The organism is Burkholderiales bacterium (assembly GCA_015075645.1).
In the GTDB taxonomy this organism is placed as follows: domain Bacteria; phylum Pseudomonadota; class Gammaproteobacteria; order Burkholderiales; family Casimicrobiaceae; genus VBCG01.
In genome coordinates, this window is sequence record JABTUF010000001.1 from 1 (window position 1) to 57,671 (window position 57,671).

Genomic DNA, 57,671 nt, shown 5'->3' on the forward strand with positions numbered 1-57,671 from the left:
CGGTCGGCGCAAGCCTTGAGACGGCATGAATGCAGCGCTCAAGGAATGGTTGGCGCAGCACCCTGCGAAGCGCAAGTTGCGCAGCCGGGGTGCGGGCTGAGCTGCGTACGAGCATACCGACCGGTAGGCACCTTGTTGCTCGTGCATGCCGGTGCGGGGTACCGAGCCTAGGTCGTCCGACGCGCGCGCTCTGAAAGCACATCACGACATCCTGCTGATGGTCGCCGCTCAAATCGACCCATTGACCAGGCGAAATCGGCGGGCCTCCCGCACCCGTTCGCGCGCAAGCGATGCGTCGCGTACGAATATCGTATTGCCCTCGCCCTTCCCGGCCTCTGTCAGGACACGCGTGACGGGATCGTAGGTATGCATCGCGAAGCCGAAGCGGCGCATCTCGTCGACGAGATCGTCGTCACTCACGCCGTAACGACTTCCGCTCCCATTGGTTTCCATGATGACCGCGAGCACGCGCGGGTCGGCCAGGGCACGTCGAGCCCCCTTCAGGACCGACCACTCGTAGCCTTCGACGTCGATCTTGATGAGCGTTGGAACTGCGTCCCCAACGAGTTCGTCGAGTGTCGTCACCGGCACCTCGATCGCTACGCCCTCCTCGCCGGCGGCAAGTACGTGATTGATGGTGTCGAAGTCGGTCGTGAACCGCAGTGTCCCGCTCCGCTCGGCAAGCCCGCCCTGCCAGCATTGCACTCGCCTCCCAAGGCCATTGAGCGCCACGTTTCGCTGCAGATGAACGAACGTCGACGGCACCGGTTCCACCGCGACGGACCTCGCACCCACCGCTCCTGACGCGAGGATCGTGTAGCTCCCGACGTTGGCGCCGACATCGAGAAACCGATCGGCCTCGCGCAACACGTGCAGCAGGAACCCCATCTCGCGATGCTCGTGCAATCCGCAATACCAGTTGCCCGTTGCTCCGGTCATGCCGCGCGTGACGAACAATCGCGCCGAATCGACGAATGGCAACGCAACCGGCCCTGGGAGAAGGCGGCTGGCAACCTGCCAGCGGGCAACGCGCGCGAGAGCAGCAATTCGCGCCTCCGCATTCAGCGGATGCGCCCACACAAAGCGAAACAGATCGAATAGCCTCATTGCCCCCTAGCGGCACGAGCAGCGTGTGGGTTCGGCTTCAGCCGAACCCATTTCGCCTCAATGCAGTACCGGTCCGAGTCAAGCCTGCCCCACAGCCCGCCCCTCCGCAACGTCCCCAAGCAACCTGCGCCATCGCTCGACGGCGATCGGTTTGTCGAAGCGCGCCTCGAACACTCGGCGCGCATTGCGCCCCATCCGGTCGCGCAGGTTGTCGTCACCACGCAATGCCCGGATCGCCGCGACCAACTCGCCCACATCGCCCGGCCTCACGCTGAACCCGGACTCCGAGGAACGCAGCTCCGTTGCGATCTCGCCATTCAGGTCGCCCACGAAGATCGTCGGCCGCCCGGCCGCGGCGATGCCATAGAACTTGCTCGGCACGATCAACCCTTCGAGCGATGGCTGCAACGACACCAAGTGGGCGTCGGCGGCGCTCAGGCTCTGCGCGAGGCGTTCCCGCGGCTGATACGGCTTGAACACGAGATTGCCGAGCCCTCGCGCGGCCGACGCCTCGGCAATCATCGCCCTCTGCGCGCCACCGCCGATGAACAGGAACACGACTTCCGGATCGTCTCGCAACGCCATCGCGGCATCGAGGATCGTCTCGAACTCATGCGCCCGGCCCATGTTCCCCGAATAGCCTACGACGAACTTGCCTCCCAGCCGCCATTCCGCACGCAGCGGGTTCGACGCCGCGGGCACGGGTTCGATCGCCGAGCCATCCGCCCAGTTCGGGATCACGACGACGCGCCCGGGGTCGACGCCAAGCGCGACGACCCGATCGCACATCAGCCGCCCGAGCACGACGTTGGCCGAAGCTCGGCGCAGCGATTCGTTCCGGAACCACGACAGCAGCCGGCCAAAAATCCCTCGTCCCAGACCGAGCCCGAGCGCACCAGCCGCCTCGGGGAAGACGTCTTGCAGCCAATTCACGACCCGGGCATCTCGAAATCCGGCGACCCACCGCACGGGCACCGAAATGAGCGGCGGATCGGTCTTGGCGACCACCACGTCGCCCTTTCGAATCACCCTGAAGACCTCGAAGATCGCCGTGACGTAGAAGCTCAGATAGTCGAACCCCCGTCCCACCAGCGTCGCGCGGCCGAACGACGTGGTACGGACCCGGTGAACGTGAACGCCGTCGATGTCTTCACGTGGCGGCAGCCGCGCCGCCGGATCGTCATAGCGCAAACGACTTGTGACGACGTGAACTTCAGCTCCGCCCGCAGCGAGCGCGACGGCGAGGTCCGTCAGCAACTGGCTCGTGGCGGAGTGATCGGGGGCGTAGAAGCGGTTGACGAAGGCAAGACGCATCAGGCGGGTGGCCTCTCCGCAACGGCGATCATCGATCTCGCCAGCGGCCCGATGCGTCCGACCCGCCGGAAGCGGATCTTCGTGAACCCCGCCTCGCCGAGAAGGTGTCGAAGCGTCCGCTCCGACCAGAATTTGATATGGCCGCCATCCCAAAGCGCCGTGAAATGCGCGTCCATGCGCCCCGTCAACGCCAGGGCCAGGTTCTTCAGATAGCCGTGATAGGGAGTGCTGATGATTGCCGCGCCTCCAGGTTCCAGCAAGTCGAACACGGTCTTGGCGAACTTGCGTGGAAAGTACAGATGCTCGACGACTTCCAGGCTCACGACGGCGGGGAACTGGCCGTACACGCCGGCAAGATCGTCATAAGCCGATCCCATTGCCAACCGCAGCGACGGATACGCGACCCGGGCTTGCGCGATGCCGCTCTCGCTGAAATCCACCCCCGCGACATCGATGCCGCGCGACGCCATCCAGTTGGCCACGGCCCCATTGCCACAGCCCACTTCGAACACGCGCGCCGGGCGCGCCTCATCGAGAATGCGCGCGAGCGCGGGAAGCAGGAACCTGTGCGAGTGATTCAGGCTGGCATCCTGGTAACGGTAGGCCGGATCTCCATCCGCCATGGATGAACACTCCTTCAGGATACCGAACGTCGGACCAGGAATGGTCCGAGCACCAACACGTCCATCTTCGTCCTCAGGAAGCAGTCCAGCGCCTCCTCGGGCTTGCACACCACCGGCTCGTTCTCGTTGAACGACGTGTTGAGGACCATGGGCACGCCGGTGAGATCGCGGAACGCCTCGATCAGCCGGTAGTAGAGGGGGTTCGTCTCGCGATGGACGGTCTGCAGTCGGCCTGTCCCATCCACGTGCGTTACCGCCGGAATGCGGTGGCGCTGCCCGGCGCGAATCGGATAGACCTGCATCATGAACGGGACGTCGCCGTCGAGTTCGAACCAGTCGGCCACTGCCTCGCGCAGGATCGACGGCGCGAACGGCCGGAACGATTCGCGCCGCTTGATCTTGAGGTTGAGGATGTCCTTCATGTCGGCGCGCCGCGGGTCGCCCAGGATCGAGCGGTTGCCCAACGCACGCGGACCCCATTCCATCCGCCCCTGGAACCACCCGACGACCTCGCCGTCCGCGATCGCCAAGGCCGTGCGACGACACAGTTCGTCTGCATCGTCGACCCGTTCCACCACGCAGCCTGCCGCCGCAATGTCGTCGCACCTGGCTTCGAGAACTCCCCGAATGGCGTCCTCGTCGAACTCCGGCCCCCAGTAGGCGTGGTCCATCACCGGGCCGCGCGCCCCGCCCAATTCGTGCCAGACCGCATAGGCGGCGCCGATGGCGCCTCCCGCGTCGCCCGCCGCCGACTGGACGTAGATGCGTTTGAAGGGCGTCCGGAGTGTGATCTTGCCGTTGGCCACGGAATTCATCCCACACCCTCCCGCGACGGCAAGGGCATCCACCTGATGACGCGCATGCAGCACATTGAGCAGGTGGAAGAACGCTTCCTCGTACATCGCCTGAACCGACCGGGCAATGTCGCGATGGCGCTGCTCGAGCGGATCAGTCGGTAGGCGCGCGGGCCCGAGCATCTTCTCGAGCCCAGCGGAGAACAGCGCGCCGACGTGAGGCTCGCCGCCCTCCCACTCATAGTCGATCTTCTCGACGTGATGGCGGAAGGCGTCGAGGTTGAGGCGATACCCGCCGTCGGACTCCAACAGCACGATGCGGCGCATGACATCGAGGTACGCCGGCTCACCGTACGGCGCGAGGCCCATCACCTTGTATTCGTCGCCGTAATGCGGAAAGCCAAGGTACTGAGTAAGCGCCTGGTAGAAGATGCCGAGCGAGTGCGGAAAGTACACCCGGCCATCGACGTCGATCCTGGTACCGCGGCCCAAACCCCACGCGGCACTCGCAAAGTCGCCGAACCCGTCCACAGACACGACCACCGCCTCCTCGAAGGGCGACACGTGGAATGCTGACGACAGATGGGCAACGTGGTGCTCGACGTGGTGCACGCGGGCACGCAACGCCACGCCCGGAAACGCCGCAGCCAGGTGGCCGTCAAGGCCGGCGCGCTCCCGCTTGTTGCGCAGGCGATCGAGCACCAGTCCAAGATCCGGTCGCGCCTTGAGTGTGTAGGCGATCTTGCGACCGAGATTGGCCTTCGCGTCCTGATTCACCGCGACGTGGTCGACGTCGTCCAGTCGTATCCCGCCGGCCGCGAGGCAATACCGGATCGCCTCCGACGGGAACCCGGCCCAGTGCTTGATGCGCCGGAAGCGCTCCTCTTCCGCGGCGGCGACGATGGCGCCGTCGAGGATCAAACATGCGGATGCGTCACCGTGGAATGCATTGAGTCCGAGAATCCAAGTCATCAAAGGCGGCCCGTCAATCGCGACAGACGTTCGACCCGCGTTGCAGATATCCTACTTCTGCTTTGCATTACGCTGTGCGTAGTCTGAGAGCACGGCCGCCACAAGTGCCACCAAATTCGGGACTCGCGCTTCCGCTGACAACCGGCGCTGCGCAGCCAGCGCGCCCAAGCATGCCGCCAGAAGCCCGTCGCCATCCTCGGCCACCACTACTCGACCCGCTTGCTCGAGCTCATGTGCGAGTTCGACCTGGTGATCGTCCACGTGCTCCCCGAGCGCGGCTCTGCGCGCCATTACGACAGGCACCTTCCGCGCCGCAATCGCATGCATAACCGATCCCGCGCCTGCATGCAAGATCAAGAGCTCCGACTCACGCACAAGCTCTTCGAAGCGGCTCATCGACGTGAATGCACACACACTGCACCGATCTGAATGGAAGGACGCAGAACCGGCCTGAACAATTACCGGTTGCGGCAGCTCTTGCGCCACGGCGTCAACCGCCGCGAGCAAGCGAATGAATGGCTGCGTCGCATTCCCGACTGATACGAATGTGCTCAAATCAACTGCCCCCCGAATCGCCCCTTCGGAAAATATTTCCGCAAGCCTTCCCATTGATAGAAAAAATCGTGCGCGACATAGTAGAGGATACGACCAGTAAGTGAGGGGCGGTGAATGCGCGTCATCGACTCGATGAACACTATGCGGGCGCCAAATATGAATCGACCAACTATGGCGAACGGCACTACCGGCCCAGCACCCGTACTGAGGATCACGTCCGGCCGCGAGCGGTAGAGTATCCGAAGGGCCTCAATGAAGTTCAACGCCACGCGCCAGTCGCGCTCCGCGTGCGTGATGAAAACCGTACGCCCTTCCATGTCTGGCGACAGGAGCACCTTGTCGTTGAGCACATAGAAATGATCGAACGCCTCGTACACCGACCGTAGGCATCGGACCTCCGTCAGATGGCCGCCGCACGACGATACTACGCAGATCTTCACTCCTCAGGCTCCGCTGTCGGGGCGGACAAACCTGCCAAGATTCCTCGGCCCGTATGCAAGGCCACGATCCTTACTCGGACCTCACCCAATTGGGGGCCTCACCACCTTTCACGACCCATTCATACGTTGCGCTCATTTTCCTGGCAACCCGGGTCCAAGAGAACTCCTGCTCCATCCACGCTCGCCCCCGAAGGCCCCTTGCGTTCAAGTCGCTCGCAGGGAGTGACATCGCCCTTTCGAGGCCGGCAACCAATGGATCCACGCCAATATCGATCCACCATCCTGCCTCCCGCGATGAGAGTTCTTGCCATGGAGCCCCCTTGGTTACGATGGCTGGCGTTCCGGCAGCCAACGCCTCGGCTACAGACATGCCGAAGTTCTCGGAATGCGTCGGAAGGACGAACAGGTTCGCCTGGGCATACGCCTGCCACTTCTCCCTCCCATAAAGCGGACCCCGGAACTCGATGCGTTCCAGCCTCAGTTCGCCAGCAAGACGCTGCAAGTTCGCCAGATACCTCTGACTGCCTGAGCCAACGACCTTCAATTGCCAATCAGGAAACCGCAGGTGGAGTGCCGCCCACGCCGACAACAGCATGTCCAATCCCTTCGTGGGATGGACTCTGCTGAGGAACAGCAGCGTGCGAGCAGTCGCCGATCGCCTTGGCATCAACTCCGGAATGTCTACGCCATTAGGCAACACCACCACAGGCTGTCGAAAGCCCAATTGACGAATGTCTCGATATTCGGATTCCGCAGTAGCGTGAAAGCAGAATGTCGCTACCAACGCAGGGCGCTGCACTGTCGGCCAAAATACACGTTTGATCGGAGAGCCGGAACGCAATGCCCACGCGGACAGCATTCCGCGTGGCGAAACGACTAACGGCACACGCGATTGTTGCGCCACCCGCCCCGGATACACATTGGGCATCATCCAGAGACCGTGATTGTGAAGCAGATCGACCTTTCTGGATGCTGCCTGGGCCCGAAGCCAGCGATTGAGCGCAGGCGATCGCCCCAGCCGTCTGGGTCCGAGCCCGAGCGGGAACGGCTTGAGAAAACTCGGCGGCGACGTCATCGGCGCCCAATCGAGCGCCGCGAGTGTGACCTCGTGTCCACATGCAATTAGTGACTCGCACAATCGCACCACGGAATACGAGGGTCCGGCCGCTTCGTCGGCGATCGCCGAGATCAGTTGGACCAACTTCACAGCGTAGTCCAGACGCGCGTTGGTTGCGCTATCGGAGCCGTGCCCAAGCTGACAACAGAGAGCGCAAGGCGACCGGGAGGGACGACAATCACACTTTGGCTACAGCGCATGAGTCCATTATCGCGCGCGCCAAGGCGCGACTTCCGGCTTCGCTTGAACTTGAGGTCGCTCCCTGGAGCCAATGTCCCGCCGGGATGCCAAACCCTGTCTTGCGGCGCCGAATGACGTCGCCTGGCAACGGCCTTGTGGGCGCACGCGCCATAAGGGTCTTGTTCGGGAATCGCCCAAAGGCCGGCAGATAGGCTCCTGCCTGCCCAAGCAGCCGCGCGTCGACCAGCGGCGTTCGAAGTTCCACGCCGTGGTCCATGCTCGCCCAGTCGCTGTCGCGCAGCAGTTGGTTGCGCAGATAGGTCATCGATTCGATCTGCCCGAGCGCCAGACGCGGATCCGCCGGAAGGTCACCGCACATGCGGCGCACGCAAAGCGCGGCATCGAACCCCCGCAGTGCTACTTGCGCCGCGTCGTTGCCCATCAGCCCCGGCAGGTCCTCGGGAGCGAATAGACTTCGGCGCAGCCACCATGCGCCCGCCATGGAACGGCTCCACTCGGGAAGGTGATGCCACCGGCGGTTGCCTGTCCGATCCGCCCGTCGGTCCGCCCACCACCGCAACGCGGAGGCCGCGCCGGGAATCATAGCCATGGCCCGGCGCGCGGCGACCAGCCTCGGGAGCTGCCGAAAGCTCGCGTATCCCTGGAAGAGTTCGTCTCCGCCCACGCCCGACACGACGACCTTCAGGCCGTTATCGGCGGCTGCCTTGCTCGCGTACCACGTGTTGATGCCGTCGATGCTGGGCTGGTCCATCGCGTCCAGAATGCGCGGCAGGTCGGACACGAACTCATCGCGCGTGACGCGGCGGACGTGGTGCCTGATGCCGTAGTGCGCGGCGATCCGCGCCGCGACCGGCGCCTCGTCCTCCGGCCGCCCCGCGAACTCGTCGTAGGTCAGCGTAACGCCCTCGAGCGCGTGCGCGCCCGCCTCGACCATCAGACCGGCGAGCGCGCCCGAATCGATGCCCCCCGACAGGAACACGCCCACCGGCACGTCGGCGACGAGGTGCCTTGCGACGGACTCCTTCAGCGCAGCTCGCACGCCTTCGCGAACTTCGGCGTCGGGCAATCGATTGTCCGGGGCGGACCGCCACGCCTCGCCGATGTCCCACCAGCACTTCGGCGGACCGACCCGCCCCTCGTCGATCCACGCAAAATGTCCGGCGGGCAGCGCGCGAATGTCCCGGAACCAGGTTCGCGGCTCCGGCACGCTGCCCAACAGCCAGAAGCCCGCCTGGCCGTGGACGTCCGGCTCGCGCGACACGAGCCCCGTCGCGAGCAGAGCCTTGACCTGCGACGCGACCAGCGCCCCCTGCGAGGTCTGGGCGTAGTAGAGCGGCTTGATGCCGTAAGGATCGCGCGCGGCGAATCCCCGCCGAGCCACACGGTCCCAGATCACGAACGCGAACATGCCGTGCAGCCGCGGCAGCATCGCTTCGCCTTGGATGGCGTAAGTCCCGCCGGGATCAAAACCCTGTCTTGCCCGCCAGACGGCGTCGCGAGGAACGCGGCTCACGCGGTGTCTGGCCAAGTACGACGTCGTCCGGTGGACCTTGCGAGCCCGCGATAAACGGACGCGCCCGTGGCGCCACCGGCTCCTGCCAGCCGCGACACTGTCGAGCTCGCGGGAAGCGCGGACCGCCTGAGCGCCGATAGTCGCGTGTAGCGCGCGACCTGTTCTGACCCGCCCTCGTCTCCAAGCTGACGCGAGGCGAAATGACGGCGTTCACGCAGGAGTTCAGAACTGGCGGTCGGGTTACCAGGCCATCGGTTCGCCGGCGCGCTGATGCGAGCAGACGCTGCGCCGGGTGCGCCGAAGGAACGCCGCGGATCGTGCAGGTCGATGATCGCGAGCAACTTCGCGATGACCTGTGAAGTACGCGACCGCAACGGAAGAACTTTCCGCTGCCGACGATGTGCAACGCACGCTGACGGTGAGCATCAGCGGCATCGGGCCCGTCATGGCGGGGCCGGATCGCACACGGCGAACCGATGGGCAACTGGGCGCTGCTGCTGCAGCGATGCACGCACGCGGCCCTACCGCGGATGTATCGAGGCTGCGGGAGCGCGGCTACCAGGTGAGCCGGCGCGGGTCGAGCACTGATGCGGACGCATGACCTGAGGGCGCGGCACAAGCGCCGGTCTGGCGACGACCGATTCCAGGCACGCGCTGCCGGTGGCGGATCGCCTGCTGGCCTGGGAGTTTGCGCTGGCGTCGCCTAGGACGCATCTGACGCATGGCATCCGGACCGATGCGGGTTGGCTGTATCTGGCCGCAACCGCGAGGTGGTTTATTGGCCGATACTGCCGCGGATGACGGCGGATGATCGGTCGATCCGATGCAACGGCGCCCGGATTGATGCATCACTCCAGCGACCGAAGCGGCGGCGCCTGTCTCCAGGGCCCGTGGTCGAGTTCGGCATGACCGTCGATGAGCCGCAACTGCGACAACGCGCCGACCGAGAGCCTTCAGCAGCTTGAAGAACGAGCGCGTGCACACCGGCGCGACGCGCGAGGCGGCGATCGCCGATCTGTTCGACTACATCGAGGTGTTCTACAACCGCAGGCGCAAGCACTCGACGCTCGGCTATGTTTCGCCGGCGCGGTTCCTGGCCGGTTGGATCAGCAGTCAGCACGAGCAAGCCGTGGCAGCATGACCCCGTTCCCTTGGCGGACGAAAAACAGAGGGAAGCTCAGGGGAGCGGAATCACATCGGCGTCCTGGCCACAGATTTCCGACCTGACATCGGCGAAAAATGCGCGGAACAGGTCCTCAAACTGCTCAGGAATGTAGTACCTGGCCGAAAAGCCGTCCGTCGATCGGTAAAGCGATTCTTCATAACTCCGGGTCAGGAACCGAAAGTTAGCGATATGGGACTTCCAGAACACCAGCCGCGCTGCCATGCCGAGCCGGTTGTAGACCATTACTCGCGCCTGTCCTTCCGGACGAACGACGCGCGCGATTTCTCTGACGATTCTTGCGGTCCGCGCTGAGTGGTGAATCACGCCCCAGGACCAGACGAAATCGAATTCGTGGTCGTCAAATGCAAGGTTCTCTGCGTCGGCCTCGATGACTCGCGCGTTGAGCCCCTTTAGCGCCAAACGTCGCGAAGTTGCTTCGATAGATTTGGGGGACACGTCCACGGCCGTTACGTCTGCTCCCGCCCGAACCATCGTTTCACAGTGAAAACCCATTCCGCAGCCGATTTCCAGAACACGTTTACCCTTCAGCTCCTCCAGCGGCATGATTTGATCGAACGGTTTCTGGCTACTTGCGAAAAGCCGCGCGCCGTGCAAGAACCGCTGATCGATCTGATCGAACCACTCGCGGGTGTAACGTTCCGAGTCAATCGTGCCGTGCCAATCGTAGGCCATCGCATTGCTGGTCCACCACGCGCGATTCCCCGTTTGAACCTGATCCGAACACATGTCTTCAAGCCGTTTCTCGGGATCTTTTTTGTCTTTCATTCGTCCCTTCCTAACGAATAGACGTTCGTTCGCAAAACATCCCACCGTGTCATACCGAGGCTGCGCTTGGGGCGGTTCAGTTCACGGTTACAGCACACTGCGTATTGCTGCTTCGTAAGATGAAATTGCCTGCTTCAACTCATGCGGCGCTCGGTACAGCCGCGCCTGTTGAACTAGTTGCTGGTCCGCTGCTTCATTTCGAACGATGCGCCCCATATTTTCAGCCAAACCATCAACATCGCCAACCTCAAATCCGAGGGCCGCTCCCTGTCTACACATCTCCCGTGCATCCGAACTGCAATAACTGGTGACTACCGGCACGTCACAGAACATCGCCTCGAGCACGGCATTTGAAAAGCCTTCGTACTCTGATGCCAGAACCAGGGCCGCGGCAGCGCTCAGAATGGGCAGCGGATTCTCCAGTACGCCGATAAACGTCACCGAATCCTGGACGCCCAGACTCCTCACGAGCCGCTCCAACCTCTCCCTGGCTTCACCATCGCCAACGATCACAAGACCACACTCACCGGCGCAACCTGCCCGTGAGTACGCCTCCACAATCGTGTCCACGCGTTTCATCGCATCGAGCCTGCCAACCCATACCATGTACCGCTCATGGCAGATTGAGATGGACGATCTCTGCGTCGCGAGCATGCCGACCCGATCGGCATCGACAATATTTGGCAGACGGATGCCGCATTCCGCGTGCCTGCCCATCATTTGGCATGTCTCCCGCAAACCATCAATGGAATTCGCTGTGATCAGATCGGCGCAAGTGTAGAGTCTCTTGATGGTTACCGTATGCATGAACCGGCGAAAACGGTTCGCGTTCTTCAGATTCTCGTGTGGGCGGGTGATTTCGTTGATGATCAGCTTGGGGCGATTCGTCATGCCCAGCAGCGCCATCGACGCCACGGCAATCGGGAAGAGTCCGAATGCGAAGACTACGTCGTAGTGCGATTGCCGAATCAATCGCTGCAGTTGTATCGCAATGCCGAGGTAACTCCATCTATTTTTCCAGTGAAGACGTAGTATCTTCCCTCTATGCGTTTGGCCAAGCGACCCGTTGTCATGGAGAACCGCAACGTCGGCTATGCCGCCAAAAAGGTGCTCCGCGAGCCTCGCCAATCGCGCCTCGGCGCCCCCACCTGCGATCCCCCCCCCGACCAACAGTACTGCGGGCTCCGCGCTGCTGCCCCTCCGCATAAAACGTGCTTCCTACCTTCCTTGCAAGACATCGTGGCGGACGGAGCAATCTTTCAGCAACAGCTTCAGATCGGCCAGCGATGCTTTTCCGAGAGAATGGCGAAACCAGAGTTCAAGCCATAGCACCAACCACAAGCGGGTCTCGTGACTGGCACCTTGCCGCTGTTCGGCGATCATTCGATGAACGGGCGCGGCACAAATCCAACCGTGCGAAGTTGCAACGCTGTCCCGCAGCAGGCTCTCCAAAATCGCGCCCAACCGACTGCGGAACCAATGCCTCAACGGCAAAGCAAAGCCCATCTTTCTCCGGTACACGATCTCAGGGGGCACCCACTTCGCAGCAATCTTCTTCAGAAGCCACTTACGTCGCCCCCAGTTCAGCTTCATCCTGTCCGGCAGATTCCATGCCGTCTCCACGACCTCTCGACCCAAATACGGGCACCGCGCTTCGAGCGACGCGGCCATGGTTGCCACGTCGACCTTGGTCAGGTAGTCGTCCGCCAATTGAACATGGAAGTCATCGAACAGCACCCGCTGCATTGCACTAGCGTCCGCCCGCTCGAGGGCCCTGCCCACGCGGAGTGAATCCAGATCACTTGCGAGTACGGACTGCAGTCGCGGTCCGGCCAACTCGACGAGTGCACCATGCCAGCTCAGGCTGTTCGTATAACCGCTACCGGGCGCAGCGAGCGAGAGTACGTTCAACGCCTGCCACCGCCTCCCTAGCGCTCCAAGGCGCGTGGCCAGGGCGGGAACGAGGTTCCTGCGCAGGCCGATTGGAATCAACGCCGCATAACGAGCGGCATATACGGCGGACTGCACCCGCCAGTACCCACCGAATGACTCATCCCCGCCGTCACCGGTCAAGCACACTTTGACGTGCTCCCGCGCAAAGCTCGCCAGCAAGAAAGATGGCACACACGATGCGTCGCCAAATGGTTGTCCATACTGCACCACCAGGTGAGGCAAGCAAGAGAGTGCATCACGCAGATCCACCTCGCGCGTGTGAAGGGGGATGCCCAGATGCCCGGCCACCTTTCGCGCATGCGGGATCTCGTTGAAATCCGCCTCGGCAAATCCAAGTGCGAATGCCGGCAAACCAGGTTGTACGCGGCTGGCCATCGCGGCCACGAGCGATGAGTCGACACCGCCGCTGAGGAACAAGCCCACAGGCACATCCGCATCGAGACACCTGGTAACGCTATTCGCCACCGTCGATTCAACTGCCCGAAAGCACACCTGATACTCCTCGCTGAATGGTCTCGCCGAAGGAAATTCCCAATACCGCGCCAACCGTGGGCTTCCACCGGGGACGATCTGCAAGATGTGAGCAGGGGGAAGAGCCCTGATTCCACTCCAGATAGTGTGCGATGCCGGAATGAAGCTGTGCACAAGGTGGCACGCGATGGCCACGGGATCGATCTCCCGCTCCGGCAAGAACGGCGCGATGGCCTCAATCGAAGAGGCAAAGATTAGCCCGGCAGCGCTGCCGCAGTAGTAGAGCGGTTTCTCGCCGAAACGGTCGCGCGCCAGCAACAGAGTCTCTCTCCGCGCATCCCAGATCGCAATGGCGAACATCCCGTCCAGCTTCCCGAAGATCGCACTACCCCATGTCTCGTAACCCTTCACAATCACTTCGGTATCGGATCGCGAGCGAAACGACTGTCCCATCGCGACCAACTCAGATCTCAGCTCGCGCCAGTTGTATATCTCCCCGTTAAACACGACCTGAACGTCGCCGTCGCTGCCCGCCAAGGGGCAACGCCCGGCTTCGCTCAAGTCCCGAATGCTCAACCGCCGGTGTACGAGCCCGATATGCTTCGCGCGATACATACCCAAGTCGTCCGGACCGCGATACAGCATCGCGCCGCCCATTGCGATGAGATCGCTTTCGCGTGGTATCGCCGCTTCGTGAAGGAACTCGCCGCCCAAGCCGCACATGGTTACGTCGCTCGTCTCTCTACAGCGCCAAGGCGGAGCGGCACCTGAATGTGGCAAACGGATCGTGGGACGGAACCTCGATCCGATGGAGCGTGTACGGGGTTGTCGTCCCAACGTTGCTGCCCTTCACTTGCGTGACGGCAGCCTCGAAACCCGCAACTCGCACCGCGTCAACGCACCGATCATCGAATGCGCCGTCCGGGAACGCAAAGAGTCGGCAAGGTTCGCCCAGCTCGTCTTCGATTCTCCGCTTCGACCCCAAAAGCTCGTCTGCGACGACCTTGTCGGAGGAAACTGGGAGATAGCTGTGAAATTCAGTGTGCGACCCGAACCGTACACCGTGGTCACGCATCGTTCTGATCTGGTCCCAACGGAGAGGCCGGCGCACCCAGTCAACTGGAACGCGGAGATGGGCGCGCAAGGCTTCCAGAAGCTCGAACCTCTCACCCGGCGGCAACGGGGCCCACTGGTGCTGAAGGTTCCGAGCAACCGCGATCTTCTCCTTCAGACTTCCGAGCCGCGCGGGGAACGGAAACGACATCACGTTCAGCGTTGCTCGCTCAAGGATCTCAACGATCTGTGTGGGCCAAGGTGGGCGGCCAGAATCGATGAAGTCAGTGGCCAGAAAGACGGTCGCCGGAACCCCGTACTGCTTCAGCAACGGCCAGGCGAAGGTGAAATTGTCCTCGAAACCGTCGTCGATCGTCAGGGCCAGGAAAGGCTGGTGTTCCACGGCTCCAGCTCGGATGTTTCCGACGCCCTGTTCCAGCGAAACCATGCAGAAGTGGGACCTCAAGTAACGCAGGTGCCGCTCGAACTGACGCACAGGCAGAGCCCCGAACAGCCCCTGCGGCACACCGTCCCCGAACGAATGGTAGGTGAGGACGAGCAAATGGCCACGCAACGCGTCGCGCCTGCGGTGTGGCGCTCCGCTGGCGTCGAGCCCGCCGTGAATCAGACCCTTCGCGACGTACTTCAGCCAATTCACGGTAGAGCCTTGACCCCTCCGCGCCGCTCGAACGCATAGCGCGTTGCCGCGATCACGTTCTCCATATTCGGCTCGTAGGCGAAGAACTGCGCCTGTCTCCTGGCGGCTTCGCCCATCTTGTGCCGCTCGTCCACAGGCAACGCGAAGTGTCTCGTCATCGCGTTGGAAAGGAGATCAGCCTCCGGCGACTCGACGACGTATCCGTTCACGCCGTCCTCGATGAGCCCGCCGGCAGCCGGCACAACGCGACTCACCACACATGGCCTTCGGCAGAGCATGGCCTCGTTGATCATTCTTGCCCACGTCTCGTAGCGTGAGGAGCAGAGGACCACATCACAGGCAAGATAGTAGGGCACCGTCTGCAGACTGGGAACGAAGCCGGCGAAGTGGATCCTGCTGGGTTCGACATGGCGGCACACTTCAGCCTTCATGGCGTCGGTCATCCGGCCGGATCCGACGATCAGGAAGCGGGCCCGGGGATCCTTACTTGCGACCCGATGGAACGTCTCCATGGCGATGTCGGGACCCTTGAACCAATTGTGCTGTGCGATGAAAAGGATCACGTGATCGTCGTCCGCCCAGCCCTGATCAGTTCGCAGTGCGAGCGCGGCTTCCTGTACTTGCGCGCTCTCGGACGCCGCGAGGAAGTGCTCGGTATCGACCGAGTAGGGTACGAAGAACAGCGAAGATTCCTTCGCGCCGGCATCCATCAAGACCTTCCGACTGTAATCGCCGCCATAGTGGTGCGCATCGAACATTCTCAGCACGAAGCTGCGAAACGGCCGCATCAGCCGCCCTTTCAGCGGTCGCCGCGGGTCGAGAAAGTAGTTGAGCGTTCCCCGATGTACTTGTGCCTGTCCGCGCCACCAGTTCCGCACGATGATCTCCAGCGCGCCCGGCCAACCGTAACCATACATGAGGACCACGTGGGCGCCCCATGTCCGCGCAGCCAATCTCAACGCGTCCGCATTCTCCCCTTGGGCCGACTCGTAGCCGGCGAGCAGGTCGTCGCCCCAATCGATGCGACCCGCGTACTGCGCGTCAAACCGCTGTCTGTCGACTTTCTGGACGTAGAAGACCTTGAAGACCAGGTCCTCGCGCCGCGCACACAACCGGAAGAGCGGGACCTCGAAGTGCGAGATCGATTCTGTGAGTACCGCCAGTCGCAGCGGCGACTCGGAAGGATCGGTGTGCATCAGAGGGAGGCTCAGGCGTCGCGAAGACTGTCTTCGCCGCATCCCACATCGAGCAGGACATCTCCCGGTCCGACACTTGTTGCGAGGCGGCTGCTGAATTCGCGACCAGATCCGTAGCCGCAGAGATCGAGGTAATGACTCGGAAGACGGCGTTGCAGCGGAGCGAGAGGGCGCGCAATCAATTGCCGGATCCAGATGCAGGAGAATCGAGGTCAAGTGCCGCGTCCCTTGGCGCCAGTACGGCAAGATAGTCCGAGGCGAGGCGCGGGTGCGGAGCCATTCGATCGAGCGCGTAGCAGAAGACATTGCCCGCCGCGACCCCGAGCAAGCCGATCGGGCGAAGTGCGCGGTACCTCATCAGGCCGCCCATCAGACAAGTGTTCCACAGCGACGCAAAGCGGGTGAACAACCCGCCCAGTCGCATGCATTCGCGCACCTGCAACCCGACTGTGTCCGCAACTGCCCGCAGCCCCTCCGGCATCAACCGAAAGTAGTCGTGCGGGGCGTCGTGCTCCGGATAGCACATGCTCTCGAAAACGATCACGCTCCCCCCGGCACGTAGCAGCCGACGCACCTCCTTCAGGACCGCTGAAGGTTCGGGAACATCTGTGATGGCTTGGCACAACAGGACCGCGTCCGCCGAGCGGTCGGGCAGCGGGACGCACCTCATATCCCCTCTGATGACCTCCGCATCCAGCGGATCGTGGTCCACCCGCAGATACTGGCGCGCGTAGGGAAAGCACTTTCGGAACGGACTCTCACCACACGCCAGGTCGAGTACGACGCCAGTGTGGGCTCGCCCCAACTTCTCGAGGGCGGGGAGCAGGTACCTGCCAACGACCCAGTTCTCTCCAAAGACGGACTCGAACTTCCGCAGGCGGGTCATGTCCGCCGACTCACCGGAGCCAGAGTCAGAATCCGCGACGTGCGCTGCTGCATCACCCCCCTCAGCGAAGGATAGAGTAGGTAAAGCGCCCAAAGAATCAGGGCCACGCGAATCAGGTCGGTCAGGATCGGCTGAACCGTCACCCCGACGTCCAGTAGCATCAGGACGGTCATTGCCAGCAATACCAGCCAGTGCGGCGACAGGATGTTCCCCCGCCGTGCCTTAGCTTCCACAAACGCGAGCCAGCCACCCATGCACGCCATGCCGAGGACGATGCCGGCATAGCCCCACGCGAAATACAGACTGCCCAAAAGGGTCACCGATATGCCGCCGTACCTCCACCCATAGTATTCGGCGGCATTGCGGCCGGAATGGAAGAACTCCGGCTTGTCAGGCACGATGAATCGGGGAAGGACCGCGTATAGGGGTGCGAATACACTCTCCCAAGCGTGCTCGTACGGCGATATTCTCCCGGTATGCTCCAGCAGGTCCGAGAACGTCGTCGCATGGCTGAGCCGACTCAACACAGTCTTCGTCTTCACCTCCGTTTCCCGGTCCTCGTAGGCATCGACAAACGGCACACTCGCCATCACTGCGCGTCCGAAGGACTCCACTTGCACTGTGATGTCGAACACGTTCCCCCCCGCGTCGTGCTCGGCCAGAATGAGCGCACGGTACTCCGTGATGACGAGGAACGCGGCGTAAAACACCATCACTGCTCCCGCACCAATAGCCGCTTGTCGGAGATTGAGTCGTATCGGCAGCACTGCCCCCACGAGCAACACGACGACGATCCCGCGAATGATCGAAGCCTTGGATCCAATCGTGACTATCTCGACGACCGAGATGCCGACGAGGCACCAAAACAGCAGCGTCAGGTGGCGGTCAGTCAACTTCTTGTAGTAGAGGACCAGGAAGCCGAAGAGAAACGGCTGCCTCAACGCACTCATCAGGCCGAGTGCCTGATGCAGTGTGCCGGCGGCACTCTCCACGTTAACCGCATTGCGTTCGACGAAGGTAAGCGAGATTCCAAAAAGCACAACCGACAAAGCCCAAGAGATCACGGCCAGCCACCCGATGCTGGTCACGATATAGACCGTATAGCTAATTCGGCCGCGTATCCACTCAGCCTCGCGGCCTAACGCCCCTTTCGGGTTGCGAAACAGCAAGACCACGAATGCGTATGCAACGGCAAAGGCGCTAAATCCCCGTAGAGCCCACAGTATGCTGAAGGCGAGACTCTCCAATGGGGCGGGCCTCCAACCGGAATAGAAATCGTAGAACAGCACTTCCAGAGGATAGGCGAGCACATAGGCGACGACTACTAGCATTGCCGCCGACAAGACGAATCCATCGCGCTTCGATATTGCCAACAGGACAAGCGCAACCACAAGAAACAAACCCGCGGCGACCTCACCGCTCAGGTCGAGCATGCTCAGCGTAGAGACTCCCGCCAGGCATAAGGCAAGCAACGAGCGATTGGCTACGCGCACGATTCCGCCACCATGCGGGACTGCCGGTGGATGGTCGCCTGCAACCGCAATCGTGTCACCGGAGAGAACGACGCAGGTGAATGGCTGCTTCGCGTCAGTTTCGCGCAAGCTGCCTGATGCTGATCCTCGCATACTTCATGAACCGCCAAAGGAGAAACGCGGTACTCGTCCCCTGTGCGACAAGCACAAGTATCGCCATCCCGAGCGCGCTCCATGTCCGCACCACCGGATACGCTCCCGCGAGCAGCATCAGTGACGCCAGCCCGTCGGCAGCAATGGCAGGTCTGTTGATCTCCCATGCCCTGAATAGATAAATCAGCACGTTCTTTAGCCCCAGGAAGGCAAACGCCACTGCAAGCACCTGGGCGTATGGCACGGCGGCGGAGAAGTCCGCGCCGAAAACAGCTGGCAACAGCAACGGCAAGGCGACCACCATGAGCACCGTCATCCCGAACAACAGCGTCACCAACCTGCGCAGTGTGCTCGCGATGGCCGCCGCGCTTTCCGGACCTCCCCCGGCCTTGGCTGCGGCGGGCAGCATCACGTTGTTGTAGGTTTGCACGACCAGAGATTGCGCTGCAGTTGCCGCCGTAGAGGCAACAACGTACAGACCCAACTGCAGGTCGCTGGAGAGAAGAACCAACGCCATCTTGTCGATCTGCATGGCGAGAAACATGACGAGATTGGCCGCATGCAGGCGCGCCCCTTGAGCGAGCAGTTCCCGGGCCTCGCGCAACGACGGCCTCACATTCAATCCCGGTCGCACCTGCCATAAGCGGATCAATGCGACCAACGCGGTGCCGGACAAGACCGCGACGGCAGCGCTGCGGATCGTCAGCCAGTCCGCAAGCCAAAGACCGGCCAGCAGCAATGGATAGGTCGCGGCTTGAATGATCCGCTGGAGGTTGAAGTTGCGATAGTTGAACTCCCCCTGTTCCACTGCGAGGAAATTCATCGCGATAAACGTCAATGGGACGAAGATGGCGAAGTAGATCTGGGTGAACGTCAGGCTGGCCTGTCGCGTCGGCCCGAGGAGCAAGGGCAAGATCGGCACGCCGACGGCGACCACAACGATCGCCAAAGCTAGCGAAAGGCCGAGCGTCGTCGCCCTGAGCGTTCGCGTCGTCCCTGACCTTGCCGTGCGAATCGTGATCGCCTCGTTGATCCCCATTGCGGCCACGCCGGCGACAAAGTGTGGCCAGTAGGTGATCGCGGCGAGATGCCCCCGATCCTCTGCCCCAAGAAGTCGCGCAGCGAGGACCCCGCTCGCGAGGCCACTCGCAAAAATGATCCCGTTGGCGAGAAAGGTCTGCCGCCATGGCTTCACCGAGGCGCGCTCCAATCATTTCAATCCGGCAACTTGACCATGAGCCCCTGCTGAACGAAGAACTGAGTCGGAGCGAAATCGGTGAACCAGTTGACTTCGGCACTTCTCTCGCGCGCGAACTCGAGGATGGCTGCCTCCGCCTTCCTCGCGTCTTCGTCCCTGCTAATCACGCCTCGATCGGAATTGTCAAGATAGAAGATGCCACCATTTCTCAACAAGGGGAGCGCCGTCACGGTGCACTGATGGCGGCAAATTCCGTCGACAACGATCAGGTCGAACCCTGCAGTGTCATTCGCCATGAATTGGCTGTACTCATCAATCCGTTCTGCATGGTGCAAGTGAACGTTTCGCAAATGCGCTCTTGATATGAGATCTACGACTCTTGCATGCCATGGACCCGAGTCCTCGACCGCGTATACCTCGCCAGCGCGTTTGGCGAACCAGATTGTCGACATACCTGACCCGAATTCCAGTACCCGGGAGTCGTGACCTCCTTCCAGGGCCCGCCGCAACGATCTTGGTAAGCAGCGCTGGTCTCATGCTGACAGCAACGCCGTGCGATTGCATGCGGTCGCCTCCCGCAGATCGGCCTCTCGACCGGTCTCGCTTTGAGACGTGCTGCCAGTTGCCGGGATGAGCGCAAGGTAGGGGAGTTCCTCTGGGGAAGTGAGCACAGAAGTCAGTTTCATGGCATCTCCCGGGCGACAGGCACTGCGGTCGCTACTGCATTCTTTCGCGCCAGCTGCGCGCCGCCGGCGCCTTGTTGTTGGCAGCGTTTCACTTCCAGGCGAGATCTCCGGGCACGGTACCGCAAGTCAAGCGGGGCCGGCTCCTGAACCCGTCATGTCCATTCGTTCTGCCAGCAATCTCAGAGAGTTCGAGCAGTTGCGGAAAGCAAGGCGTCGAAATAGCCTACCGTCCGCCCGAGCCCCGCCTCCAGCCCCACCCTCGGCCCCCACCCCAACCTCTCCTCGCCAGCGCAATCTCCGGCTGCCTCTGCCTCGGATCATCCCCCGGCAGCGGCCGGAACTCGATCGTCGACTTCGACCCGGTGATCGCGATCACCTTCTCCGCCAGCTCGCGGATCGTGAACTCGTCGGGGTTGCCGAGGTTCACCGGCCCGGTGAACTCGGGCGGCGTGGCCATCAGCGCCACCAGCGCGTCGATCATGTCGTCGACGTAGCAGAACGAGCGTGTCTGCGAGCCGTCGCCGTAAATGGTGATCGGCTCGCCCTTCAGCGCCTGCACGATGAAGTTCGACACGACGCGCCCGTCGTTCGGGTGCATCCGCGGGCCATAGGTGTTGAAGATGCGCGCGACCTTGATCGAAAGGCCGTGCTGGCGGTGGTAGTCGAAGAAGAGCGTCTCGGCGCAGCGCTTGCCCTCGTCGTAACACGAGCGCGGGCCGATCGGGTTGACGTTGCCCCAGTAGCTCTCGACCTGCGGGTGGACCGTCGGGTCGCCGTAGACCTCGGAGGTCGAGGCCTGCAGGATCGGGCAGCGCAGGCGCTTGGCGAGGCCCAGCATGTTGATCGCGCCGTGGACCGAGGTCTTGGTGGTCTGGACCGGGTCGTGCTGGTAGTGGATCGGCGAGGCCGGGCAGGCGAGGTTGTAGATCTCGTCCACCTCGAGGTAGAGCGGGAACGTGACGTCGTGGCGGATGAACTCGAAGCGCGGGTTGCCGAACAGGTGCTCGATGTTGCGCTTCGTTCCGGTGAAGAGGTTGTCGACGCAGACGACGTCGTGCCCCTGCGCGAGCAGGCGGTCGATCAGGTGCGAGCCGAGGAAGCCCGCGCCCCCGGTGACCAGCACACGCTTTGTCGCTTCGTAGTTGCGCACCCGCCCGACCTCGACCCCCGGATTGCCCACCGCTCACCGCCGCACCACCCGCCGCACCTGGCGCCGCCCGAATCGTACCAGCGCGCGGTAGCGGTGCGTGTAGTACAGCGCATGGACGGCGAGGCAGGCGAGCAGCGCCCGGGTATCGTCGGAGAGGACGATCGCCATGGCCAGGCAGGCGGCGCCGCACGGCCAAAGCCGGGGTGACGCTGGCGTTGGCGCGGCGCAGGTGCCGGGGGTGATGGCCGGTGTCGGGTCGGCGCCGCTCCGCGCGCGCCGGTACGGGATCGCGATTCGGCGGTAGACGAGCGAGTGCAGGTGCAGCGCGTCGGGCTCCATCAGCGGACGGAGGCGCACGACGCCGCGGCGGTACATCGCGAACAGCGTGTCGACGGACGGGTAGCCGGCCAGCACGATCACCTACCGGGCGGAGAGTTCGCCGTTGCGTGCGACGAGTTGCATCACGCCCGACGTCGGTTCCCGGGTGCGGGGCGGCATCACGCCGCCACGGCTGCGGGAGGAAGGGCGATTGCGCGTCGGCGCGGCTCCAATATGCCGATCGATGACAGGGTCCCTGTCGCTCGCCGGTGCTGGCGGCCGAGGGTAACGCCTGCGGACAGGCTTACCCCGGCGGTCGGCGGGGCTGCCACCTTGCGCACGATGACATGAATATATATTTCATATATAATCAAGACCGGCGCCTTCCGCGCCGCAAGAACCGCCCATGCGTCCTCGACACCTCGATCCGGCTACCGCGCCACGGCAAGAGCTGCTGCTCAAGTTCAAGGCGGACACCCGCAGCACGGTGAGCCGCGAGACGGTACGCGCGCTCGCCGTGGCCGAAGGCGTCAGCGAGACCCAGCTCATCCATCGTGCGCTGGCCGAATTTCGCGAGCGCAGCGCGCGGCGCAAGGCGCCGGTCGCCAAGCCCTTGCTCGCGACGGTGGCGAAGGCCGAAGCTCGATCACCACGGCCGCAGCGCCAGCGCCCGCAGTCATTGCGCGAAGCCGCGCTGCAGGGCCGTGCACACGGCCACCTCGACGCGTCGCTGCGCGAGTTCCTCGACGAGTTCTATGTTGCGACGGACGCCGTGGCGCGCGCGCGCATGCTGAGCGAAGAGCCGCCGCTCGGCGATGACGCACGCGCCAACGCGTACCTGGCCGCGGTAGCCGAGCATCTGGCGCTCCGCAGTCGGTTGCCCGTGCCCGAGTGGACCGCCGGCGCGCAGCGCTTCCTGCGTCGGCCGTTCTTTCCCGGCGGCCTCGAATCGCTCAAGGCGACGCTGCTCAAGGAAAGCCCGGTCGCCTTTCGCCGTCGGCTCATCTTCGTCGATGCGGACCCGCTCCATCGGCCACGGCGCAACACCGCCGGCGCAGCGATCGGAGCTGCGCCATGACGATGCCGGGTCGGCAGGACATCTTGCGCGGCTTGCGCGCCATCGACGACATGGCGCGGGCCGCCGGCGTCGTGGTGGATCTGTCGATTTACGGCGGCGCTGCGCTGGCGCTGGTGTTCGACTTGCGCCGCGCCACCAAAGACGTCGCTGCCGTGGTCAACGGCTCGCCCGATTTCCTGCGCCAGGCGGCGCGCGATGTCGCCGCCGTGGAAGGCTGGCCGGAAGACTGGCTGAACGACGGCGTGAAAGCCTTCACGTCCAGGCAGGAACAGATGGAGCTCATGGCGGATTTCGACAACACGGCCGAGGGCGGGCTGCGCATCTACACGCCGACGCCCGAGTATCTCTTTGCGATGAAGTGCATGGCGATGCGTCAGGAAGGGATCGAAGGATCGCACGACGTGAGCGACATCGAAGCGCTTGCCGATGTCGCGCACATCGAGAACGCGAAAGACGCGCTCGCGCTCGTGGAGGCATTCTATCCACCTGAACGCATTCCCGCCAAGGTCCGCTTCGGTGTCGAGGAGATCATGGAGCGAGTCGTGGCCAGGCGCGCCGCTGCTCGCAGCGGCTCCGGCCCCAGGTCATCCGGTGCATAGCCCCGGGTGACACCGCCGCACGCGCGGTCTCCAACCCCGGCAACGCGCATCCTGCGATCGCCGTGCGGCGAAGGCGCCGCTGGTTCGGCGCGCAGGAGTTCGCCGGGGCGTGGCGGTGGCCGGCGTGACGGGAACGACGGTGAGCACCAACCCACGCCACAGGGGCGTACGCCATCGCGACACCCACACCCCCGCCTTCTTGATCTCCTCATACACTCGTACATCGCATCGGGCGCGAGATCAGGTTCTCCGGGCCACGACACAGCACCGTGTTCGACGAACGCCTGCGCAACGACGGCCGGATCCGCCAGGGCCGCGAACACGCCTGCATCCCGCGACTGGACGAGGTCCACCCCGTGTGCTTCACCCTCGGTTCCGTCGCCGAACGAGACTTGCGAGCGAAGCCCGGGCAGCGACTTCACGGTCGCCGCTTGCCGAGGCACACGCGGCTGCAACGAGGGCGCAACGCCAGCGGGCGAATTCGCCGCCGGTCGCTCATCGTGTCCGGCGATCGTCCTGGGCGGGGAGCGCGCGCCGCACCTGCCTGCGCCCGAAGCGCACCAGCGCGCGGTAGCGCACCGTGTAGAAGATCGCGTAGACGGCGAGGCAGGCGAGCAGCGCCCAGGTATTGTCGTAGAAGACGATCGCCATCGCGAGGCAGGCGAGGCTGTGCACCCACAGGCCCGGGGCGACGCGCAGGTTGGCGCGGTGCAGGTGTCCGGTGCGCTGGCTGGCATCCACGGCGCGCCAGGGCGTGCGCCGCCGCTCGACGCCGTCCGGCGGGCCCGTGTCGCGCACGCGACGCTCGAGCCGCTGCAGTTCGCGCGGGATCGCGATCCGCCGGTAGACGAGCGAGTGCAGGTGCAATGCGTCGGGCTCCATCAGCGGGCGGCGGCGCACGACGCCGCGGCGGTACATCGCGAACAGCGTGTCGACGATCGGATAGCCGGCCAGCACGATCACGTACCAGGCGGAGAGTTCGCCGTTGCGCGCGACGAGCTGCATCGAGAGCTGCGCGTACATGAAGCCGAGGAAGTACGCGCCCGCGTCGCCGAGGAATACGCGCCCGCCCGGGTAGTTCCAGATCAGGAATCCCGCGAGCGCGCCCAGCATCGCGAGCGCCTGCGCGAGCGTTTCGCCGTCCTGCGCCCAGCCCGCGGCGATCGCGAGGCCGGCGAACAGGATGACCGCGGTGCCGCTCGCGAGGCCGTGCGCGCCGTCGATCAGGTTGAACGCGTTGCACGAGCCCACGACCATGAACCAGGTGAGCGGCAGCGCGAACCACAGGTGCGCGAGCAGGTAGTCGAGGAGCGGGAGGTCGACGCGCGGCACGATGCCGCCCGCGTAGTAGGTCGCGAGCGCGGCGGACACGAGCGCGGCGAGGAGGCGATAGCGCGGCCGCACGCTGCGGGTCAGGTCCTCCCACACGCCGACGACGACCACCGGAACGGCGGCGAGCGCGAGGGTGAGCGCGGGGTCGAGGTCGGGCTGGCCCAGCGCGCGCGCGGCGAGGGCCGCGGCCAGGAACGCGAGGAACACGATCGCGCCACCGAGGCGCGAGGTCGGGACGACGTGCACCGCCTGCACGCCGTCCGCGTGGTCGTGGCTGATCGAGCGCGCGCGGATCGCTGCCGGCATCACGGCGACGGCGAAGAGTGCGGGCACTGCGGCAAACCACCACTCCGGGTACATCTCCCCTTCCATCCCTGGCCTGCGCGGCGCCTCGTGCGGGCGGCGTTTGCGTTATGCCGTGGTCATTATAATCAGGCGGGGGGATGTGGATCGGCCGCGAGGTGCGGTGGGGTGGTCTTCGGGTTCTGGAGATTCGCCGTATCGGAGGGAAAGGCGGCGGATTGAGGCGAGGGGCGTCGGGCTGAAGCCCGACCCACGGGGCGATGCGCTTGTCGGGCTGAAGCCCGACCCACAACGCATTCCCGTAGGTCGGCCTTCAGGCCGACGGGTTTGCGGCATTGGAAGACGAAGTCGGGCTGAAGGCAAAGGCGTCGGACTGAAGTCCGACCCACAGAACTCTCCCTGTGCGGACGGAAAAGCGGGGTCAGACTCGACTTGTGCTTGTAGGTCCGGGTTCAGCCGGACGGGGTTCGCTTCATCGAGGGAAAACCGTCAGGCCTGACCCACAAGAACACGGAAAGGCATGCGGCTGAAGCCCGACGGGCTCACGGGCTGCTGCCACGTTCGACGCCGCGCGCGGCATGCAGTTCGCACACCCGATCGAAGATGACCGTGGCGAGGCGCGCACACGCCGCCTTGACGACGTTCCAGTCGTGCCAGCGGGGGGCGAGGTTCCGATACTCGTCGAGGTCGATGCCCTCGACGTCGTAGGGCTGCGCGCTCGCGAGCTGCACCTGCAACTGCTGGAGCGGCGATTCGCCGTTGTCCTGCCTGTAGATCCGGTCGAAGGACTGCAGGGCGAGCGCGACGTTCTCGTCGCCCATGTGATCGGCCAGGGCGACGAAATCGAGGTAGTCGCGCGTGGCGTTGCGCCGCAGGATCAGCACGCCCTTGATGCGCAGGATCTCAGCCTCGGTCGGAACGGTGATGCGCCCGCCGCGGTGCTCCACCACCGTCGTCGCCAGCGGTTCGTCGCGGATGAGCTGCCGGATCCCGGTCTCGATGCCATCGAGACTGCCCAGGATCTGCACCGGGCGCTGCACGCGGGCCGTCTTCCAGCCTGCCACCGACTCGAGCTGCGCCAGTACGGCGTCGAAGCGCTGCGCGAGGTCGGCATCGCGGGAGAATCGATGGGCGGCGTGCAGCGCGGACGCGGTGCCGCCGACCAGCACCGCATCGGGCAGGATGCGCTGGAGGCGCGCAGCCGAGGACAGCACGAGTTCCCAGTCAGGGAGCGGAGCCGTGGGCTTCGGCATAGCTCAACCAGAAGTGGTGGCGCTGCGCATGAGGGTCGGCCGCGCGCGGAAGACAGACGCGCTCCACCTTCGCGCGCACCGATCGGTCGGCGAGGACCGCTTCGCGCAACTCGGCCCAGTCGCGCCAGCGCCCGCGTGCGATCACGTCGTCGATGGCCGCGAGGGTGAGACGCTGATGGTCGAGATGGCGGTGCAGCACGGTTCGACGTCCGGGTCCACGAAGCTCGATGGCCGCATCCTACGCGCGGATCGCGAGCGCGAATGCCGATCGTCGCGAGGCGACGCCGACGAAGCGCGGTCGTGCCGGAACGGCCCGATCGAGGATAGCCGATCGTGCCATTTCTTGCCAGTGCCTGCTACGCGTGCTACGGTGCCGCGCCGAGAGAGGAGGCCGCATGGAGAGCATGAACATCTCGCTTCCCGAGCCGCTCAAGCGCTACGTCGATGGCCAGGTTTCGTCGGGACGGTACAGCAGCGCAAGTGAATTCGTGCGCGAACTCATCCGCGCCGACGAGAAGCGTCGGGCCGAGCAGGCGCTGGAGACGCGGTTGATGGAGGGGCTGAACGCGCCGGAGACCGAGCTGACCCCGGCCGACTGGAAGGCGATCCGCGGCGAGGCGTTGTCGCGCGTGCAGGCCCGCGGCAAGGGCAAGGGATGATGGGTCCGAATCATCGATGGCAAAGGCGTCCGGTTACTGAAGCCGGACCCACGGAAGCTTCCGATGTTCGCGTCGCCCGTGGGTCGGGCTTAAGCCCGACGGGTCGTGGGTCGGGCTCGAGCCCGACGGGGTTGCAGCATTGCATGAGGGATTGCTTGGGGATGGAAGGGCGTCGGGCTGAAGCCCGACCCACAGGAGTGCGGATGTGTGGGTCGGCCTTCAGGCCGACGGGGTTCGCCACACTGAAGGGAAAGGCGTCGGGCTGAAGCCCGGCCCACAAGGACGCGAAAGGCGTCGGGCTGAAGCCCGACCCACGACGGAAGCTTGCCGGGCAACAGCACCCCAATGATCGAAGACACGACGATCGCCGTCGTCGGACTGGGCTACGTCGGGCTGCCGCTCGCGATCGAGTTCGGCAAGCGCACCCGGACGATCGGCTACGACCTCTCGCAGGCGAAGATCGACGCGTACCGCGCCGGGCGGGACCCGACGGGCGAGGTGGCGGACGAGGATTTCGCGACGGCGTCGAAACTCGCCTTCACGACCGATCCCGCGCGCCTGCGCGACGCGAGCTTCGTCGTCGTCGCGGTGCCCACGCCGGTCGACGACGCGAAACGCCCCGACTTCCGCCCGCTCGAGCGCGCGTGCGAGACGGTCGGCCGCCACCTCGCGCACGGCGCGACCGTCGTGTTCGAGTCGACCGTCTACCCGGGTGCGACCGAGGAGATCTGCGTGCCGCTCATCGAGAGGCACTCGGGCATGAAGTGGCGCGAGGGCTTCTTCGTCGGCTACTCGCCCGAGCGGATCAACCCGGGCGACCGCGAGCACACGCTGCCGAAGATCACCAAGGTCGTCGCGGGCGACTCGGCCGCGACGCTCGAGCGCGTCGCGGCCGTCTACGGCAGCATCGTGCCGGCCGGCATCCACCGCGCGAGCAGCATCAAGGTCGCGGAGGCGGCCAAGGTGATCGAGAACACGCAGCGCGACCTCAACATCGCGCTGATGAACGAACTCGCGCTGATCTTCCACCGCATCGGCATCGACACCGGCGAAGTGCTGGAGGCAGCCGGCACCAAGTGGAACTTCCTGCCGTTCCGGCCGGGGCTCGTCGGCGGCCACTGCATCGGCGTCGATCCGTACTACCTGACGCACAAGGCCGACATGCTGGGCTACCACCCGCAGGTGATCCTCGCGGGGCGGCGCATCAACGACGGCATGGGGCGCTTCGTCGCCGAGCAGACGGTCAAGCAGCTCGCGCAGGCGGGGTTCGAGGTGCGCGGCGCCGACGTCGCGGTGCTCGGGCTCACGTTCAAGGAGGACTGTGCCGACCTGCGCAACTCGCGCGTGATCGACGTGATCCGCGAGCTCGAGACCTACGGCGTGCGCGTCCACGTGCACGACCCGGTGGCCGAGCCCGCGCATGCGCTGACCGAGTACGGGATCGGGCTCGTCTCGTGGGACGCGCTGCCGCGCGCGCAGGCGATCGTCGCGGCGGTGGCGCACAAGGCGTTCCGCGCGCGGCCGGTCGACGAGATCGTCGCCAAGCTCGCGCCCGGCGGCGTCTACGTCGACGTGAAGAGCGCCGCGGACGCGAAGGCGCTGGAATCGCGCGGCGTGCGGGTGTGGCGGCTGTGACCGCCGGCGGCGCGACGATGCAGGAGACGCTCGGCGAGCGTTTCGCGCACCTGCGGAGCTGGCGCGCGCGCTGGCTCGTGACCGGGAGCGCCGGGTTCATCGGCTCGCACCTGTGCGAGACGCTGCTCAACCTCGGCCAGCAGGTCGTCGGCCTCGACAATTTCGCGACCGGGAGCCGGAACAACCTCGACAGCGTACGCGCGGCGGTCGGCGAGGAAGCCTGGCGGCGCCACACGTTCATCGAGGCGGACATCGGCGATCCGAGGGCCTGCGCGCGCGCGTGCGAAGGCGTGGACGTCGTGCTGCACCAGGCGGCGCTCGGTTCGGTGCCGCGGTCGATCGCCGATCCGCTCGCGACGCACGCGGCCAACGCGACGGGTTTCCTCAACATGCTGGTGGCGGCGCGCGACGCGGGCGTCGGGCGGTTCGTGTACGCGGCGTCGAGTTCGACCTACGGCGATCATCCTGGACTGCCGAAGGTCGAGGAGACGATCGGGCGGCCGCTCTCGCCCTACGCCGTGACGAAGCTCGTCGACGAGCTCTACGCCGAGGTGTTCGCGCGCTGCTACGCGACGTTCGCGATCGGGCTGCGGTACTTCAACGTGTTCGGCGCGCGGCAGGATCCCGACGGCGCCTACGCGGCGGTGATTCCGCGCTGGGCTTCCGCGATGCTGCGCGGAGAGCAGGTGACGATCCACGGCGACGGCAGCACGACGCGCGATTTCTGCCACGTCGCGAACGTCGTGCAGGCGAACCTGCTCGCCGCGACGGTCGATCGCGTCGACGCGCAGAACCAGGTCTACAACGTCGCGGTCGGCGGGCGGACGACGCTGATCGAGCTGTATCGGCTGCTGCGCGAACTCGCGCAGGAGCGGCGGCCGGGGCTGCGCGTGCCCGAGCCGGTGCACGCCGATTTCCGCCCGGGCGACGTGCGGCACTCGCAGGCCGACATCTCGAAGGCGCAGCGTCTCCTGGGCTACGCGCCGATGTACGACCTGCGCGCGGGGCTGCGCGAGGCGTTCGGGTGGTATGCGGGTGGGTGAGCGGGGGAGCGTGTCGGCCTGAAGGCCGACCCACAGGGACGCGCTTGTCGGCCTGAAGGCCGACCCACAGCGATGCGTTTGTCGGCCTGAAGGCCGACCCACAGCGATGCGCTTGTCGGCCTGAAGGCCGACCCACAACTTCCTGTAGGTCGGGCTTCAGCCCGACGGCTTTGGCTTCAGCCCGACGGCTTTGGCTTCAGCCCGACGGCTTTGGCTTCAGCCCGACGGCTTTGGCTTCAGCCCGACACGGATCGACCGCCTACCACGACGGCTCGCGATCGGGCGTGGCGGAGATGCGGTGGATCGAGAGGTCCGCGCCGTTGAACTCCTGCTCGGGATCGAGGCGCAGGCCGACCGCGGCCTCGAGCGCGCCGTAGACGAGGGTGCCGCCCGCCAGCGCGACGGCGATGCCGCCGAGCGTCCCGGCGATCTGCGATCCCAGCGCGACGCCGCCCAATCCGCCCAGCGCCGTCGAGCCGAAGATGCCCGCGGCGATGCCGCCCCACGCGCCGCAGACGCCGTGCAGCGGCCACACGCCGAGCACGTCGTCGACCTTGAGCCGGTTCTGCGTCACGGTGAACAGGTAGACGAACAGCGCGCCGGCGACGGCGCCGGTCGCGAGCGCGCCGATCGGGTGCATCACGTCGGAGCCGGCGCACACCGCGACCAGCCCCGCGAGCGGTCCGTTGTGGACGAAGCCGGGGTCGTTGCGGCCGGCGAAGAACGCGGCGACGGTGCCACCCGCCATCGCGAGCAGCGAGTTGACCGCGACGAGCCCCGAGATCTTGTCGAGCGTCTGCGCGCTCATCACGTTGAACCCGAACCAGCCGACCGACAGGATCCACGCGCCCAGCGCGAGGAACGGGATCGACGACGGCGGATGCGCAGCGATGCCGCCTTCGCGCGAGTAGCGCCCGCGCCGCGCGCCCAGGAGCAGCACCGCGGCGAGCCCGATCCAGCCGCCCATCGCGTGCACGACGACGCTGCCGGCGAAGTCGTGGAACTCCGCGCCGAAGGCGCCCTTGAGCCAGGCCTGCACGCCGAAGTGCTGGTTCCAGGCGATGCCCTCGAAGAACGGGTAGACGAATCCGACCAGGAGGAACGTCGCGGCGAGCTGCGGTCCGAAGCGCGCACGCTCGGCGATGCCGCCCGACACGATCGCCGGGATCGCCGCGGCGAAGGTGAGCAGGAAGAAGAAGCGCACGAGTTCGTAGCCGCTCTTCTGCGCGAGCGATTCCGCCCCGGCGAAGAACTGCACGCCGTAGGCGAGCGCGTAGCCGACGAAGAAGTACGCGATCGTCGACACCGAAAGTCGACGAGGATCTTCACCAGCGCGTTCACCTGGTTCTTCTTGCGCACGGTGCCGAGCTCGAGGAACGCGAACCCCCCGTGCATCGCGAGCACCATGATCGCGCCCAGCAGGATGAACAGCGTGTCGGTGCCGGATATCAGAGCTTCCATGGGTTCCCCGTGGTATGCGCGTTGATCTTGTCGGCGGCCGTTGCGGCCGGCGTGCGTCCCGAAGGTGCGTGGCGGTGGCCGCAGGTCCGGGATGGGGCAAACGGGGAGCAGCCGGCGTGCCATCACGGCATATCGTTGATTTAACGTGGTTTTCTCTGGAACAGCATTCCGGAAAGCTCGTCGCGCCGCACTGTTGTGGTGCGAGCGCGCACCGGAACAATGCGGTGTGCGCTAGTCGGCCTGAAGGCCGACCCACCACTCTCCCCCGTAGGTCGGGCTTCAGCCCGACGGGGTTCGTGCGATTCGACGAAACGGCATCGCGTCGGCCTGAAGGCCGACCCACAGCGGTGACGCGCTTGTCGGCCTGAAGGCCGACCCACCACTCTCCCCCGTAGGTCGGGCTTCAGCCCGACGGGGTTCGTGCGCATTCGACGAAATCGCGTCGGCCTGAAGGCCGACCCACAGCGGTGGCGCGCTTGTCGGCCTGAAGGCCGACCCACCATCATTCCCGTAGGTCGGGCTTCAGCCCGACGGGGTTCGTGCCGATTCGACGAAACGGCGTCGACCTGAAGGCCGACCCACAGCGGTGGCGCGCTTGTCGGCCTGAAGGCCGACCCACAGCGGTGGCGCGCTTGTCGGCCTGAAGGCCGACCCACCATCATTCCGTAGGTCGGGCTTCAGCCCGACGGGGTTCGTGCGCATGGGCAGCATCGCGTCGGCCTGAAGGCCGACCCACAGCGGCGGCGCGCTTGTCGGCCTGAAGGCCGACCCACCACTCTCCCCCGTAGGTCGGGCTTCAGCCCGACGGGGTTCGTGCGCATGGGCAGCATCGCGTCGGCCTGAAGGCCGACCCACATCGGCGACGCGCTTGTCGGCCTGAAGGCCGACCTACGGGGACATCTTCAACCCGCCGCCGGCGGCGCATTCCCCTGCCACCGCGACTTGGGTACGATCTTGGGCTTCGCGGGATCGCTGAGGAAATGCGGCGACATGATCTGCACGCCAGCCTCGTTGAACGCGTCCTGCACGTTGGCGAACAGCGCGGAGAGGACCGCCGCGCGCTCGGCGGGCGCGGACGCCGTCGCGCGGCAGACGAGCTGGTACTTGACGTAGAAATCGTCGAGGCTGGTCTGGAAGACCTGCGGCGGTGGCGACGCGGCGATGCCGTCGGTGCGCTTCGCGGCGTCGGCGAGGAGCGCGTGCACCTGCCGCCACGGCTCGTCGTAGCCGATGCTGACCGCGATGCTCACGGCGAAGCCCGGCTGGCCGAACGTACGCGAGTAGTTGGTCGTCACGGTGCCGAGCACCTGCGAGTTCGGCATCGTGAGTTCTTCGCCGAGGCCCGTGCGCACGGTCGTCGTGAAGAGCCCCATCCGCGTGATCGTGCCCTCGCGCTCCCCGATGCGGACGAACTCGCCGGTGCGGTAGGTGCGCGTGTACATGAGGATCAGCCCGCTCACCGCCTGGCCGACGATGCCGGAGGCGCCCACCGTCACCATCAGGCCGAGCAGCACGGAGAGCCCCTTGAACGCGTCGGTGTCGGAACCGGGGATGTACGGGTAGGCCATCGCCGCGGCGAACACCCACACCGCGATCGTCGCGAGGCGCTTGGTCGGCGGCGCGACGTCGCGGTCGAGCGCGCGGAGCGTGATGCGTCCGCTCGCGATCCGGTCGAAGAAGCTCCGCTGCGCGCGGTCGGCGAGCCAGGCGATCGCGAAGATCAGCACCGCGACGAAGAGCGACGGGAGCCCGCGCGCGATCGACTCGAGGAGCCCGGTCGTCTTGTCGATGACGAAGCCGGTCAGGCCCTCGCTCCACGGGCGCGTGAACGGGAAGAGCCCGAGCACGTAGCCCAGCCACTCCCAGGTGAGGATCACCATCGTCGCCATCGCGACGACGCCGACGATCCGGCGCACGGCCGCGATCGCGTGGTGGCGCGAGATCACTTCGCCGCCGCCGACGCGCAGCCGCTCCGCGTGGCGCTCGGCGACGCGCATCAGCGTGCGTGCCGTCACGCGCCACGCGAGATGCGCGAGCCACAGGAGCGCGAGCCAGATCGCGGTGGCGACCGCGGCGTGCATGGCGGCACGCACCAGATAGCGGTGGTCGCGCGCCTCGCGCGTCTCGGCGACCACGATCTCGAGCGTTCGCGCCGCCTGGTCGGCCAGCATGCGTACGCTCTCGCCGGGCGTCGCGATGGCGTCCTCGTCCGAGATGACGAGGGCGAGCTGCCCGTCGAGCATCAGCGCCATGCCCTGCGCGATCTTCTCGGTCGACACTTTGCCCGGGCCGCCCATCGCCAGCAGCCGGCGGATCCGTTCGCTCGCGTCCTCGGCGCGGTCGCGCGCGGACATGCCCAGCAGCGGCGCGCGGAACTCGACGATCGGGCGGTTGAAGACGACGACCGCGCCGGGACGGTTGTCGGTGATGCGCGCGGCGGGCGGCGCAGCGGATGGCGTCGGCGCCGCGGGCGACGAAGCGGTCGTCGGCGCCTTCGTCGCGTCGCCGGAAGCGTCAGCAGCCTGCGCGGTCGCGCACGGGATTGCGACGAACGCGAATGCGCAGGCGAGCGCCGCGAGTCGGGCGCCGATCGCTGACCGCAGGTTCACGACCGCGGTGGATGCTGTTCGACGGCGTCCCGGGGACGTGCGCCGCGGGTCAGGCGGCGCTCTTGCCCAGGAGTTCCTGCAACTCGCCGTTCGCGTACATCTCGCGCATGATGTCGCAGCCGCCGACGAATTCGCCGTCGACGTAGAGCTGCGGGATCGTCGGCCAGTTCGCGTACTGCTTGATGCCCTCGCGCACGTCGGCGTCGGCCAGCACGTTCACGCTGAAGTATTCGTCCACGCCGCAGCGCTTCAGGATCTCGGCCGCGGTGGCCGAGAAGCCGCACTGCGGGAACTGCGGCGTGCCCTTCATGTAGAGGACCACGTGGTGGCCCTTCACCTGGTCGCGGATCTTGTCCTGGGTGTCCATGGCTCCTGCTCCGGTTTTCGCCCGTCGAACCGGATATGGTAGCGCACCGCGGAAACCCGTGGATCGGGCTACGGTCTCCGTGGGTCGGGCTTCAAGCCCGACAGGCCCGTCTCCGGTGGGTCGGGCTTCAGTAACCCGACGGGCCCGTCTCCGGTGGGTCGGGCTTCAGCCCGACACGGTAGACCCTTCCCGCGCTCGATGCGCCGCCCCGGGAATCGCCGATGCGACTGTCCTCTGTCTCCTGATGTCGGCCTGAAGGCCGACCTACGGGATGCGATGTCGGCCTGAAGGCCGACCTACGGGATGCGATGTCGGCCTGAAGGCCGACCCACCACCTCCTCCGTGGGTCGGGCTTCAGCCCGACAGGCGCCCTGCCGTGGGTCGGGCTTCAGCCCGACACAACATCGACATCACTCATCCAATCGTCCGAAGGCGGGTTCGCTCACGCCGAGGCACGCTCGCCCCATCGCCACGGATACGCAACCGATGAGCTACAACGATCTGCGACGCGGGCGTCGATCGACGGAGGGACGGGTGTATCTGGTCACCGCCGCGACGCTCCATCGGCAGCCGGTCTTCGGCGTCTTCGATGCGGCCTGCATCCTTGCACGTGCGATCGCGCAATCCGGGCGCGACGAGGATTGGACGCTCATCGCTTGGGTGATCATGCCCGATCACGTGCACCTGCTCGTGCAGCTCGGCCGGTGCCGGTTCGAGCAGGCCGTCGGGCGGCTCAAGGGTCGTACGAGTCGGGCGATCGGAATGGCAACGCAGAATGGCGATCGGATCTGGCAGCCGAGCTTTCACGATCACGCGCTGCGGCGCGAAGAATCCGTCGAGGCGGTCGCGCGGTACGTCTGCGCCAATCCATTGCGTGCGGGGATCGTCGCGTCGTTGCGCGACTATCCGTTCTGGGACGCCGTTTCGTTCGAGAATATCGTTCCGGACTAGGCGCATGACGCCTGTCGGGCTGAAGCCCGACCCACCACCATCCCCACGTAGGTCGGCCTTCAGGCCGACGCCGTTTCGTAGTGTCGGCGCGAACGTTGTCGGGCTTGAAGCCCGACCCACAACCCTCCCCCGTAGGTCGGCCTTCAGGCCGACGCGGTTGCAGCGAAATGCACGTGTCGGGCTGAAGCCCGACCTACAAGCGCTGCGCTCGTCGGGCTGAAGCCCGACCCACAACCCTCTCCCGTAGGTCGGCCTTCAGGCCGACGCGGTTGCAGCGAAATGCACGTGTCGGGCTGAAGCCCGACCTACAAGCGCTGCGCTCGTCGGGCTGAAGCCCGACCCACAACCCTCTCCCGTAGGTCGGCCTTCAGGCCGACGCGGTTGCAGCGAAATGCACGTGTCGGGCTGAAGCCCGACCCACATCCAATGGGCTTGTCGGGCTTGAAGCCCGACCCACAACCCTCCCCCGTAGGTCGGCCTTCAGGCCGACGCGGTTGCAGCGAAATGCACGTGTCGGGCTGAAGCCCGACCTACAAGCGCTGCGCTCGTCGGGCTGAAGCCCGACCCACAACCCTCCCCCGTAGGTCGGCCTTCAGGCCGACGCGGTTGCAGCGAAATGTACGTGTCGGGCTGAAGCCCGACCCACATCCAATGGGCTCGTCGGGCTCAAGCCCGACCCACAGGGGCTGAAGCGCGACCTACTCCTTCACGGCGCCGGTGAGACCGGAGACGTAGTACTCGACGAAGAACGAATAGAGGATCGCGACGGGGAGCGAGCCCAGGAGCGCGCCCGCCATCAGCGAGCCCCAGTGGTAGACGTCGCCCTCGACCAGTTCGGTCACGACGCCGACCGGCACCGTCTTCACCTCGGACGACGAGACGAAGGTGAGCGCGTAGATGAACTCGTTCCACGACAGCGTGAAGGCGAAGATGCCCGCCGAGATCAAGCCCGGCACGGCGAGCGGCAGCACGATCTTGACCAGGATCTGCCAGCGGGTCGCGCCGTCGATCAGCGCGCACTCCTCGAGCTCGAACGGGATGCTCTTGAAGTAGCCCATCAAGAGCCAGGTGCAGAACGGGATCAGGAACGTCGGGTAGGTGAGGATCAGCGCGAGCCGCGTGTCGAAGAGCTGCAGCTTGTAGACGATCGTCGCGAGCGGGATGAACAGGATCGACGGCGGCACGAGGTAGGCGAGGAAGACCGACAGCCCGACGTAGCGCGAGCCGCGGAAGCGCAGCCGCTCGATCGCGTAGGCGGCGAGGACGCTGCACAGGAGCGAGACGAACGTCGCGACGACCGACACGATCATCGTGTTGATGAGCCAGTCCGGGTAGGCGGTGTCGAACAGCAGTTTGCGGATGTGGTCGAAGGTCGGGTTCTGCACCCAGAACGGGTTGCCTTCGCGCGACAAGAGCTCCTCGTTCGGCTTGAACGCCGTGATCGCCATCCAGTAGAACGGGAACAGGAGCGCGATCAGGAACATCGCGAGCGGCAGCCACACCACGACGAGGCGATGGCGCCTCGTCGCGAGGTAGGCCATGCCGGTGCTGTCGGACGCATCCTTGCTCATCGGTCGGACCCGCCCTGCTGCCACGCGCGGCGCTGCAGGCCGTAGTAGCTCGCGAGGATCGCCGCGAGCAGGAACGGCACCATCGCGGTCGCGATCGCGGCGCCCTCGCCCAGGCTCCCGCCCGAGATCGCGCGCTGGAACGACAGCGTCGCCATCAGGTGCGTCGCGTTGAGCGGACCGCCGCGCGTCAGCACGTAGATCAACTGGAAGTCGGTGAACGTGAACAGCACCGAGAACGTCATCACGACCGCGATGATCGGCGTCAGGAGCGGCAGCGTGACGTGGCGGAAGCGCTGCCAGCCGGACGCCCCGTCGAGCGCGGCCGCCTCGTAGAGCGACGGCGAAATCGTCTGCAGGCCGGCGAGGAGGCAGATCGCGATGAACGGCACGCCGCGCCAGATGTTCGCCGCGATCGTGGCGAAGCGCGCGTTCCACGGGTCGCCGAGGAAGTCGATGTACTGGTCGATCAGCCCGAGCTTCACCAGCCCCCAGCTGATGATCGAGAACTGGCTGTCGTAGATCCACCAGAACGCGATCGCGGAGAGCGCGGTCGGCACGATGAACGGCAGGAGCACGATCGCCCGCAGGAACGCCTTGAACGGCAGGTGCTCGTTCAGCAGCACCGCGAGCCACAGCCCGAGCCCGAACTTGATGACGCTCGCGACCAGCGTGTAGAAGAGCGTGTTGAACAGCGCGAGCCGCGTGACCGAATCGCCCCACAGGAAGACGAAGTTCTCGAGCCCGACCCATTCTCCGCTGCGGCCGATCTTGGCGTCGGTGAACCCGAGCCAGGTGCCGAGTCCCAGCGGGTAGGTGAGGAACACCAGCAGGATCGCGGCCGCGGGCGCGAGGAACAGCAGCCCGAGGACGTTGCGGTTGTCGAGCCAGCGTGACGTCGCGCCGCTCATCGGGATCCCTTGGGAAGGGCGCCCGGCGGATCCGCCGCCGGGCGCAACCGGCTCGCTACTTCTTCACGGCGCGCCGCACGGCGCGCTTGACCTTGCGGACCGCCTTCTTCGCGCGGCGCACGACGCGCTTCACCGCGCGCTTCGCGACGCCGGTGCGTTTGGTCGCCCGGCGCTTCACCGGGCGCTTCGCCGCGGTCTTCTTCACCGTCTTCTTCGCGGCCTTCTTCTTCGTCGTCTTCTTCGCGGTCTTCTTCGCGGCCTTCTTTTCCGCTCCGCTGCCGCGCTTGATGTCCATCGCGTGCGCGCGCGAGTACTGCTGGATGTCCTTGAACTGGCCGGACTTGTCGCGCACCGCGTAGAGCTTCTTGCCCTTGCTGCTGTACATCACGGTTCTTCTGGCCATGCGGCCTCCTGTCTGAGGTTCACTGCACGTACCGCCGGGAAGTCCCGGCGACTGCCGGCCGATGTTCTCGCGCGCGATCGCGTCGGCCTCGCGATCGCGCTGTTCCTGCGCCTTCGGCGCGCGGCGCCGCGAGGGCGCCGCGCGCCGTCCTGCTCAGACCTTGTAATAACGCTCCGCCCGCTTCGCGCGCTCGGCGGCCTCCTTCGGCGTCTTCGCGCCCGAGCCCGCCTCGGCGACCATGTTCGGGATGATGAAGTCCGCGATGGCGGCCGCCGACGCGTAGCCCATCGTTCCCGCGTAGCCGCCGGCCGTGCCGTTCTTGAAGCAGTCGCGGTAGGGGATGCGCTTCGGGTCCGCGGTCCAGAACGCGCTCTTCTCGTAGGCGGCGAGCGGATGGCACACGTAGCCGATCGACGCCTCCTGCCACGGCACGTACTGTTCCTTCTCCATCATGAAGCGGAGGTACTCCTTCGCAGCGTTCGGGTACTTGGAATACTTGAAGATCATCATCGGGAACACGAGGTTCAGCTCGCGCGCCTTGCCGTCGAGGCCCAGCGGGAAGTACGCGTGCTGGATGTCGTTCGCCATCTCCTGCAGCTTGGGATCCTTCGAGGTCTTCGCCGCGTAGTAGACCGAGATGCCGTTCGCGGTCAGGAAGAGCTGCCCGTCGAGGAACGCCTTGTTGTTGTTCGGGTCGAGCCAGGAGAGCGTGCCCGGGACGAAGGTCTCGTAGAGCTGCTTCGCGTATTCCAGCGCGGCGACCGTCTCGGGGCTGTTGATGACGACGTTGTTCTTCGCGTCGACGAGCTTGCCGCCGTGCGCCCACACGAGCCAGTGCGTCCAGCTCGAGTCGCCGGTCGCGTTGCCGAGCGCGAAGCCCGCCGGCGTGCCCTTGGCCTTCAGCGCCTGGCAGAGCTTGAGGAAGCCGGCCATGTCGCGCGGCACGGTGTCGAAGCCCGCCGCCTTCACCGCGCTCTCGCGGTAGACGATGGCGTTCCCCGCCGCGCCCATCATGATCGCGACCCATTTGCCGCCGTGCATCCCGTAGTCCTTCGCGAGCGGGTACCAGCCGCCGTACTTGGCGCCGAGGTAGTTCGCGAGGTCGGAGACGTCGACGAGCTTCTCCGGATACTGGTGCGCGTCCTCCATCGTGCTGATGATGATGTCCGGACCGCTGCCGACGTTCGCGGCCACCGCGGCCTTCGGCCGGACGTCCTCCCAGCCCTCCGCGTCGACGCGCACCTCGATGCCGGTCTTCTTCGTGAACGCCGCGGTGTTCGCGGCCCACACGTCCTCGTCGCCCTGCACGAAGCGCTTCCAGCGCAACACGCGCAGCTTCGCGCCCTTCTCCGGCTTGCCGTGCCACTGCTGCGCCGCCGCCTCGCCGGCGAAGAGCGCCGTGCCGCCGCCGAGCGCCGCGCCCGCGGCCACGCCGGCCGTCGATTTCAGGAAATCCCGCCGCCTGTACTCGCTCATCGCTGCTCCTCCTCCGTGGTTGAACGTCGAGCCGTCTGGTCTTGCGCTCGATGCCGGGATGCCTACGCGGCGAGTCTCGTTCCGCTCGCCGCGTCGAACACGTGCGCCTTCGCCGGGTCCGGCGCGAGGCCGATGCGATCGCCCGCGCGGCAGGCGACGCGATCCTTGATGACCGCGATCACGTCCTGGGCACCGACGCGGCACACCACCTGCGTGTCGGCGCCGGTCGGCTCGACGACGACCACGTCGCCCGCGATCCCCGCGTCCGGCGCGGCGAGCGCCAGGTGCTCGGGACGGATGCCGTAGAGGACCTCGCGGCCGTCCTCGGGCGCGTCGCGCAGCGCCATCGTGGCTCCGGCGCCGAGCGTCACGCTCGCGCCCGCGCCCGCGCGGCGCACGACGCCGGGCAGGAGATTCATCGCGGGCGAGCCGATGAAGCCGGCGACGAAGGTGTTCACCGGCCGGTCGTAGAGGTCGAGCGGCGCGCCCGACTGCTCGACGATGCCGTCGCGCATCACGACGATCCGGTCGGCCATCGTCATCGCCTCGATCTGGTCGTGGGTGACGTAGATCGAGGTCGTCTTCAGGCGCTGGTGCAGTTCGCGGATCTCGGTGCGCATCTGGACGCGGAGCTTCGCGTCGAGGTTCGACAGCGGCTCGTCGAACAGGAACACCTGCGGATTGCGCACGATCGCGCGGCCCATCGCGACGCGCTGGCGCTGCCCGCCCGAGAGCTGGCGCGGGTAGCGGTCGAGGAGCGCGCCCAGGCCCAGAATCTCCGCTGCGCGAGCGACGTGGCGCGCGATCTCGTCCTTCGGCTTCTTCGCGAGCATCAGCGCGAACGACATGTTGTCGCGCACCGTCATGTGCGGATAGAGCGCGTAGTTCTGGAACACCATCGCGACGTCGCGCTCCTTCGGCGGCACGCGGTTGACCACGCGTTCGCCGATGCGGATCTCGCCGTCGCTGATCTCCTCGAGCCCGGCGACCATCCGCAGGAGCGTCGACTTGCCGCAGCCGGAGGGACCGACGAGCACGCAGAACTCGCCGTCGGGAATGGCCACGTCGACGCCGCGGATCACGTGCGTCGAACCGAAGTGCTTGTGCACGGCGGCGATGGTGACCGCGGCCATGAAGCTCCTCCCGCCCTTCGTGATGTCGCGCGGCGCGGCCGGGCGTGGCCGCGCAGCGTCGTGGGCCGATGTGCCGGGTCGGAAGCTCGCTCGACGGTTCGCGGCGTTCCGACGGTGCGCACTACGGCTTGCGCGTGCCGGCGCTCACCACGTAGTCGGGCCTGCCGGAGTGGAACCAGGTCGCGAGATTCTGCGCGGCCTTGCGGCGCAACTCCTTCTCCGACTCCACCGAGTAGAACGCCGAGTGCGGAGTCAGGATAACACGCGGGTGCGCGACCAGCGGAGAGCCCGGGGGCACCGGCTCCTGCGGGAGCACGTCGAGCGCGAGGCCGGCGAGCGTGCCGCGGTCGAGCGCGGCCACCGCCGCATCGACGTCGAGCACCGCGCCGCGCGCCGTGTTGACGAGGAAGCTCCCCGGCCGCATCGAGTCGAGGAGCGCCGCGTTGATCATCCCGCGGGTCTCGTCGTTCAACGGCACGTGCAGCGACACGATGTCGGCCGTCTCGAAGAGCTTCGGCAGCGTGGCGCGCTCGACGTAGGCGGGAAAGTCGCCGTCGATCAGGTACGGGTCGGCCGCGACGACGCGCCGGAACAGGTTGCGCGACACGTGGGCCATGCGCTTGCCGATGCGGCCCAGCCCCACGATCCCGAGCGTCAGGTCGGAGGCGCGAGGGACCGGTCCGGCCGACGTGTAGTGCCAGGTGCCCGCCTTGACGTCGCGGTCCCACATGACGACGTTGCGCACCAGCGCGAGGGCGAGCGCGAGCGCGTGCGTCGCCACCTCGCCGACGCCGTAGTCGGGCGAATTGGCGACCCACACGCCGTGGCGCGCGCAGGCCGCGGTGTCGATCGTGTCGAAGCCCGCGCCGATCCGGCTCACGATGCAAAGATCGGGGAGCGCGGCGAGAACGCGCTCGGTGATCGGCGCGTACTGCAGCAGGATTCCGCGGAAGCCCTTCGCCGCGCGGATGACCTCGTCCTCGGTCCTGCAGTTCGCGACCTCGATCTCGATGCCCTGCCGGGCGAGGAGGTCGCGCTCGAGCGAGATGTCGTGGTAGTCGTGGTCGGAGAAGAGAATCCGGTGCATCGGAACCATGGGCCGTCGGTGACGGCGCATCTTGCCGAGCGGGCGGGAGGCGGTCAAGCAGCGGGCCGCTCGGGAGGCGGGTTTCGTTGCCTCTGACCGGCCCGATGTGTAACGTCGCAGATCGCGACCTGCCCCGCGCGCACGCCATGCCTTCCCACTCCCGCGACGAATCCGGGTTCGGCCCGTGGAACCCGGCGTGGAGTCGGAGATTCCGGCGTCCCTCCTCCCGCTCGCGACCGTCTACCGGCCCGAGAACGTGTCGACTCCGCTCGCGCAGGCGCGGGAGTTTGCCGACCTGACCGGCATGGCGCCGTGCGATCTGGTCGCGTTCCGGCCGGAGCGGTTGGCGCTGCACGAACTGCTCGTGCGCACCAATGCGAACGTCTCGATCCCCGACGGGGAGCGGATCGAGGATCTCGGCATCAATTTCCGCCGGATCGCCCGCGTGCTCCTCGAGCGCCACGTCGCCCCGCAGGCCGACGCGATCGTCGCGGCGTACGACGACGCTCGACGCCGGATCGAGGCGACGGTCGGGCGCGAGCTCGCGCCGCTCTTCGGCGCGGCCACCGTACCTGCGGAAGCGCCTCGGGCGGGCCTGTTCGCGCGGCTGTTCGGGCGACGCGGCGCCTCCCCGCGCGAGGATGCGGCGCCTCCGCAGCCAGAGGCCGCGATCGCCGCCTGGGACGCGCGCGCGCGGACGAGCGAGGATTTCGTGGAGCGCGCCGCGCTGCACGCGCTCTCCCGAACCGTAACGGCGGTGGTCGTGCGGCACGGCGCGCTCTGGGGCGACGCCGAAGCGCTCGCCCGCATCGCCACGCAACTCGCGGCGAACGACGCCGGCAGCGACGCGATCGGCGCGCTGCTCGAGCCGGTGATCGCGCAGGGCGCGGCGGCGGAAGGTTACGCGCCGCTTCCGCGTCAGGATGCGCCGCTGGTGATGAACACGAAGGGACCCTCGGCCGCGGGCAAGAGCACGATGCGGCCGCTGCAGAAGGCGCTCGCCGAGCGCATCGGCGTGCGCTGGGACGAGTTCGCGCGGATCAGTCCCGACATCTGGCGCAAGCAATTGCTCGACTACGACAGCCTCGGGGATGCGTACAAATACGCGGGCGCGTTCACCGGCGACGAGCTGCGCATCATCGACCAGAAGTTCGACCGGTACATGGCCCGCAAGGCGGGCGCGGGCGGAATGACGCATCTCCTGATCGACCGCTTCCGCTTCGACAGCTTCGCGCCGGATTCCGACGAGGCGGGAAGCAACCTGCTGACCCGCTTCGGGCACGTCGTCTACATGTTCTTCCTCGTGACGCCTCCGGCAGCGCTGGTCGAGCGTGCGTGGAACCGCGGCAACGACGTCGGACGCTACAAGGCGGTCGACGACACGCTCGCGCACGGAGTCGAAGCGTATTCGGGCATGCCCGGGTTGTTCTTCACCTGGGTCGCGCGGCGCGACAAGCGCGTGCATTTCGAGTTCCTCGACAACACGGTCGCGCGCGGCGAGCCTCCGCGCTCCGCCGCGTTCGGATGGAACGACACGCTGAACGTGCTCGACGTTTCCTGCCTCCTCGACATCGAACGCTTCCGCAAGGTCGACATCGACGCACGCTCGTCCGACGCGCTCTATCCGGACCCGTCCGTGCTCGCGCCCGAGCGCAACGCGGAATTTCTCGCCGCCTGCGTCGCACGTTTTCGCGTCGTCAACTTCGCCGACCAGGCGAGCGGGCGGATCTGGCTTTCGGTCGTCGAGGGCAGGCCCGCGTGGGCGGACCAGGCGGCGCTGCGGCGCGCGCTCGCGGATCCGGACGTCCGGGCGGGGCTCGCGGTGGCGGTGCCCGCGCTCTCCGCGGCCACCCCCTCGCATCCCGCGGCCATCCCGGTGCTCGCGGAAGAGGAGCGCCGGCACACGGTCGGCGATTGGGGAGCCGGGCAGTCTCTGTAGGTCGGGCTGGAGCTACTGTGGGTCGGGCTTGATCCGCTGTGGGTCGGGCTTGATCCGCTGTGGGTCGGGCTTCAGCCCGACGGGATGTGTGCCGATGCGACGGAACAGCGTCGGCCTGAAGGCCGACCTACGGAGAGGGCTGTGGGTCGGGCTTCAGCCCGACGGGATGTGCCGATGCGACGGAACAGCGTCGGCCTGAAGGCCGACCCACGGGGAGCGCGGTGGGTCGGCGATCCGCTGGGTCGGCCCGACGGGATGTGCCGATGCGACGGAACAGCGTCGGCCTGAAGGCCGACCCACGGGGAGCGCGGTGGGTCGGGCTTGATCCGCTGTGGGTCGGGCTTCGGCCCGACGGGATGTGTGCCGATGCGACGGAACAGCGTCGGCCTGAAGGCCGACCTACGGAGAGGGCTGTGGGTCGGGCTTCAGCCCGACGGGATGTGCCGATGCGACGGAACGGCGTCGGCCTGAAGGCCGACCCACGGGGAGCGCGGTGGGTCGGGCTTGATCCGCTGTGGGTCGGGCCCGACGGGATGTGTGCCGATGCGACGGAACAGCGTCGGCCTGAAGGCCGACCCACGGGGAGCGCGGTGGGTCGGGCTTGATCCGCTGTGGGTCGGGCTTGATCCGCTGTGGGTCGGGCTTCAGTAACCGTGTTGGATGTCAAGCCTGGAAGGGCTGATGATCGCGAACCATGGCGTTAAGATGCGCAGGAGTTTGTGCATGCACGCCACGATCGCGACCTTCTTGACCTTCCCGGCAGCCACCAGGCGTAGATAGAAACCCGGATCACCGGATTGCTGCGGATCGCCGTCAGCGTGGCCATGTAGAGCACGCGGCGAACCTCGAAGCGGCCCCCGGATCCAGCGGCGTCCTTTCTTCTGCCCCGAGTCCGCGCCATCGGCGCGACCCCACCCAGCGCGCTGATCTCGGCCCTGCCCAAGCGTCCCAGTTCCGGCAACCCAGCGATCGCGTCGCGCTGGCTACCGGCCCGATGCCTCGCGGGTCGACCGAAGTAACCGGTCGAGTTCCTCGTGGTGGTGCGCCACATGGGTCTGCATCTGCCGGTCGATCTGGTCGAGCTGGCGTTTGATCGACTCGATCATCGCCTCGATGCTCGGCCGCACCTTGGGCCGCGAGGACTCGAGGCGCTGTCGTTCGACAGCAACATGCCCAGCAGCTGGCGCCGGCGCGTCACCCAAGCCGCCAAGTCCTGCACCTGTTCGTCGGGCGGTTTCAGGTAGCGTTGGAAGTCCGGCTTGTGCCTCAGCATCTGCCCGAACTCGGCCAGCACCCGCGCATCGATCCGGTCCGTCTTCGCCCCGGAGCGCACCCCTTGGCAAAGTCCCGCGCCCGCTTCGGATTGACCACCGCCACCGCCAGCCCGCCGCCTGCAGCGCACACGCCAGCGGCGCTTCGCCAGCCTCCGGTGGCCTCCATCACCACCAGCGCCCCGCCGGCACCTGCGCCACCAGCTCCGTGTGCCCTTCCGGATCGTTCCCGAACTCCCCGCCGGCCCCGTACCGCCCAGCGTCACCACCTCGACGCTCGCCTTCGCCACATCGATCCCCACCACCACCTTGATTTCGGACATGGTCTTCGCACCTCGTGCTTGTCAATGCGCGCTGGCCTTACGGCCGCGCACGTAACCGTTCGAGTTCACGAAGACCGGCGCGGCCGCGCGCCATGGACTGAAGCACGGGTTCGACTTACCCTGGCCGGAAACAGGCTGCGCGTCCGAGTCCGGACTTCTCCTCCACACTCTACCGCGCCGGTCTGCCAACAACATACAAGCCCGACGGGATGTGTGCCGATGCGACGGAACGGCGTCGGCCTGAAGGCCGACCCACGGGGAGCGCGGTGGGTCGGGCTTGATCCGCTGTGGGTCGGGCTTCAGCCCGACGGGATGTGTGCCGATGCGACGGAACAGCGTCGGCCTGAAGGCCGACCTACGGGGAGCGCGGTGGGTCGGGCTTCAGCCCGACAAAGTCCTCGACAATGGCAGCAAAGGGCGTCGGCCTGAAGGCCGACCCACGGGAGCCCCCCAAACCCGTTAGACGGATGGGGTTGTTCTAGTATAGAATACCGGCCGTTTTAGTTTCAAGTGCGAAAGCGCACGCGGTCTCGCGCCCGCTCTCTGTCCTTGAGATCGAAACACCGGCCGGGCGGTATCCCGGCGCCTGTCATTACTTCTCAAGGATTCAGACATGCCTACCGGAACCGTCAAGTGGTTCAACGATGCCAAGGGCTTCGGCTTCATCACGCCCGATGGCGGCGGCGAAGATCTCTTCGCCCATTTCTCGGCGATCAACATGCCGGGCTTCAAGAGCCTCAAGGAAGGCCAGAAGGTGAGCTTCGAAGTCACCCAAGGCCCCAAGGGCAAGCAGGCGTCGAACATCCAGACCGCCTGACGAGCCCCGGTACCCGGTTCGCGCCGGGTACCCGAGGCAAGCGACACGAGAAGGCCGGACGCCGCGAGGCGTCCGGCCTTCTTCATGGATGCATCCGACCGCTCGCATCCTGCGGACCCGCGGAGCTCAGGTACGATGCATGCCTGTCCGTGCAGACGCCCGAGGAAATGAGTCGACACCGCCCGAAGCGTGGATTGACCAAGCCCTCAGCGCGCGACCGCGTGATCGCCGACGTCGTTCCGCGGTACTACCAGGTCTACTCGGTGCTGCAGCAGCGGATCCGTGCCGGTATCTGGCCGCCGGAACGGCCGATGCCCGCCGAGGAGGCTCTGTCCACCGAGTTCGGCGTTTCGCGCGTTACCGTCCGCCGCGCGCTCACCATGCTCGAGGCCGAAGCGCTGATCGTCCGCCAGCAGGGCCGCGGCACGTTCGCCACACCACCTCCGCCGAACGGCGCGCCCATGAACTTCGGCGGCTTGCTCGAGAGCGTCGCCGACGCCGAGCACCGGACCACGGTGCGAATCCTCGCCTTCGATCAGGTGGCGCTTCCGGACGACGCGGCGCGATGGCTCGAGTGTCCTCCCAGGTCGGCGGGTCTGCGCATCGAGCGCGTCCGCAGCGATCGCGACGGGCCGTTTTCCTATACCGAGTGCTATCTGCGCGCGCCGGAAGCGGCGCTCGTGACGCGCGAGGCGCTGGGCAACCGAACTGTCCTGTCGATGCTGCTGACGGCAGGCATCCTGGCCGCCGCGGCCGAACAGCGCATCAGCGCGACGCTCGCCGACGTCGACGTCGCGCGGCGCCTGAAGATCGAGGTCAGCGCGCCGCTCATCAAGCTGACGCGCGTCGTGCGGAGTCCCGAAGGGCGTCCGATCGAACTCATCCACGGACTGTACCGTCCGGACCGTTACGAGTATCGCCTCAAACTCTCCTGCGATCGGGCCGGTGTGGCGCCGCAGTGGACGGTGAAGGACTAGCGGAAATTCGTTCGACGGTTCGCGGCGAATTCGACCGCCGTGCGGCGTTGCCCGGGCTCGCGATCGTTCGTCGGCGGGCGCGCGCCCGTGTCTGCACCGGATTCCCGTCCGGGGACCACCGTCAACGCGGCGACGGATCCTCCGCCACCTGAACCAGCGCCTTGCCGATGCTTTGCCCGGAGAGCATCCGGATGAACGCCTCGGGCGCACGCTCGATGCCCCGGACGACATCCTCGCGATGGACGAGCGCGCCCTCGCGAATCCACTCGGAACCTCGGCGTCGCCACTCCGTCATGCGATGCAGGTTGCGCCGCACGCTGAACGCCTTCAACGTCGCCTGGGCCGCCAGCAACGGACGAAGATCGTGGCCGCGCGCGTCTGCCGCACCGTACTCGGCGACGAGACCGCAGAGCACGATCCGCGCGTCGCGGGCGAGCAGTCCGTAGACCGCGTCGGTGACAGGCCCGCCGGTGTTGTCGAAGTGGAGATCGACGCGACCGGGGCATTCGCGCGCGAGCGCCGCACCGACGTCGGAGTCGCGGTGACTCACGCATGCGTGAAAGCCGAGGTCCTCGACGACATGCCGGCATTTCCGGGGATCCCCCGCGACACCGACCACACGCGCGCCGAAGATGCGCGCTAGCTGTCCCGCCACCGACCCGACGGCTCCCGCTGCGGCGGACACCACGACGGTCTCTCCGCTGCGTGGTTGCCCGAGGTCGGCCATCCCGACCCAGGCGGTGAGGCCCGGTGCCCCGAGCACGCCGAGCGCGGTCGAGATCGGCGCGAGCGTCGCGTCGACCGATTCGAGGGCATCGGCCGGCGCGACGGCATGCGTCTGCCAGCCCGTCTCCCCGCACACGATGTCGCCGGGCGCAAAGCGCCGGTCGTTCGACGACACGACCTCGCTCACCGCGCGTCCGATGACGGTCGCGCCCGGCCGCGCCGCGGTCCCGTAATTGCGCGCCCCGGCCATCCAGTTGCGCTGATACGGATCCATCGACAGCCAGATCGTCCGCAACAGCACTTCCCCCGCCCCGACCTCGGAAGACGGATCCTCGACGAGTGCGAAGTCCGCGGGCTGCGGCTCGCCCTGCGGAATGCGCGCGAGCGCGACGCGACGGTTCGTTCGCGTGCCCATGGCCGGCCGCGGCGGCGCGCCGACGCTCTATCTGGCCTTGAGACCCAGGCCCTGGAGGACGGTCGCCCAGCCGTCGAACTGCCCGCGGAAGAACACCTCGAACTCCTCGGCCGTGCCTCCGATCGGAGCGACTCCCGCGTCGGTCATCTTCCGGCGCATCTCCGGTTCGCGGATCGCGGACATCGTGGCCGCCCCGATCTCGCGCGCGACCTCGGGCGGTGTGCGTCCCGGAACCATTACGCCCCACCAGAACGACATCTCGAACGGCACCCCGGCCTCACGCGACGTCGGCACGTTCGGCAGGCCGGGAATCCGCTGCGGTGCGAAGACCGCGAGCGCCTTCACCGTTCCGGCGTTGATGTGCGACTTCGCCGACGGCTCCGCGCCGGGCATCACGTCGATGTGCCCGGCGATCAGATCGGTGAGCGCGGGACCCGCACCCTTGTAGGGGACGTGCGTCATCTCGATGCCGGCGGCCCGCGCGAACATCTCCATCGTCAGGTGATGGACCGTCGCCGCCCCCGGCGTGCCGTAGTTGAGCTTGCCCTTGTTGGCCTTCGCGACCGCGATGAAGTCCGCGAACGTCGACAGGTCGGCCCGCTTCCCCGTCGACAGGAGCAGGATCGGCAGCGAGCCTACCTGCGACACGAGTTTCAGGTCGGTGCGCCAGTCGAACGGCATGTCCTGCAGATGCGGAAGCAGCGACAGCGACTCCGAGCCGAACAGGATCGTGTAGCCGTCGGCCGGGCTCTTCGCGACGAAGTCCGCGCCGAGAATGCTCCCCGCGCCGGCCTTGTTCTCGACCACGACCGGCTGGCCCCATCGCGCCGAGAGCCGCTCCGCGAGCATTCGCGCGAGGATGTCGGTCGTCGCGCCCGGCGCGAACGGGACGACGAGCTTGACCGGCCGATCCGGAAACGCGGCCGCGGCGCCTCCGGCCATCGCCAACGCGAACACGCCGAATACCAGGATTGCGACCCGCCTCGCCCATCCGTCCATGTCTGATCCCCTTCGTTGTGCGGGCGTCGAGCGACGCCCGCCGGTGTCACCTGTCGCGGTTCGCGCTCAATTCCGTTCGAGTCGCAGGACTCCGAGGTAGCGACTCGTCCCCAGCGTCACCGCCGCGCGCGCCTCGCGGAACCCCTCGGCGCGCACGACCACCTCGTACGCGCCGCTTCCTTCCTCGAGTCCATCGCACTTGAATTCGCCGAAGTCGTCGCTCTTCGCCGACGCGACGACGCGGCCGTCCTTCGACACTTCGACCACCGCCCCGGCAACGCAGTCGTCCACGTCGTTCGCGCGGGCGATCAGCGTCCCGCCGACGAAACACGCGGTGTAGCGCTGCAGGTTCCGGTAGAACACCCGCGGCCGCGTGCCGTACTCGGGATGGAGGACCTCGAAGCCTTCGTCGGCGACGCGCCGGGCCAGCGCGGCGTCGTCGAGCCTGGCCGACGTCATCGCGCCGGTCGGGCAGGCCTGCACGCAACGCGGCTCGCTCCAGCCGCGATCGAGGAGATGCGCGTCGAAGATCCACTTCTGCGGCAACTGCGCCTCCTCGTTCCACCAGATGGCGCCGTAGGGACACGTGTCTACGAGCTCACGGCGGCCACGCGCCTTGTCGGGGTCGATGATGACGATGCCGTCGGAACGGCGGTGGACCGCGCCGTCCGGCGACGCGGTCACGCAAGGCGCGTCCTCGCAGTGGTTGCACATCGTCGGCAGATGCGCGACGTCGACCATCGGCGCTTCGCCGCGCTCCCGGGTCGAGATCGCGATCCACTCGTGGCCGTGCCTGGGCTGCGGCGCCGCATACCCCGGGTAGGCGTTGCCCACGTGCTCGTCCTTGCACGCGATGAAGCAGTTCCGGCAGTTGTGGCACTTCGCGACATCGACGAACAGCGCCCACTTGCTGGTCATCGGGATACCCCCCCGGGCCCGGCGTTCATGGCCGTTCTCCGTTCCACTTCTCGATTTCGATCAGGCAGGAATTGGGCGCCGATGCGCTCGTCTTCTCGGTCTGCCAGCGGGTGGGCGCGAGGAGGTTCACGCACCCACCGCGATCGGTCGAGTGCCCCGGCTCGCCGATCGGATCGTAGACGCCCGACGACGCGTAGGCCTGCACGACTCCGGGAGGAAGTCGCTCGGTGAGCGCCGCCGCGCAGATCACGCTGCCCCGGTCGTTGTGGAGCCGCGCCAGGTCGTGGTGCGCGAGGTCCCGCGCCCGGGCGTCCTTCGGGTTCATCCGCACGACCCAGTAGTAATAGCCGTCGATCAGGACGCGATGCTCGACGACGTCGTTGATGAACGTGTCCTTGCCGTCGGTGTGCGTGTGGAAGCTGTAGCGGGGATGCGGCGTGATGAGCTGCAGCGGAAAGCGACGGTAGAGTTCGGTCGTGCGCCTGCCCTCCCACGAGGGGATGTAGCGATTCACCGGCGGACGTCCGGGGTCGTCGAACATCTTCAGGCTGGATGCCTCGAACTCGATCTTGCCGCTCATCGTCTGCAGCCCCTCGCGGAACCGGTGACCGTAGCCCGCCGGCAACGGATGCGGCTCCGGCACGTCCTTGCGCCGCCCTTCCGCGAACCACCGCATCGCGTTCGGTTGCGGCGTCCTGGACGTGTCCTCGGGCGGGACCACGTAGTAGCCCTTCCGCAGGAACTCCTCCCAGGAGATGCGCGCCGGCAGGTCGGACGCCTCGAACTGCGCCCGGCACCAGTCCAGCTCGGTCATGCCCTCGCTGTAATAGGTGCCGAGTCCCAGTCGATGCATGATGTCCAGGAAGATGCGGTAGTCCGAGCGCGACTCGCCGAGCGGCTCGATGCACTTGTGCTGGATCGAGATCACGCGGTGGTTGAGCTGGCCGTTGTTGTGGTGCGAATAGCCGCCCGCCACCGTCCACTCGCCGATGTCCCAGCGCTCGAAGTTCGTGCATGCCGGCAGGATGACGTCGGCGAACTTCGACTCCCCTTCGTGCCAGATCGACTGGTTGACGACGAATTCGAGCTGGTCCGATCGGTAGGCGTCGGCCAGCCGGTTCGACTCCTGCACCGTGCCGAAATGGGAGCCGCCGTACTTGTACATCATCCGGACCCGCGAATGTCCCGGCGCCGGGTAGTGGAAGCGCATGAACTGGCCGTTGATCGACTTGGGGTCGATCGGATAGCCGTGCGCCTCGCCCTCGAGGATCGCCTCCGCGATCCGGTTGCGGGTGATCCGCTGCGCCACGACGTTCATGCTGGGGAGCTGCGGTTGACGCTGATAGAGCTGGACCGCGGCTCCCGTCGTCTCGACGTCGCCGGACAGGCCGCCTTCGCCGTAGCCGGGAAAGTAGAAGTTGTAGTCGATCGGCGCGCCGTACTGCAGATTGCCGAAGTTGATCCCCGGTTTGCCGAGACCCTGCATCGCCATCAGGCAGACCATCGCGCGCGCCCACTGCGAGCCCGTCGCGGATCGGCAGGCGCCGCCGAACGCCGTGCCCTTGCCTCCGGCGCCGAGGTACGTCCTGCGCGTGCCCCACTTGCGCGCCAGCGCGCGCACCGTGTGCGCCGGCACGCCGGTCTCGGACTCCTGCCACTCGGGAGTCTTCGGGACGCCGTCCTCGACGCCCAGCACGTAGTCGCGGTACTTCTCGAACCCCGTCGTGCGCTCGGCCACGTACGTCTTGTCGTAGAGTCCCTCGGTCATCCACACGTGGGCGATCGCGTGGGCGAGCGCGGGATCCGTTCCCGGCACGATCGGAATCCACTTTCCGCCGAGCAGCGACGCCGTGTAGTTGAGATGCGGATCGATGTGCACCATTTCGATGCCGACATCGCGCGCGAACATCCTGCGCAGCGTGCCCTCGAACGCCCCGTAGGATCCGCCGGTGGACTCCGGGTCGCTCGACCAGAACACGATCAACTCGGCCTGCTGCAGGCAGTCGTCCAGCATGCCGTAGGGCTCGGCCGCGCCGAGCCGCATGCTGTACCCGTAGTGGTGCGTCGCGCCCCAGTACCAGCCCTCCCAACTGTCCGGGTTGATCACCATCTTCGTGTAGCCGATGGCGTTCATGAAGCGATTGAACGCGGAGACGTAGCAGCCGATGTTGCCCCAGGTGTGGTGCGAACTCTGACTGCTCATGATCGCGCCGTGCCCGTGGACGCGCTTGACCCGGCGGATCTCCGACACGACGATGTCGAGCGCCTCTTCCCACGAGATGCGCACGTACCCCGACTTGCCGCGGTTGGCGCAGTTGCGCTCGCCGTCGGGATCGAAGTCGACGCGCTTCATCGGGTAGAGCAGGCGATCCTTCGAGTCGACCATCGACTTCGACGCGAGCGTGTGCGCCGTCGTCGTCGTCCGGCGGGGCGGGGAGAAGGTGTGCCCGCGCGCCTCGAGCGACCACGACTGCGGATCGCGCTCGTCGAAGTCGATCGGAGTCGTCCGCACGATCCTGCCGTCCTTGACGTAGACGAACACCGGACCGCCGTTGGTCGCGTTGCAATACCGGGTCTCGCCGTGCCCGGCGTCGACGCCCGACGTCCAGCGGATCGACCGCAACAGGCTGAGCGTCTCGGTGAACCAGCAGGCGAGCTCGTCGTCACCGGCGACCTCGACCGCGAAGTTCTTCGCGAAATTGACCGCGTCGGCGCGAATCGAACCCGGCTTGAAAATCCGCCACGCGACGTCGGCATCCTTGAACGTCAACACGACGTCGGGCGCCGGATGGATTCCCGCGCCCGAGCGCACGCGCGAGCCGCCGAACGCGTAGTGGCGGGCGGGGCCGGCGGGGTCGCGCATGCGGAGCTGGACGATGCGCGCACGCTCGGCGAGCCGCGCCGCGAATGCCGGATGGCGCAACGCAGTCAGGTTCATCGCCCATTCCGCGCCCTTGAGCGCCAGTGCCACCTTCATCGAACCTCTCCCTTCATGCCGGTGTCGTCGGCGCTCCGCGCTCGCGCGCGAAGCGACCCCGCGCCGCGCGAAAGATCCCGCCATCCCTCAGTTGCCGCGCCTCGGAGGCGGTCGTGATTCCGACGGTGACCTCGAATGCCCGTTCGAACCCCGGGCGGCTCGCACGCAAGCGCGCAGGCGCCCCCGCATCGAGTGCCGCCTGGAGGCCTTCGATGTCGAAGACCTCGGAGCCGTCCAGCCCGAGTTCGCGCCAGCCCTCCCTCGCCGCGAACACGAGCGGCAGGATGCCCATGCCGACCAGGTTCGCGCGGTGGATGCGCTCGAACGACGTCGCCAGGACCGCACGCACGCCGAGCAACGCAGGCCCCTTCGCCGCCCAATCCCGGCTGCTGCCGGAGCCGTATCGCGCGCCCGCGACGACGATTGCGGGGACGCCCCGCGCACGGTAGGCGTCGGCCGCTTCGTGGATCCGCACGAGGTCCCCGCCGGGCAGCATCCGCGTCCAGCCGCCGAAGCGGTCGGGCACGAGAAGGTTGCGAAACCTCGCGTGCGCGAAGGTCGCCCGACGCATCACCTCCGGGTTGCCCCGCCGCCCGACGTAGGTGTTGAACCGCTCGGGCGCGACCCCGAGGCCGATCAGGTAACGCCCGGCCGCGCTGTCGACCGGAATCTCGCCGCCGGGGGAGATGTGGTCTGTATTCACCGAATCGCCCAGCAGGCACAGGACGCGCGCGCCCGTGATGCGGTCGGCGAACGCATCCGCATCGCCGTCGAAGAACGGTGGCCGCACCAGATAGGTCGACTCGCGGTCCCACGCGAAACACGATCCTCCCGGCGCCTCGAGCTGCCTCCACTGCGCGGTGCCGTCATGGAGCGTCGCGTAGACGTCCGCGAACAGTCCCGGTTCGAGCGCCCGTTCCGCGCATGCCGACACCTCGCGCGGATCGGGAACGACGTCCGCGTAGTACACCGGGACGCCGTTCCGATCGAGGCCGAGCGGATCCCGGGCGAGATCGACGTCGATCCGGCCGGCGATCGCGTAGGCGACCACCAGGTGCGGCGCTCCGAGGTACGCGGCGCGCACGAGGCGGTGGATCCGCCCCTCGAAATTGCGGTTGCCGGACAGCACCGCCACCGCGACGAGTCCCCCGCGCTCGATCGCGTCCGCGACCGCTGCGTCCAAGGGGCCCGACTTGCCTCCGCAGGTCGTGCATCCGAAGCCCACGACCGAGAAACCGAGCGCCTCGAGCGGCTCGAGCAGGCCGAGCGTGGCGAGGTACCGGGGCACGGCCCGCGATCCGGGCGCGAACGAGGTCTTGACCCAGGGCGAGGGCGAGAGCCCCCGTGCACGCGCGTTCCGCGCGAGCAGTCCCGCCGCGATCACCGAGGCCGGATTCGACGTGTTCGTGCACGAGGTGATCGCCGCGATGGCGATGAAACCGTGGGTGAGCGTCGTCCGCGCGCCACCGACCGTGCATTCTACGCGGCGGTCGTCCGCCGCCGCGTATCCGTCGTCCGCGAGACTCCGGGCGAGCGCCGACGAGAAGCTCTCCGGGAGGTCCCGCAATGCCACCCGGTCCTCGGGTCGACGAGGACCCGCCATCGCCGGTTCGAGCGCCGAGAGGTCGAGCTCGAACGATGCATCGTAGTCGGGCAGCGGATCGCCGGGCTCCCGGAACAGGCGCAGCGCGCGCGCCACCGCCTCGGTGCGCGCGACATCCTTCGCCGCTCGCCCGGTCGCCTGCAGGAACGCGAGCGTCGCCCGGTCCACTGGAAAATAGCCCATCGTCGCGCCGTACTCGGGCGCCATGTTGGCGATCGTCGCGCGGTCGGGAACCGGGAGCGCGTCGACGCCGTCCCCGAAGAACTCGACGAACGCCCCGATCGGCGCCTCTCGACGCAGCAATTCGGTGACCGCGAGCGCGATGTCGGCGGCCATCACGCCGGGCCGCGGAGTCTTTGCGAGTCGTACGCCGATGCAGGGCGGCTTCGGCACCACCAGAGGGTCCCCGAGCAGCACCGACTCGGCCTCGATGCCGCCCACGCCCCACCCGACGACGCCGATCCCGTTGACCATCGGAGTGTGCGAATCGGTCCCGACGACGAGTTCGGCCCCCACGACCGGTTCGTCGAAACGCGTGTCGAAGGCGATCGGGCCGGCGAGCTTCTCGAGCTGGATCTGATGGATGATTCCGGTTCCCGGCGGCACGATCCGGAGGTCGTCGAACGCCTGTCCCGCCCACTTGAGAAACCGGTAGCGTTCGGCGTTGCGGTCGAACTCGCGGTCGAGATTGCGCGCGATCGCGTCGGGAACGCCCGCGACGTCGACCTGCACCGAATGGTCGACGATCAGGTGCACGGGCACCGCGAACCGCACGCGCTCGGGATCCGCGCCCGACCGCGCCGCGACATCCCGCAATGCGGCCAGATCGGCGAGCAGCGGCAGTCCGCTCGAGTCCGGCATGACCAGCCGCGACACGGCGAGCGGCAGGATCGTCCCGAGCGGGGCGGCACGCCAGTCGGCGACGGCGTCGAGCCGCTCCTCCTCGCACTCGCCGCAGGCGACCTGTCGCATCAGGTTCTCGAGGACCGCCCGCGCGGCGAAGGGCACGCGGCGGACGTCGACCGCGCGCTCCGCGAGCCACCCGGCGACATCGGCGACGAGCAGCGCTTCACCCGTTCCCGCGACGCGGGCGAAGCGCCCGGAACGCGTCGACCGGCGGGCGGGAGACGGCACCGCAGCGCCGAGCGCGGCGCTCCCGCTCCCGGGGACGGCGGATCGCGATTCGACCGTCGCGGGCACCTCAGCCCTTCTGCGACGCCTGGAATGCGGCGATGCCCGCCTCGGCCACCGCATGATCCTCGTCGGCGGCACCCGACGAGATGCCGACCGCGCCGACGATCTGGCCGTCGACGACCACCGGCACTCCGCCACCCAGGATCGTGAAGCGGCCCTGGAACTGCGTGTGCAGGCCGAACGCGGGGCCGGTCGGTCCGGCGACGTTCTTGTAGTCGCGCGTCGCCCGCCCGCCGCCCGAGGACGTGAACGCCTTGTTGATCGCGATCTCGACCGACGAGAACTTGGCGCCGTCCATGCGGCGGAAGGCGATCAGGTGGCCGCTCTCGTCGACGACGGCCATGTCTTTCGGGGTGCCCACCTCGATCGCTTTCGACTGGCACGCGTCGAGGATGAGTTGGGCGTCGGCGAGGCTCAAGCGCTTGACAGTCAGCACGTCGGGGCTCCGGTGGGAAGAACGTGAAGGGAAGGCAGGCGTACGGGCGCGTTCAGGTCGTGGGTGAACGCCGTTCGAGCATCGCGAGGAGTTGCTCGTCGCCGATGGGCTCGCTCTGCCCTTCGGCGGTCGAGCGCACATCGGCGGCGAGCGCGTCGATCAGCGCGTCGTCTCCGACATTCACGCCCAGTTGACCCAGGCGCGCGCGCACCGCGTTGCCGCCGGACAGACGCCCGAGTCCGATGTGCCGGCGGTTGCCGAACGTCGCCGGCGCGACCGATTCGTACGCCGACGCGCCCATCGAGACGCCCATCACGTGGGCGTCGAGCTTGTGCGCGAAGGCATGGCTGCCCACGATCGCCTTGTGTGGCGGCACGGCGACCTTCGACACCGACGCGACGAGCGCGGCGAGCGCGCTCATCCGCTCGAGCTTCGCTCCGGTGGGGACGCCGTAGAGGACCTCGAGGCTCGCCGCGAGCTCCTCCAGCGGAGCGTTCCCGGCGCGCTCTCCGACGCCCAGCACGGTGCCGTCGAGGATCGTCGCTCCCGCCTCGGCCGCCGCGATCGTGTTCGCGAGCGCGAGGCCGAAGTCGTCGTGGAAATGGACCTGCACCGGCACGCCCGACACCTCGACGGCGCGGCGGACGAGGAACGCTGTCGCCCGGGGGTGGAGCGCACCGACGGTGTCGGCGACCGTCACGCGCTTCGCGCCCGCGTCGACGACGGCCCGGTAGACGGACTCCAGGAAGCCCAGATCGGCCCTACCGGTGTCGGTCGGCGCGAAGCGGACGTTGGGTGCACGTTCACAGGCGTAGCGCACCGCCTCGACCGTTCGGACCAGCATCTGGGCGCGCGAGACCTTCTGCACGATCGACAGCCGCAGATCCGAAACCGGATAGATGAGGTCGATCCAATCGGCGCCCGAGTCCACGGCCCGGTCGATCTGCTCGCGCCAGTCCTTCTGGAACACCTGCGTGACCGCCTCGACCGTCCACGAAGGAAATCGCTTGCGCAATTCGACGATCGTCTTGAAGTCGGTCTCGGAACGCCCCGGGTAGCCGGCTTGCACCTGGGCGATGCCGGCGTCGTGGAGCGCCTCGGCGATCCTCAGGCGCGAATCGAGGTCGAAGTTGACTTCGCTCGCCTGCTCGCCCTCGCGCAGCGTGCAGTCGTTGAGGACGACCCGGGGCGCGAACGCCTGTCCGGCGCGCACGTCCGGCATGGTGTTGATCTTGCTGACGGCGGCCTGCATCGTCGATCTCCTCCTCGCGTCGCGCGTCACGGCAGCGAGATGCCGCCGTCGACCGCCCAGGTCTGTCCGGTGACGAACGCGGTCCTGGACGACGCGAGCAGGACGACGGCGCTCGCGACGTCGTCGGCCGTCGCGATGCGACCCAACGGAACGGCGGCGATCTTGGCGGGCTCGT

The 57,671-nt window shown here is 66.8% G+C and carries 45 protein-coding genes and 4 pseudogenes (1 of these 49 running past the window's edge); 9 read left to right on the forward strand and 40 right to left on the reverse strand.

What is annotated here, in order from left to right:
• Positions 1-228: 228 nt before the first annotated feature.
• The 8 genes from HS109_00005 to HS109_00040 all read right to left on the reverse strand — a co-directional run bounded on the left by HS109_00005 (position 229) and on the right by HS109_00040 (position 8,552).
• The gene (locus HS109_00005) at positions 229-1,107 is read right to left on the reverse strand and encodes an FkbM family methyltransferase (GenBank protein MBE7520754.1); all 879 of its coding nucleotides are present in this window, start codon (positions 1,105-1,107) and stop codon (positions 229-231) included.
• 78 nt (positions 1,108-1,185) lie between these two features.
• On the reverse strand, positions 1,186-2,421 hold the full coding sequence (locus HS109_00010; GenBank protein ID MBE7520755.1) for a glycosyltransferase family 4 protein: 1,236 nt from the start codon (positions 2,419-2,421) through the stop codon (positions 1,186-1,188).
• Positions 2,421-3,044, reverse strand: a complete 624-nt coding sequence (locus tag HS109_00015; protein ID MBE7520756.1) for a methyltransferase domain-containing protein — start codon at positions 3,042-3,044, stop codon at positions 2,421-2,423. Before HS109_00015 ends, HS109_00010 begins: the two co-directional genes overlap by 1 nt.
• Before the next feature lie 14 nt (positions 3,045-3,058).
• Entirely contained in the window at positions 3,059-4,810 is a 1,752-nt protein-coding gene (locus tag HS109_00020; GenBank protein ID MBE7520757.1) for a carbamoyltransferase, read from the reverse strand.
• A gap of 51 nt (positions 4,811-4,861) precedes the next feature.
• The gene (locus HS109_00025) at positions 4,862-5,365 is read right to left on the reverse strand and encodes a hypothetical protein (GenBank protein ID MBE7520758.1); all 504 of its coding nucleotides are present in this window, start codon (positions 5,363-5,365) and stop codon (positions 4,862-4,864) included.
• Positions 5,362-5,742 carry a hypothetical protein gene (locus HS109_00030; protein ID MBE7520759.1) on the reverse strand — a complete coding sequence of 127 codons (381 nt, stop codon included), beginning with the start codon at positions 5,740-5,742 and terminating at the stop codon, positions 5,362-5,364. The genes HS109_00025 and HS109_00030 overlap by 4 nt, the downstream gene beginning before the upstream one ends.
• 133 nt (positions 5,743-5,875) lie before the next feature.
• On the reverse strand, positions 5,876-7,012 hold the full coding sequence (locus HS109_00035) for a glycosyltransferase (protein MBE7520760.1): 1,137 nt from the start codon (positions 7,010-7,012) through the stop codon (positions 5,876-5,878).
• An 88-nt stretch (positions 7,013-7,100) separates the two neighbouring features.
• Positions 7,101-8,552: an asparagine synthetase B gene (locus tag HS109_00040; GenBank protein ID MBE7520761.1), complete on the reverse strand. Its 1,452-nt coding sequence runs from the start codon at positions 8,550-8,552 to the stop codon at positions 7,101-7,103.
• 993 nt (positions 8,553-9,545) lie between these two features.
• Here HS109_00040 and HS109_00045 point away from each other — a divergent pair.
• Positions 9,546-9,777: pseudogene (locus tag HS109_00045) on the forward strand (IS3 family transposase).
• 36 nt (positions 9,778-9,813) lie between these two features.
• Here HS109_00045 and HS109_00050 read toward each other — a convergent pair.
• The 11 genes and pseudogenes from HS109_00050 to HS109_00100 all read right to left on the reverse strand — a co-directional run bounded on the left by HS109_00050 (position 9,814) and on the right by HS109_00100 (position 21,877).
• Positions 9,814-10,587: a class I SAM-dependent methyltransferase gene (locus tag HS109_00050; GenBank protein MBE7520762.1), complete on the reverse strand. Its 774-nt coding sequence runs from the start codon at positions 10,585-10,587 to the stop codon at positions 9,814-9,816.
• 87 nt (positions 10,588-10,674) lie between these two features.
• Positions 10,675-11,715: a glycosyltransferase gene (locus HS109_00055; protein ID MBE7520763.1), complete on the reverse strand. Its 1,041-nt coding sequence runs from the start codon at positions 11,713-11,715 to the stop codon at positions 10,675-10,677.
• A 90-nt stretch (positions 11,716-11,805) separates the two neighbouring features.
• Positions 11,806-13,734 carry an asparagine synthase (glutamine-hydrolyzing) gene (gene asnB / locus HS109_00060; GenBank protein ID MBE7520764.1) on the reverse strand — a complete coding sequence of 643 codons (1,929 nt, stop codon included), beginning with the start codon at positions 13,732-13,734 and terminating at the stop codon, positions 11,806-11,808.
• A 19-nt stretch (positions 13,735-13,753) separates the two neighbouring features.
• Positions 13,754-14,722: a polysaccharide deacetylase family protein gene (locus tag HS109_00065; GenBank protein ID MBE7520765.1), complete on the reverse strand. Its 969-nt coding sequence runs from the start codon at positions 14,720-14,722 to the stop codon at positions 13,754-13,756.
• Positions 14,719-15,918, reverse strand: a complete 1,200-nt coding sequence (locus HS109_00070; GenBank protein MBE7520766.1) for a glycosyltransferase family 4 protein — start codon at positions 15,916-15,918, stop codon at positions 14,719-14,721. The genes HS109_00065 and HS109_00070 overlap by 4 nt, the downstream gene beginning before the upstream one ends.
• Before the next feature lie 178 nt (positions 15,919-16,096).
• The gene (locus HS109_00075; GenBank protein ID MBE7520767.1) at positions 16,097-16,804 is read right to left on the reverse strand and encodes a class I SAM-dependent methyltransferase; all 708 of its coding nucleotides are present in this window, start codon (positions 16,802-16,804) and stop codon (positions 16,097-16,099) included.
• Positions 16,801-18,237 (reverse strand): hypothetical protein, encoded by a 1,437-nt coding sequence (locus HS109_00080; GenBank protein ID MBE7520768.1) that lies wholly within the window; start codon positions 18,235-18,237, stop codon positions 16,801-16,803. Before HS109_00080 ends, HS109_00075 begins: the two co-directional genes overlap by 4 nt.
• Positions 18,238-18,391: 154 nt before the next feature.
• Complete coding sequence (locus HS109_00085) at positions 18,392-19,639, reverse strand: oligosaccharide flippase family protein (protein ID MBE7520769.1); 1,248 nt, start codon at positions 19,637-19,639, stop codon at positions 18,392-18,394.
• Positions 19,640-19,644: 5 nt separating this feature from the next.
• Positions 19,645-20,079 carry a hypothetical protein gene (locus HS109_00090; GenBank protein MBE7520770.1) on the reverse strand — a complete coding sequence of 145 codons (435 nt, stop codon included), beginning with the start codon at positions 20,077-20,079 and terminating at the stop codon, positions 19,645-19,647.
• Between the two features lie 413 nt (positions 20,080-20,492).
• A pseudogene (locus tag HS109_00095) lies at positions 20,493-21,463 on the reverse strand (SDR family oxidoreductase).
• A gap of 33 nt (positions 21,464-21,496) precedes the next feature.
• The gene (locus tag HS109_00100; protein ID MBE7520771.1) at positions 21,497-21,877 is read right to left on the reverse strand and encodes a hypothetical protein; all 381 of its coding nucleotides are present in this window, start codon (positions 21,875-21,877) and stop codon (positions 21,497-21,499) included.
• Between the two features lie 391 nt (positions 21,878-22,268).
• Here HS109_00100 and HS109_00105 point away from each other — a divergent pair, with 391 nt between their 5' ends.
• Entirely contained in the window at positions 22,269-22,859 is a 591-nt protein-coding gene (locus tag HS109_00105) for a hypothetical protein (protein ID MBE7520772.1), read from the forward strand.
• Positions 22,860-23,337: 478 nt separating this feature from the next.
• Here HS109_00105 and HS109_00110 read toward each other — a convergent pair whose 3' ends face one another.
• The 3 genes from HS109_00110 to HS109_00120 form a co-directional block, all read right to left on the reverse strand.
• Complete coding sequence (locus HS109_00110) at positions 23,338-24,195, reverse strand: DUF2442 domain-containing protein (protein ID MBE7520773.1); 858 nt, start codon at positions 24,193-24,195, stop codon at positions 23,338-23,340.
• Positions 24,196-25,635: 1,440 nt separating this feature from the next.
• The gene (locus HS109_00115; protein ID MBE7520774.1) at positions 25,636-26,346 is read right to left on the reverse strand and encodes a hypothetical protein; all 711 of its coding nucleotides are present in this window, start codon (positions 26,344-26,346) and stop codon (positions 25,636-25,638) included.
• Positions 26,318-26,545 carry a hypothetical protein gene (locus HS109_00120; protein ID MBE7520775.1) on the reverse strand — a complete coding sequence of 76 codons (228 nt, stop codon included), beginning with the start codon at positions 26,543-26,545 and terminating at the stop codon, positions 26,318-26,320. Before HS109_00120 ends, HS109_00115 begins: the two co-directional genes overlap by 29 nt.
• Before the next feature lie 196 nt (positions 26,546-26,741).
• Here HS109_00120 and HS109_00125 point away from each other — a divergent pair, with 196 nt between their 5' ends.
• The 3 genes from HS109_00125 to HS109_00135 all read left to right on the forward strand — a co-directional run bounded on the left by HS109_00125 (position 26,742) and on the right by HS109_00135 (position 29,683).
• Positions 26,742-27,005, forward strand: a complete 264-nt coding sequence (locus HS109_00125) for a type II toxin-antitoxin system ParD family antitoxin (protein ID MBE7520776.1) — start codon at positions 26,742-26,744, stop codon at positions 27,003-27,005.
• Positions 27,006-27,350: 345 nt separating this feature from the next.
• Entirely contained in the window at positions 27,351-28,640 is a 1,290-nt protein-coding gene (locus tag HS109_00130; protein MBE7520777.1) for a nucleotide sugar dehydrogenase, read from the forward strand.
• A gap of 17 nt (positions 28,641-28,657) precedes the next feature.
• Complete coding sequence (locus HS109_00135) at positions 28,658-29,683, forward strand: SDR family oxidoreductase (GenBank protein MBE7520778.1); 1,026 nt, start codon at positions 28,658-28,660, stop codon at positions 29,681-29,683.
• Between the two features lie 259 nt (positions 29,684-29,942).
• Here the strand turns inward: HS109_00135 and HS109_00140 are convergent.
• The 3 genes and pseudogenes from HS109_00140 to grxD form a co-directional block, all read right to left on the reverse strand.
• A pseudogene (locus HS109_00140) lies at positions 29,943-31,144 on the reverse strand (ammonium transporter).
• A gap of 902 nt (positions 31,145-32,046) precedes the next feature.
• The gene (locus tag HS109_00145) at positions 32,047-33,753 is read right to left on the reverse strand and encodes a mechanosensitive ion channel (protein MBE7520779.1); all 1,707 of its coding nucleotides are present in this window, start codon (positions 33,751-33,753) and stop codon (positions 32,047-32,049) included.
• Positions 33,754-33,802: 49 nt separating this feature from the next.
• Positions 33,803-34,120: a Grx4 family monothiol glutaredoxin gene (gene grxD, locus HS109_00150; protein ID MBE7520780.1), complete on the reverse strand. Its 318-nt coding sequence runs from the start codon at positions 34,118-34,120 to the stop codon at positions 33,803-33,805.
• Positions 34,121-34,606: 486 nt separating this feature from the next.
• Here grxD and HS109_00155 point away from each other — a divergent pair, with 486 nt between their 5' ends.
• Positions 34,607-35,071: a transposase gene (locus HS109_00155; protein ID MBE7520781.1), complete on the forward strand. Its 465-nt coding sequence runs from the start codon at positions 34,607-34,609 to the stop codon at positions 35,069-35,071.
• Positions 35,072-35,769: 698 nt separating this feature from the next.
• Here the strand turns inward: HS109_00155 and HS109_00160 are convergent.
• From HS109_00160 to HS109_00185, 6 genes are all read right to left on the reverse strand, one after another.
• Positions 35,770-36,642 carry a carbohydrate ABC transporter permease gene (locus tag HS109_00160; GenBank protein ID MBE7520782.1) on the reverse strand — a complete coding sequence of 291 codons (873 nt, stop codon included), beginning with the start codon at positions 36,640-36,642 and terminating at the stop codon, positions 35,770-35,772.
• Positions 36,639-37,550 (reverse strand): sugar ABC transporter permease, encoded by a 912-nt coding sequence (locus tag HS109_00165; protein ID MBE7520783.1) that lies wholly within the window; start codon positions 37,548-37,550, stop codon positions 36,639-36,641. Before HS109_00165 ends, HS109_00160 begins: the two co-directional genes overlap by 4 nt.
• Positions 37,551-37,605: 55 nt before the next feature.
• Positions 37,606-37,953 carry a hypothetical protein gene (locus HS109_00170; protein ID MBE7520784.1) on the reverse strand — a complete coding sequence of 116 codons (348 nt, stop codon included), beginning with the start codon at positions 37,951-37,953 and terminating at the stop codon, positions 37,606-37,608.
• A gap of 153 nt (positions 37,954-38,106) precedes the next feature.
• Positions 38,107-39,429: an extracellular solute-binding protein gene (locus HS109_00175; GenBank protein MBE7520785.1), complete on the reverse strand. Its 1,323-nt coding sequence runs from the start codon at positions 39,427-39,429 to the stop codon at positions 38,107-38,109.
• Between the two features lie 62 nt (positions 39,430-39,491).
• Complete coding sequence (gene ugpC / locus HS109_00180) at positions 39,492-40,562, reverse strand: sn-glycerol-3-phosphate ABC transporter ATP-binding protein UgpC (GenBank protein ID MBE7520786.1); 1,071 nt, start codon at positions 40,560-40,562, stop codon at positions 39,492-39,494.
• A gap of 121 nt (positions 40,563-40,683) precedes the next feature.
• Complete coding sequence (locus HS109_00185) at positions 40,684-41,649, reverse strand: C-terminal binding protein (protein MBE7520787.1); 966 nt, start codon at positions 41,647-41,649, stop codon at positions 40,684-40,686.
• A gap of 184 nt (positions 41,650-41,833) precedes the next feature.
• On the opposite strand from HS109_00185, the gene HS109_00190 reads away from it, so the two are divergent.
• Positions 41,834-43,588: a hypothetical protein gene (locus tag HS109_00190; GenBank protein MBE7520788.1), complete on the forward strand. Its 1,755-nt coding sequence runs from the start codon at positions 41,834-41,836 to the stop codon at positions 43,586-43,588.
• Positions 43,589-44,232: 644 nt separating this feature from the next.
• Here HS109_00190 and HS109_00195 read toward each other — a convergent pair.
• Positions 44,233-45,182, reverse strand: a pseudogene (locus HS109_00195) (IS110 family transposase).
• 613 nt (positions 45,183-45,795) lie between these two features.
• On the opposite strand from HS109_00195, the gene HS109_00200 reads away from it, so the two are divergent.
• Positions 45,796-45,999, forward strand: a complete 204-nt coding sequence (locus HS109_00200; protein ID MBE7520789.1) for a cold-shock protein — start codon at positions 45,796-45,798, stop codon at positions 45,997-45,999.
• A 194-nt stretch (positions 46,000-46,193) separates the two neighbouring features.
• Entirely contained in the window at positions 46,194-46,976 is a 783-nt protein-coding gene (locus HS109_00205) for a GntR family transcriptional regulator (protein MBE7520790.1), read from the forward strand.
• A 121-nt stretch (positions 46,977-47,097) separates the two neighbouring features.
• Here HS109_00205 and HS109_00210 read toward each other — a convergent pair whose 3' ends face one another.
• The 8 genes from HS109_00210 to HS109_00245 form a co-directional block, all read right to left on the reverse strand.
• Positions 47,098-48,117, reverse strand: a complete 1,020-nt coding sequence (locus tag HS109_00210) for an NADP-dependent oxidoreductase (protein MBE7520791.1) — start codon at positions 48,115-48,117, stop codon at positions 47,098-47,100.
• A 27-nt stretch (positions 48,118-48,144) separates the two neighbouring features.
• The gene (locus HS109_00215; GenBank protein MBE7520792.1) at positions 48,145-49,116 is read right to left on the reverse strand and encodes a tripartite tricarboxylate transporter substrate binding protein; all 972 of its coding nucleotides are present in this window, start codon (positions 49,114-49,116) and stop codon (positions 48,145-48,147) included.
• Between the two features lie 66 nt (positions 49,117-49,182).
• Positions 49,183-50,034: a carboxypeptidase regulatory-like domain-containing protein gene (locus HS109_00220; GenBank protein MBE7520793.1), complete on the reverse strand. Its 852-nt coding sequence runs from the start codon at positions 50,032-50,034 to the stop codon at positions 49,183-49,185.
• Between the two features lie 25 nt (positions 50,035-50,059).
• Complete coding sequence (locus HS109_00225; GenBank protein MBE7520794.1) at positions 50,060-53,011, reverse strand: molybdopterin-dependent oxidoreductase; 2,952 nt, start codon at positions 53,009-53,011, stop codon at positions 50,060-50,062.
• Positions 53,012-53,024: 13 nt separating this feature from the next.
• Positions 53,025-55,748, reverse strand: coding sequence for an aconitate hydratase AcnA (gene acnA / locus HS109_00230; GenBank protein MBE7520795.1), 2,724 nt, complete (start codon positions 55,746-55,748; stop codon positions 53,025-53,027).
• 67 nt (positions 55,749-55,815) lie between these two features.
• Positions 55,816-56,244, reverse strand: coding sequence for a heme-binding protein (locus HS109_00235; GenBank protein ID MBE7520796.1), 429 nt, complete (start codon positions 56,242-56,244; stop codon positions 55,816-55,818).
• Between the two features lie 52 nt (positions 56,245-56,296).
• The gene (locus tag HS109_00240) at positions 56,297-57,496 is read right to left on the reverse strand and encodes a hypothetical protein (protein ID MBE7520797.1); all 1,200 of its coding nucleotides are present in this window, start codon (positions 57,494-57,496) and stop codon (positions 56,297-56,299) included.
• Positions 57,497-57,522: 26 nt separating this feature from the next.
• Positions 57,523-57,671, reverse strand: the 3' portion of a protein-coding gene (locus tag HS109_00245; protein ID MBE7520798.1) for an SDR family oxidoreductase. Its footprint extends 598 nt past the window's final position; the window shows 149 of its 747 coding nt (coding positions 599-747); its start codon lies off the right edge, out of view; the stop codon is at positions 57,523-57,525.

What these genes read in the sequence shown, in the direction of transcription:
- HS109_00005 (MBE7520754.1), bottom strand. Translation starts at nt 1,107, where the DNA reads ATGAGGCTATTCGATCTGTTTCGCTTTGTGTGGGCGCATCCGCTGAAT.
- HS109_00010 (MBE7520755.1), bottom strand. Translation starts at nt 2,421, where the DNA reads ATGCGTCTTGCCTTCGTCAACCGCTTCTACGCCCCCGATCACTCCGCC.
- HS109_00015 (MBE7520756.1), bottom strand. Translation starts at nt 3,044, where the DNA reads ATGGCGGATGGAGATCCGGCCTACCGTTACCAGGATGCCAGCCTGAAT.
- HS109_00020 (MBE7520757.1), bottom strand. Translation starts at nt 4,810, where the DNA reads ATGACTTGGATTCTCGGACTCAATGCATTCCACGGTGACGCATCCGCA.
- HS109_00040 (MBE7520761.1), bottom strand. Translation starts at nt 8,552, where the DNA reads ATGCTGCCGCGGCTGCACGGCATGTTCGCGTTCGTGATCTGGGACCGT.
- HS109_00050 (MBE7520762.1), bottom strand. Translation starts at nt 10,587, where the DNA reads ATGAAAGACAAAAAAGATCCCGAGAAACGGCTTGAAGACATGTGTTCG.
- asnB (MBE7520764.1), bottom strand. Translation starts at nt 13,734, where the DNA reads ATGTGCGGCTTGGGCGGCGAGTTCCTTCACGAAGCGGCGATACCACGC.
- HS109_00070 (MBE7520766.1), bottom strand. Translation starts at nt 15,918, where the DNA reads ATGCACACCGATCCTTCCGAGTCGCCGCTGCGACTGGCGGTACTCACA.
- HS109_00075 (MBE7520767.1), bottom strand. Translation starts at nt 16,804, where the DNA reads ATGACCCGCCTGCGGAAGTTCGAGTCCGTCTTTGGAGAGAACTGGGTC.
- HS109_00080 (MBE7520768.1), bottom strand. Translation starts at nt 18,237, where the DNA reads ATGCTCGACCTGAGCGGTGAGGTCGCCGCGGGTTTGTTTCTTGTGGTT.
- HS109_00090 (MBE7520770.1), bottom strand. Translation starts at nt 20,079, where the DNA reads ATGTCGACAATCTGGTTCGCCAAACGCGCTGGCGAGGTATACGCGGTC.
- HS109_00110 (MBE7520773.1), bottom strand. Translation starts at nt 24,195, where the DNA reads ATGCCAGCCAGCGCACCGGACACCTGCACCGCGCCAACCTGCGCGTCG.
- HS109_00115 (MBE7520774.1), bottom strand. Translation starts at nt 26,346, where the DNA reads ATGCCGAAGCCCACGGCTCCGCTCCCTGACTGGGAACTCGTGCTGTCC.
- HS109_00125 (MBE7520776.1), top strand. Translation starts at nt 26,742, where the DNA reads ATGGAGAGCATGAACATCTCGCTTCCCGAGCCGCTCAAGCGCTACGTC.
- HS109_00130 (MBE7520777.1), top strand. Translation starts at nt 27,351, where the DNA reads ATGATCGAAGACACGACGATCGCCGTCGTCGGACTGGGCTACGTCGGG.
- HS109_00135 (MBE7520778.1), top strand. Translation starts at nt 28,658, where the DNA reads ATGCAGGAGACGCTCGGCGAGCGTTTCGCGCACCTGCGGAGCTGGCGC.
- grxD (MBE7520780.1), bottom strand. Translation starts at nt 34,120, where the DNA reads ATGGACACCCAGGACAAGATCCGCGACCAGGTGAAGGGCCACCACGTG.
- HS109_00155 (MBE7520781.1), top strand. Translation starts at nt 34,607, where the DNA reads ATGAGCTACAACGATCTGCGACGCGGGCGTCGATCGACGGAGGGACGG.
- HS109_00160 (MBE7520782.1), bottom strand. Translation starts at nt 36,642, where the DNA reads ATGAGCAAGGATGCGTCCGACAGCACCGGCATGGCCTACCTCGCGACG.
- HS109_00165 (MBE7520783.1), bottom strand. Translation starts at nt 37,550, where the DNA reads ATGAGCGGCGCGACGTCACGCTGGCTCGACAACCGCAACGTCCTCGGG.
- HS109_00170 (MBE7520784.1), bottom strand. Translation starts at nt 37,953, where the DNA reads ATGGCCAGAAGAACCGTGATGTACAGCAGCAAGGGCAAGAAGCTCTAC.
- HS109_00175 (MBE7520785.1), bottom strand. Translation starts at nt 39,429, where the DNA reads ATGAGCGAGTACAGGCGGCGGGATTTCCTGAAATCGACGGCCGGCGTG.
- ugpC (MBE7520786.1), bottom strand. Translation starts at nt 40,562, where the DNA reads ATGGCCGCGGTCACCATCGCCGCCGTGCACAAGCACTTCGGTTCGACG.
- HS109_00185 (MBE7520787.1), bottom strand. Translation starts at nt 41,649, where the DNA reads ATGCACCGGATTCTCTTCTCCGACCACGACTACCACGACATCTCGCTC.
- HS109_00200 (MBE7520789.1), top strand. Translation starts at nt 45,796, where the DNA reads ATGCCTACCGGAACCGTCAAGTGGTTCAACGATGCCAAGGGCTTCGGC.
- HS109_00210 (MBE7520791.1), bottom strand. Translation starts at nt 48,117, where the DNA reads ATGGGCACGCGAACGAACCGTCGCGTCGCGCTCGCGCGCATTCCGCAG.
- HS109_00215 (MBE7520792.1), bottom strand. Translation starts at nt 49,116, where the DNA reads ATGGACGGATGGGCGAGGCGGGTCGCAATCCTGGTATTCGGCGTGTTC.
- HS109_00220 (MBE7520793.1), bottom strand. Translation starts at nt 50,034, where the DNA reads ATGACCAGCAAGTGGGCGCTGTTCGTCGATGTCGCGAAGTGCCACAAC.
- HS109_00225 (MBE7520794.1), bottom strand. Translation starts at nt 53,011, where the DNA reads ATGAAGGTGGCACTGGCGCTCAAGGGCGCGGAATGGGCGATGAACCTG.
- HS109_00240 (MBE7520797.1), bottom strand. Translation starts at nt 57,496, where the DNA reads ATGCAGGCCGCCGTCAGCAAGATCAACACCATGCCGGACGTGCGCGCC.